Raw genomic sequence first — 54,386 nt, forward strand, 5'->3', positions numbered from 1 at the left:
CGGTAACGGCCGTGGTAACGCGGACATCGTCAGGAGTTATGTCAACGCCGTTCTTCCTTTTCTCGCGCTGGACGACGGCTTCCCTCATCTCCGGAAGGCCCTCGCTCGGGCCATAGTAGTTGTGTCCTTCCTTTATGGCGCGACAATAGGCTTCCTGCATGTGCTCCGGTGGCTGGAAGTCGTACTTCCCGGGGTCGCCTATGTTGAGACGGATGACCTTTATCCCCTTCTTTTCGAGCTCCCTGGCGGGAAGAACAACATCCCTTATGGCGTATTCAACGCCCATGGCCCTCTCAGACGGACGAATCATTTCAATCACCACCTTAATGATGAGACCTCATTCATAAAAACCTTTTCATACCTTTCGCTTTGCGTGGCCACCAAACTTCCCAAAAATTTTATAACAATCGAATGGAAGCGCCTCCTATGAACATTCTAATTCCCCTCTCCCTTGGTCTCGTCCTCGGATACGCGCTACGTGGCAAAAGCTCTTTCAGGGCTATAAGGAGAGACGTTCCTTTAAGTGCGACGGTTTTGCTCCTTGTATTCCTTATGGGAGTCGAAACAGGGAAAGTCGAAATCGATGCTGGCTGGCTTACAGTCTCTTCTGCCGTTTTTGCCGTGCTGACCTCCGCTGGTAGTCTTCTCTTTGGTTTTCTCCTCTGGAGGTGGTTGAAGTGAGCCGCTTCTCGGCCCTTGTTCTTACCTCCCTAACACTCGGCTTCATAACCGGCAGAATTTTATCCCCAGACCTTGGAGCCCTCTATGAGTGGGTTCTCTACGCCTTGATTTTTCTGATAGGTCTGGATCTAGGAATGGAATTCGACTTCAATGCCCTGAGAAAATCGGGGCGTTTGGGACTTTCTCTTGCTGTTACAACAATTCTAGGGTCTATAGCGGGGGCACTCCTTGGTGGACTTCTCTTGGATATCCCCATAAGGTACGCCTCGGCGATAGGGGCTGGCTGCGGCTGGTACTCGATAACCGGCCCGATAATAGCCCAATACTCGGCCATTTACGGCACGCTGGGATTTCTTGCCAACCTACTCCGGGAAATCCTCACCGTCACGCTCTACCCCTTCCTTGTAAGGTGGATCCCTCCAGAAGTAGGCCTCACCATAGGTGGGGCAACGACAATGGACACGACGCTTGGGGTGATAGCAAAGACGGGAGGAAAAGAAGTCTCCCTCGTTGCGTTCATCCACGGTTTCGTGATAACCATGCTGGTGCCTTTCCTTCTACCACTAATACTGGGAGGGGGGTAAAGATAAGAAAAAAGCTCACTCCTTCCAGCGCGGGTTGTCCACTACCTTGACTTCTCCGTTCTCCTCGATGACGATCTTAGAGAAGCCCTTGTCCTTTATAGATCCGTAGTCATGGCCGGCATCCGCTGGATAGACCGCGAGGAAGATGAACGGCTCGTCGCCGGTGTTCACCGTTCTGTGCGCCCAGTAGGGTGGAACGTAGACGACGGTTCCAGGTCCCATAGGTATCCACTCGGCCTCCCCTTCCGGTGTCTGAAGGAGCATTCCGCCCTTCCCCTTGATACCGTAGTATATCTCAGCCCTGTCGGCCTTTGAGTGGAAGTGTCCCTTCGTGAAGAAGAACTCCTTACCGACCTTACCGGGATAGAGAACTGTGGTTGCGAAGTTAAGGTCGCCTTCCTTCTCTTCCTGTTCCACCGCGTAGACCTCGTAAACGACCGGGTCGTCCTTGAGGAGCTCGTTGTAGGCATCCTCATCGAGGAAGTAGCCCTTGAGGTCGCTGAGCCTCCTGACGAGCTTTTTGGCCCCGGGAATTACACCAGTTTCAAGATCGATGTTAATTCCAATTGGTTTCTTGTACTCCATAAGCATTCACCGGGGTAAGATAACTCAAGACCCTATTTAACCTTTCCCTTTTGTATCACCAGCAGTGTTACAGAAGGGCCATGAATGTGTAAGCAACCCCTATCATAATCGCCCAGTAGGCAACGTTCCACCTCATTACCTTCCAGCCATCCAGAGGAGGGATAGGCCAGAGGTTGAAGAAAGCCACCCACAGGTTTACGGACGATGTAAAATACACCACCTTAAGAGCCCATCCACTCAATGGAAGAGCGTATAAAAGTGCAACTCCAGCCACTCCGAGCAGAAGGTTCGTCAGTGGGCCGGCTGCCGCTATCTTACCAAATGCCCGGGGATCGTGGTAGGTGTACAGTCCCCTGATCTGAAGGGCACCCAGGGCGGCGAATATCCAGGTCTCTCCAGTAAGAAAGCGGGACAAGATACCTATGATAATGGCCAAGATTATTCCCAGATCCCATCGGCGGTAATAGGCTATAAAGCCGTACCGCCCTGCCAGATGTTTATGGGCAAGCTCGTGGAAGACAAAACTCAGAAGAACGGCTATTCCAGCATAGGGGACGTTTTTTAGTTCAAAGTTTGAAAATAGCAGGGTGAGCACAAAAAAAGACAACGTCAAATCCTCGAACTCGCGATAATTCATCTAGCTTTCACCTCAATTTTCTTGCCGAGAACAAGCTCGGCCGCTTTCACTGCAGCACCCCCAGTTCCAACGGCTATTCTAACCTGGTCGGCTGGAACATAGACGACTATCTTATCCCCATCGTACTCAACATCCAAGATCTCGACGTTGAGCATTCTCCTGAGCTTTTCGAAAGTCTCGTCCATAGTTCTCCCCCGGATGATGTTGAAGGATGATTATAAAAGTTTCACGGTGAGTTCAGTCAAAAGCCGAATTCAGGAGACGCTCAATGCCTTCCCTGTGTCCTAGACCAACAACGGCAACTACCTTTGGCTTCCTGGTTACGGCAAAGAGGTTCCTGACTATCGAGACGAGGTTCCTCGCCATGATTGCGTTTCGCTCTTCGACCAGAACCCTGTAAAGGTAGGGATACCTCCTTCGAAACTCAAGAGTCATCCACCGGTAATCGTCCATAGGGTTGGCGAGCGTTTCCGCTCCACCAACCAAGGGCAAAAACACCGAAAAGCCCTCCAATAGGAGAAGTAACTTCTCCCTCCTGGGGGCAGCAAGGATTTTGGCCAGAATAGTTCTAATGTCTTCATCTATAAGGTACAGAGGGATCCCCATCTCCCTGGCGGCTTTCACAGCCGCGATCATTTCACCACCGGGTTCCATTCCAAACTCCTTTCCGAGAACTTCCTCAAACTTCGTCAGTAGATAACCAACCAATCCACCTCGACCGAGTTTAAGGCTTGTTACGAAGTCTGCCTTCTCTCCAGAGAGAAGAGAGTGGAAGCGAAGTGGATCTAGCTCGACCGCTACGGCGGTGGGCCTTTCCTTTTTTATTGCGGAAACAACCTCCTCCCTGCTGAGAGGAGAGACGTGCATCGTCCCTATCACCTTCACATAACGCAGGTAGTTCATGAGGCTCCCTCCAGGACGTTCCCGAGCTTCCAATGGTCAGATTCAACTGTCAGAAGATCGAAATCTTTTGGAACAATAAAGTCCACGTCGCACAGTTCAGTGGCTTTGGACAGGTATTCATCATGGGAATAGCGGAAGGCCCTGTGGAAGAGGGCGAGGAGTTTTACCTTTGCCTTTTTTGCCACTTCACAGGCCTCCTCGACTGTGGAATGATAGCTCTCCCCCCTATCCTCAGGAACCAGGTAGGTTGCATCATGGATAAGAAGATCCGCTTTTTCGGAAAAGAGAACCACCCTTTCACAGGGTGCCGTATCGCCGGTGTAAACCAGTTTAACGCCCCTTCTCCGAGGTCCCGTCACATCCTCCAAACGGATGATCCTGCCGTTCAACTCGATTTGACCCTCGCGCTCGAGCTTTCCAAGTAAGGGCCCGGGTTTCAGTCCATAAACCTTTAACTTTTCCGGGAGGAACTTCCCGCGCCTGTCTTTCTCCTTGAATACGTAGCCAAGAGCCGGAATCCCGTGTTCAACTCTGAAACTCCATACCTCATACCCATCGAACTTTAGCCTGGCCTCTCCGAGTTCGTGGACGTGGATATCAAAGACGGGCCTAAAAAAGCCGCTGTTGATAAAGTTCCGGACGAACTCGAAGGTGTGCTTTGGCCCGTAGATGTGAAGGGGCTTCTTTCTGTTCCAGAGGTTCATGGTCTGGAGAAGCCCCCCAAGACCGAGATAGTGGTCACCGTGGAAGTGAGTTATAAATATCTTATCTATTTTCATCGGGCTGAGCTTTGCGATGTTCATCTGCCGGATTGTTCCCTCCCCAGCGTCAAAGAGTAGGATTTCACCCCTGTACCTCACCGCTATTGAGGGAACGTTCCGTTCCCTGTTCGGCATTATACCCCCCGTCCCGAGAAAGTAGATCTGTACCATGTTTGAAAATCCCCCTGCCGTCTTAAAAGCTCTACCCTCGGAAAGAGTTAAAACCCACAAGCTCATAGATTTTACCGGTGAAGCAAATGGAAGAAATCATGAGAGCTATTGAGGAGAAAGACACAAAGAAACTCGCCAGCCTTCTCTACTACAAGGTAGACGAACTCAGCGACGAGCAGCTCGAGGATATCCTTAAAAAGGTTGAAGAGCTGGCCCTGGAAAAAAAGGACTACGAACTTTACAAGCTGGTCGTCTATTACTATCACGAGTTCCTCGAGGTGGACAAGATAAGCGAGTTCGAGGAGGTGGCAGAGAAGGAAGGTTCGTTCGAAGCTAAGTTCCACTTGGCTGACCTTTATTTCCTCCTCGGAGAGCTTGAGAAAAGTTTCGCCCTGTATCAGTCTCTCCTGGAGGAAGAGATAGCCAAAGGAAACACCGAGCACGTTGCAGAGATTTACTACAACATGGCGCTGATTCAGGAGGAGCTTCAGGACTACGAAAAGGCCTACGAACTTCTCGAACTGGCGGAAAAGAAATACGAAGAGCTGAAAGACGAGGAAAAGATCCTTCATATACAGGTCTACAAAGCCTACGTGAAGTTCGAAATGGGGGACATCTACGAGGCAAAGGCCATGCTCGGTTCTCTACTTCCCAGGGTAGTTGAGACAGGAAACAACGCACTCCTGGCTGAGATACACCTTACATTTGAGGAGATATTCGAGGAGAAAGATAACTACGAGGCGGCGCTCCAGGAGTGCCTGTATGCAATGCTGAGGGCCAAAGGAACGGAGTACTACGATGTCGCCTTCGATGCACTTGTCGATGTTCTGTGGCAGCTCTTCCTTGAGGACAACTTCGAGACTGTATACAACAACATCGACATGTTTAAGAACGCGTTTCCGGAGCTGGCGGAGTTCTTCGAGGGCGTTAAGTACTTGGCCCTCTTCAAGGACGGAAAAGTTGAAGAAGAAAAGCTCCGGGAAATCATCGAACAGGTTAAGGACAGGAGACTCTTAGACCTTCTGGAGTTCCTTGGTGAGGCAGAGCTCTGAGGCCTTCTCCATTATCTTTTCTCCAACGGGATCGCTACCTCCCAGCCTCTGATAAAGGTTGTAGTTCTCACAAATCCTGTCGCACAGTCTTTTGGCCAGATTGACGTTCGAATTTACTGCCACTTTGAGTCTCGTAAAATCAACGGCCATCTCGATCAGCGCGCAGTCAGCTCTGCTGAACGGTCGGGGAACCAGAGAGCCTTCGATTATGCCAAGAACGTCCAGAGCACATGTTAAAACCCTCGTCCTACCAAGCTCATCTTCATGATCCTTCAGCTTCCAGTTTACCCGCCCATAGAACCCGGGAATCCCCTCAACCCACCTGAATTCTCCCCGTCTCACCAGGGTAAGGCCTTCCTTGGGAGGCATGTTTAGAGCAAGTCTAACTATTAGGCCGGCGTCGTTAGTAATCTGCAGGGAAGCGTAGGGGTGCCTTTTGATCTCCTCCGCGCTCTTTCCTCCAAAGAGCTTGAAGAAAAGAGTACCGCCCCTTCTAATCACTCCAACGGGTGTTACATTTGACTGGGTGACGAGAAGCATCTCGTAAACCTGTCCCTCAGATAGAAAATCCAAGAGGGGGATCATTGAAAATCCCTCAATCCTCTGTTTGGGGTGGAACCATATGCCGTCTCCCGGATTTTAGAACCTGACCGGTTATATGGATTTTGGTCGGGATAAGTTTAAAAATACCTGATTTTAAATTCAAAACCAGGGAGAACACATATGAGCAGCCAACGAACCGAAAAAGCCGTGATTGCCAGGGATTTAGCGATATATTACGGTTCCAAACCTGCTTTGGAAGGAGTTACATTTGATCTCAACGCAGGCGAAACTCTATTACTCCTGGGCCCAAACGGGGCAGGAAAGACCACCCTTCTGAAAACGATAGCGGGTTTTCACGACAAATACGAAGGTGTCATATTGGTTTTTGGAAGAAAACCGGAGGAAAGCAGGGATTTCATCTCTTACGTCCCCCAGAGCTTCTCACTCAACGAAAAGGTGCCCCTATCGGTGATAGAGGTAGTTGCCATGGGGGCGCTGTACAAATCCGGAATAGTCCACAGAAAAATTCCCGAGGAGATCATAAAAAAATCGGAAAAGGCCCTTTCCTTCGTTGGGCTGGAGGACATAAAGGACAAACCATTCAAAAACCTGAGTGGCGGACAGAAGCAGAGGGTTCTTCTTGCGAGGGCATTGATAAGCGACCCAAAGCTACTCCTCCTGGATGAGCCGCTCTCGGCTCTGGACCCATCAGCCCGGGCCGAGGTTGCGTCAGTTCTGAACAAAATCAAAAAGAAAAAGGGCATCTCCATGATAATAACAACCCACGACATAAACCCCCTCCTCGAGATAGGGGACTGGGTAATGCTCATAAACAGGAGAATGATAGCTTTCGGCCCTCCAGATGATGCGCTGAGGGAAGAAATTATTAAGACAGTCTACGGCCCAATGGCCAAGGTAATAAAGGTCGAGGACAAGCTGTACTGCCTTACCGGAGACTTCCATATCCATCTCCCCGGGGGGAAGAAGCCATGATTCCGGAGTTCATAGTGAGAGCAGTAATAGCCAGTATCACGGTGAGCGTTCTACTGGGACTGCTAAGCCCGCTGATAAACATGAAAGGACTTGCCTTTCTAACCCATGCATTATTCCATGCCCTCCTGCTGGGGGCAGTTTTGGGGATGATACTCGGACTTCTGCTAAACAACTACGCGCTGGTAACTTTCGTGGCGATGCTGGTGACTCTGGCGATAGTTTTGACAATAGCCCACCTGGAGCACATAGGCTTTTCCCCGGATTCCTCAGTTGGAATAATAGCCAGCTTCGTTGCTGGACTAACGGTTCTGGGATTTGGGGTACTCTACAAGATCATGGCAACCAAGCCGTATTATCCCCTAACTCAAAACGTCGTCTCTTACCTGACGGGTGAGCTCTTTCTAATCAGCTCCAGAGACCTTGAGATACTGAGCGCAGGCGGCTTTTTGATAACTCTCATCATACTTCTGTTCTACCGCGACTTTCTCTACTTGAGCTTCGATCCGGAGGGTATAGACGGCCACGGCGGAAATTCCAGGATGTATTTGGTGATCCTCTACGCCATAGTCGGAATGACCGGAGCCCTCATAGTCCAGAGCGTTGGACTAGTCACCCTTCAGGTTGTGGCCGTCCTTCCAGGGGCAATAGCTCTGATGCTAAGCGACAACGCCAGAAAGATCGTCGCCATCAGCCTGCTGGTTACTCTCACGGTTCAGCTCGTTTCGGTTGGAACGGCTTACTTTACGGCCATCCCGCCCAGCGGAATAGCAACCATACTGCTGGGCTTGATATACGGAGCACTGCTCACGAGGAGATGAAAGTGGGAAGGAAAATTGCGGGAATAGACGAAGCCGGAAGGGGCCCTGTAATCGGCCCCATGGTTATCGCGGCGGTTGTTTTTGACGAGGTCAATCTGCCTAAACTTGAAGCACTCGGAGTTAGAGACTCGAAAAAGCTGACACCCAAAAGGAGAGAAAAACTCTTCAATGAAATTCTTAAAATAGCGGACGATTACGTCATCCTTGAGCTCTCCCCGGAGGAGATAGACTCCAGAGAAGGAACGCTCAACGAATTCGAGGTAAACAACTTCGTAAAGGCCCTCAACTCCCTTAAAGTTAAACCGGACGTTATATACATAGACGCCGCGGATGTCAAGGAGGAGCGGTTTGGGGAAGAAATAGGGAAGCTCCTTAACTTTAAGGCCGGAATAATAGCAGAGCACAAGGCCGACGACAAATTCCCCCCAGTTTCAGCTGCTTCAATAGTAGCCAAAGTAACTCGTGACAGGGCTATAGAGCGGTTGAAGGAGGAATATGGGGAGATAGGAAGCGGATATCCCAGTGATCCAAGAACAAGAGAGTTTTTGATGAGCTACTACAAGAAGCACGGAGAGTTTCCACCGATAGTCAGGAGGACGTGGAAGACCCTCAAAAAGATCAAGAGGGCTGGACAGCTGAGCATAGAGGAGTTTCTGAAGGAAAAAAGAAAGAACTAACTGGGTTTCCTTGGAAGTCCTCCTTCTCTAGTCCGGATTGAAGTCTTCTTTGGCCTTCTAACGCCTTCTCTAACCCGAACGGTCGGTGGGAGTGGAATGGAGGGTAGATACACCTCTCCTGGGATTTTCTGGCTCTTTCTGAGTTTACTCTCCGCGTATTCAACAAAGCGCTTCACCTTTAAGACCCTGCCGAGCCAGAGGAGGTAGGTGAGAAGGGACTCCTCGAAGGCCTCCCACTTTACAAGGTCGTAGAGGAACACGCCCATTATAACCGTCGCCTCGGGAACCAGGGCAGTGGCGTAGAAGCTGAACTGGGTTTTGCCGCCCATAGCGTACTGGAGGGCAAAGAGCAGCAATGTGCTCCAGAACACTCCAAAGGGTATAAGGGCGCCTTCACCACGCCTCCTCCAGACGTAGGGAACCGCAAAGACAGCGACTATGGTGAAGAGCATAAGAGTTGGACTAGTGTTGGCAACTATATCGGGATCAAAGTGGAAGTGGAAGGGGTTGGCGTTGTAGAACCACTGCCAGAAGGGAGACGTCCAGGGGTTTTCACCCTTGTAACTAAGGTGCCATTTGAAGCTTCCAAGGAAGTCCCTCAGCCACGGATCAAAGCCCTGAACCTTTATTATTGGGATCTCTGGGATCAGGAAGCCCAGGAGCGGAAGGAAAACTGCCGCGGTGACGAGATACGCTAACTCCCTGACGGCGTCTCTGCTTGAATATGAGAACTCCGCAAGGGCCACCACAGTGAGACCAAGCAAAACCAAGAAGTAGCTTTTCTCCCAGTAGGCAGCCCGGTACTCGGCGTAGGCAACTATCGTGCCTCCAATTAGCACAGTTACGATTATTATCCTGGCAACTTTTCTCCAGTCAACCCTTAGAGCTAGGTCCCTAACCAACTTCAGGAAGAAAATCGGATAACCAAAGGCACCGCTGACTTTGGTAGCCCCGGCAAGTCCGGCAGAGAACCCAGCGCCCATATCTCTCGAATACACGAAGAGGAACACGAAGAGGGCAACAAAGAAGGCAACGTAGATGTCCAGCATTGCGGTAACAGCTGTAGCCTGCAGGAGCGGATCAACAGCCGCAAAGAACAGCGCGATTAAGGAAGCGATATAACTGCGAGTTATTCTGTAAGCAGTCAGCAGAACGAGAAGCTGCAGAAGACCGTAGAGGATTATCCCAGGGATTCTCCATACTAGGGGCCTGTCCCCACCGAGGATCATGGCCAGCATTATGAAATCCTTCCCTAGGAAGGGATGTTCAGTGTTGAGATAGTTCTGTATCCTCTCAGCATCTGGATACCTGAAGCCGGTAACCACGTAGAAGTCGTCTTGAGGTATCTTTTTCTCCAGGTAAGCGAGAAAATCGTCCAGGTTATTCTGAGGAATTTCAACGTAGACGGCCGGGAACTTCTGGTAATTAACCCTAGCCGATAAGTTGCCTTTAAACCTCAACATGGCGCCTTCGACCACGTCCCGATAGCGAAGCTTCGCCTCGTCGTCCTTGAAGATCACGTTAACTCCCTCGTAGCCGTTGTGGATGTAATGCAACTGAAAACCGAGCCTGTGAAGGACGTTTCGCGAAGCAGAGACGTACCAGACCTCATCTCCAACGTAGTCGACCAGGTCTGCCCTGGATGCAGTATCGTAAGCGTACCAGAGGGAGGCCCCCATCATGCCGATGGCAAGGAGAAGGAAAACAACGAATTTTATCTTGCCCATCCGATCCATGTTACCACCCACCAGTCGTTGGAACAATGACTTTTAAGCTTCTTGTCCCGCGCAAGCTTTAAAATATCTCCACCTATCTGGAACGATGATGGAGATAACCGAAGAGCTGATAAAGCTGGCAGAGGAACTAATAAGGAAGGGCTATGGTGAGAAAAAGCTTCGAGCCAGCCTGGGGAAGGACTGGAAGCTCATAGCTGAGATAGCCAGGGCCAGAATAAGGGCGAAGGATAAGTTCTCCAGGAACGACCTTTGGATGGATCTGGAAGGGCTCCGCTATGCAACACACGAGGTTGTGGCAAAATACCGCGCTGAGAGGCTTGAGGAGTTTGGAATTAAAAGCATCGCCGATGTATCCTGTGGAATAGGGATTCAAATCATCTTCTACGCAATGAAAGTTGATAGAGCCTATGGAATCGACATTGACCCGCTCAAGATAGAGTTCGCCAGGAGAAACGCCAAAAAATACGGTGTTTCAAACATCGAGTTCATAAACGCCGACTCACTGGCTCCTGAAACCATCGATAGAATTGATGCCGAGGTCGTTTTCTCCGACCCGGCCAGACCTCCAGAGATGCCCGAGAGAAAGCTTGAAGACCTCCTTCCCAGCCCCCTCGAGGTTTACACCGCCTACAAAAAGAAAACCGACGCCTTTATCTTTGATCTGCCCCCACAGATCAGGCGGGAGAAAGTGCCCTGGAAGGGCGAGTTTGAGTACATAGACATCTTTGGAGCACTCAACCGGCTTACGTTCTACACAGAACCCCTGGCAAAGGCAGAGAGAAGCGCGGTGATCCTGCCGGCGGGGGTAAGAATAGAGAGCAACCCGAACTTGGAGAACATTGTGGAGTGGGCTACGGAACCGGGTGAATACCTCTACGAGATACCTCAGAGCTTGGATTATGCCGATTTAATAAACGAACTCCTTCACGCTCTCCCGGTTGAAGCAAAAATGCTCATGAGGGAGAAAAGGCGCGTTTTGGCCACTGGAAACGAAGAAGTAAAAAGTCCCTACCTGAAGAGAACATACCACGTTGTCGGAATTCTTCCATTCCATCCGGTCAGAATAAACGATTTCCTGAGGAAAGAGGGCTTTGGAAGGGCAACGTTAAGAATAAGCGTTCCGGAGAGCGAATACTGGAGAATCAGGAAGAAGATCGAGGAAAACCTGAAGGGAGAACGGAGGGCATTCGTCTTTAAGATCGGAGAAAAGGCCGTGATAGCGGAAGAGCTATAACTCCTCAATTTTTGCGTTTCGTATCTTTTTTGACCCAATGCGAAGCTGTTTGAAATAATCAACGTGTTCAGCCGGAAGGAAAGCCTCCAGGCTGGTTTCCTTTAGGCGTTTCTTCCTTTTTCGAGGTACTTCTTCCTTCCTTATGGAAACACCCGAACCCAGGAACTCGTCTATTTTCCGGTACATGATTACAACCAGCACAGATATGCAAACAGATATAAAACTTTTCCGACGAAAGGGTTTTATCCATCAACTTCAACACCTTCAGGTGGTTGAGATGAGGATCGAAAAACTCAGGGAGTTTATAGCCGAGAAAGAGCTCGACGGCGTGCTGATAACCCACAAGCCCAACCTCTATTACTTCACGGGCTCTTCGCCGGTTCTCGGTGGCTACCTCGTTGTAACACCGGATGAGGCAGTTTTCCTAGTCCCCGAGCTGGAATACGAAGAGGCAAAAGAGACCTCAAAGGTACCCGTTGAGAAGTTCAAAACCGGAAAGGAGCTCTATGAGAGACTTTCGTCCTTCAAGCTCAGGAAGCTCGGCATCGAAGGAAGAACTAGCTTTTCCACGATTCAAACACTGAAGGAAAAGGCCAACGTTGAGGACTTTACGGCAGTGGATGACGTAATCAAGGAGCTCCGTATAATCAAAACTCCCGAGGAGCTGGAGATTATAGAGGAAGCTTGTAAAATAGCCGATCAGGCAATGCTCGTTGCTCTGGAGGAGATAAGCGAGGGTAAGCGCGAGAGAGAGATAGCGGCAAAGATGGAGTACGTCATGAAGATGAACGGAGCAGAAAAACCGGCCTTCGACACTATAATCGCGAGTGGATGGAGATCAGCCCTGCCACACGGAGTAGCGAGCGGCAAGAGGATAGAGAAGGGCGATTTGGTCGTCATCGATGAGGGAGCGCTTTATAGACACTACCACTCTGACATGACGAGAACTATCGTTGTCGGTTCGCCAAACGAAAAGCAGAAGGAAATCTACGAGATTGTTCTGGAGGCCCAGAAGAAGGGCGTTGAGGAAGCAAGGCCTGGCATTACAGCGAAAGAGCTCGACACCATCGTTAGGGACGTTATAGCCGAATACGGCTACGGAGACTACTTCATCCACTCCACCGGCCACGGAGTCGGCCTTGAGATACACGAGTGGCCGAGGGTAAGCCAGTTCGATGAGACCGTCCTTAAGCCAGGCATGGTGATAACGGTCGAGCCGGGCATCTACATCCCAAAGTTTGGGGGTGTCAGAATAGAGGACACCATAGTCATTACGGAGAACGGGGCCAGAAGGCTCACCAAGACGGAGAGGGAGCTTATTTAGGCTCGCAATTAAAAATTAAAAAGCATCCTCTGGCTTTAAGGTTTTCTTTTGAAGTTTTTGCCTCGCCTCGCGCTCAACGGTTATCAACCACACGTACATCATTGGGGTCATTATATATCACCTCCAGTGATACACAAGTTCTACACTTTAAAAACTTTTTGTTTAGGTATCACCACAAGTGATATAAAAACAGGGATTAAGCCAGTGAACCGGTCTCGGAGGGGACAAAGGATAAAACTCCACCCGCGTACTACCGGCAGGCTTAAGAGTCAGGTGCAATAGTCGGGGTGATACCATGCAGATAATCGAGGAGAAGCCCAAGGAAGGCAAAGTGAAGGTCAAGGCCGAGACTTTGGACGACCTCTGGCATCTCTATCACATCATCGATCCTGGCGATATCGTCTACGCCAAAACTCTCCGCAAGCAGAGCCAGAGGAGCGATTCCCTGAGGGCTGAGAAGGTTGAAGTTATCCCGGTTTTCCTCGGAGTTAAAGCGGAGAAGATAAACTTTCACAAGTTTGCCAACCAGGTGCGCGTTACCGGACCGATAGTCTACGCGAGCAGGGAAGACGTTCCCCTCGGCAAGTACCACACGATAGCAATTGAGGAAGGAACGGTAGTAACCATCGAGAAACCCCGCTGGAAAGAGCACCACATTGAAAGGCTGAGGGAGGCAGTTGAGGCCTCCAAGAGGGCAAGGGTAACGATAGTCGTCATCGACGACGGGGAAGCAGATATGGCCCTCGTCAGGGAGTACGGCGTGGAAATACTCAACAGCATACGCCATAACCTTGGCGGTAAGCGCTACAACACCGACAGGGAAAGCGAGGAGAAGAAGTTCTTCCACGACGTGGCAAAGACGATGGAGGAGGTAATGAGGCGCGAAAACGTTGAGAAAGCCATTGTGGCTGGGCCGGGATTCGTAAAGGAGGACTTCTATAAGTTCCTGCAGGAGAACTACCCGGAGCTTGCAAAGAAGGTCGTTATAGAGGACACGAGCGTGACGGGAAGGACGGGCATCTACGAGGTCATCAAGCGCGGGACAGTGGAGAGGGTCTACCACGAGAACCGTGTCGCCAAGGAAGTCCAGCTAGTCGAGAAGGTTTTGGAGAGCATAGCTAAAAACAACGGCTTAGCGGCGTACGGTCTCAAAGAGGTGGAGGAAGCGGTGAACTACGGTGCCGTCGAGACGCTTTTGGTGCTCGACGAACTCCTCAAAGGAGAGCACAGGGAGAAGATAGAAGAGCTGATGGACGCGGTCAGGTATTCGCGCGGTGAGGTGGTGGTTGTCAGCTCGGAGCACGAGGGCGGCGAGAAGCTGAAGGCATTGGGCGGTCTGGCGGCCCTTCTGAGGTTCAGGGTGAAGTGAAGACCACCCAATTCCTCATTCTTTGTAAAGCTCTACGTACGGATCAGCTCTAAACTCTGGAAACGGCCTTTCTTCTCCATTTTCGACCAAAACCCCCTCTTTCTCCTCTGTGAACTCTCCGAGCTCGAAAGCCAGGATTCCATTTTTAATTAATTCCGTAATTAATGAATCAACGTTTTCGGGAGGGGTTATAGCAATAAGCGTTCCCGTTGAGGAGACGCTCCAGGGTTCTAGGCCGTAGAACTCAAGAACCTTCCTAACGAGCGGGTCAAGATGAAGTTTCTCTGCATAAACCCTGAATCCGACGCCCGAGTTGTCCGCTATCTCGTGTAAAGCTGTCAAACCACCTTCGGTAGCGTCATGCATGCCCCTGACGAAGGGCTTGGCTGTCAATGCATCGGGAACGACGGTTTCGAAGTAAAAGGAGCGTTTGAGTCTCATAAGCTCTTTCTTGGAGAGAATTTTTGAGAGTTCCTCCTCTTTAAAGTACGCCGCCGAAACTGCAAACTCAAGGCCAACTTTGGCCGTAATGATGATCCTATCGCCCGGCTTCGCCAGTGGAAGCTTAAGCTCGTCCTTTCTCACAAGGCCCATCGCGGTGGTAGTTGCTGTAGGCTCTGAAACGCTTGGGTAAACCCCTGTGTGACCTCCTATTATCGAGCCCCCGTACTTTAGGCACTCCCCGTGGAGGTCCCCCGTTACTATTTTGAGGAATTCCCTGCTAGTTCCCTTGGGAAAGAGCAAATCAACGACCAACCACCCCGGCTTCGCCCCAAAAACTGCCACATCGCTGGAGGCAAAATGGTAAGTGAAGAAGCCGAAGGTCTCAACTGGGACACCGAGGGTCGGATCGGTCGCTATCACGAGGTAATGCTCTTCGTCGTATTCCAGAACCGCAGAATCAAAGCCCTCTCTTGGCCCGTAAACCACCCCGGCATCCTCAACGCCGAGGTTTGGAAAAATTACTTCTCTTAACAGCTCATTCCTCAGCTTTCCAAGCGGTAGTTCCCCCATCCAAATCACCTGAACTTCTCTATTGCCGCTCTGATTTCATCAAGCGTCTCATCATCGCAGTTCCAGCACATTATCTCGAAGCTTGGAACCCGGACGCTGACGCGGACTTTTCTCTTTCTGGCGATTTTACTTACCTCGTAGTTCACCCTGTAGGCTAAATCCATTAACTCCGGCTTTACTAGCTCTTCTTTATCAATGTACTGGAGGGGGCAACCTTCGCGCCACTGCCTCCTCCTCGCGTGCTCGTACATACGGTAGGGCCTTATTCCAGCCCCGTCCGCAAGCTTTTCAACTTCCTCTGCTGTGTACTTTATGAGGGGCCTGAAAGTTGGTATTCCTATTCTGGGAATCTCGCAGAGGCGTATATCGGTTTTGCACTGGTCCAGGAGGGCGCCTATTATTTTGTCGTTGGCGTTGTCGCCCTTCGCTAAGACGTCGAAGCCGTTGTTCAGCGCGAACCATTTGGCGTTCCAGAGCATGACCTTCTTGCAGTTGATGCAGACCGGGCCTTTCCTTCCTACCGCTTCCCCGAGGAGGCCATCCGTTACGTCCACCAAGAAGTGCTCGACGCCGAGCTTTTTCGTGAACTTCATCGCCCACCTTAGAGTTTCCCTCCAGCTCCAGCGGTGGAAGAATGTCAAAGCTGAAACATCCAAATCGGCTTCTTTGAGAAGGTATAAGGCAAGGGAACTGTCCTTTCCGCCTGAAAACATAACGAGTATTCTCTTATCGAAAAGTCCGGCTTTCTCTGAGAAATTCCTTATCTCCTCGATGACATCGTTGAGAGCGAGCATGGGGAAAAATAAATTGGAGTGCTTAAAAGTCTGAGCCTCAGACTTTCTCAAGCCACTGCTCTGCGAGGTCTCCAACGATGGGGAACTTGTAGCGCTCGCCCTGATAGGCCTTGACCATTCCGATTATCCAGAGGATAATCCCCAGGAGTACCAGAAGATTTGCTAGAACTCCTCCAACAACAGGTATAATCTTCAATATCCATGCAAGCACTGTAATGCCTAAGAAGGTTATCGTTGACTGCATTGCGTGGAAACGGACGAAATCGCTGTCCTTCTCAAGGAGGAGGAATATTATCCCTGTAACCCACCAAAGCAAGTACGCCAAAAGGCCTTCAACGTTCTCATCCATCCCGAGGGATGTCTTGTTTGCTTTGGACGGAGCCTCAACCATTTGAAAACACCTCCCAATGTTTAGTCAGATTTGTTCTCTTTATTCCATTATTTAAATGCTTTTCTCAGAACACCCAGCACTTAAGAATTTTTGGAATGCCTCTGAACCAGAACCCTTCCAATTTCGAACCACTGAGTTTTGTTAGGCCCACCAAAGATTTATTAGGCACTTTCTGGAAATGGCACCGGATTAGGAAAACCTAACGGTGATGATCATGATTATTCCATTAACTTCCCTTCGTCCAGGCGAAGTGGGTATCGTCGTGAACCTCCAGGGCGGACCGAATTTCAGGAGCAAACTTTACGCCATGGGGCTCGCCCCTGGTGCAACAGTCAGAGTCGTCAACGTCTACAACCCCGGGCCAGTTGTGGTCGAGGTCGGGGGGGCGAGGCTCGCCCTTGGAAGGGGAATAGCCTCAAGGGTTCTCGTGAGAAAGCTTTGAGGTGGTAGCATGGCGATGAGGGTTGTGGCCCTGGCTGGAAACCCCAACGTTGGTAAAACCACGATATTCAACGCCCTAACCGGAATGAGACAGCATGTGGGCAACTGGCCGGGAGTGACCGTTGAGAAGAAAGAGGGAATTTTTGAGTATAATGGTGAGCGCTTTTTAGTAGTTGACCTCCCGGGAACTTACTCACTTACTGCCCATTCCGTTGATGAGCTCGTTGCAAGGAACTTTCTCCTCAATGGAAACCCGGACGTTGTAGTAAACGTTGTTGATGCAACCTCCATCCTCAGAAACCTGTATCTGACGATGGAAATCTTTGAGATGGGCATTAAAAACGTCGTCATAGCTCTCAACAAGATAGATCTTGCCGAGAAGAAGGGCATAAAGATAGAGGTCGAGAGGATGTCAAAGGTTCTCGGCGTCCCCGTCGTTGCTCTCAGTGCCAAGGAAGGTAGGGGTCTTGATGAACTGAAGGAGACCATCATAAAGGTTGCCCACGGAGAGATTGCTGGTGCTCCAATAATACCCCAGTACGACCCTGAGGTGGAGAGGGAGATAGAACACATCTCAAAATGCTTGGAAGGAACCAAGCTTGCCTCCCGCTATCCCCTGCGCTGGCTCGCGATAAAGCTCCTCCAGCGCGATGACGAAGTTATAAAGCTCGTGAGGAGGCACCTAGGCAAAGAAAAGCTCAACGAGATAATGAGGCACATCGGCGAGCTTGAGGCCAAGTACGGGAGAGCCATAGACCTCATAATAGCCGGCCAGAAGTTCGAGTTCATAGACAGACTCACCCACGAGTTCATGACCCACGGCCAGCTGAAGGAAGAGACCTTTACAGACCAGCTCGACAGGATCCTCATTCACCCAGTTTACGGGTTCGTGGCTATGGCGGTCGTCTTCTATGCCCTCTTCAAGTTTGTCTTTGCCTTTGGCCTGCCATTGCAGGAACTCTTTGACAGTGCTTTCTCCTCCTTTGGGGAGTGGCTTGCACCGCACATAGCGAACGAGACGCTCAGGGGTTTGGTTGTTGATGGTATCATCGGTGGCGTCGGGATGGTTCTCAGCTTTTTCCCGCTCGTCTTCTTCCTGTTTCTTGCCCTGAGCTTCCTTGAGGATCTGGGCTATATGGCGAGGGTAGCGGTCTTAATGGAGGACATATTCCGGAGGTTCGGCCTTCCCGGAAAGGCGATAATACCGCTCATACTCGGGCTCGGCTGTAACGTTCCGGCAGTGATGGCAACCAGAAACCTCGATGAGGAGAAGGACAGACTGGTCACGATGTTTGTAAACCCCTTCATCCCCTGCTCCGCTAGGCTGAGCGTCATAAGCTTCCTCGCAGGTACTTTCTTCGGCTCGAACCAGGCCCTCATTGCCCTCAGTGTTTACCTGCTGGCCTTCGGCGTGGCTCTGCTTTCAGCGTGGATTGTGAGCCAATTTGTTCCCGGTGAGGGCAGTCCGTTCGTCATAGAACTTCCCGAGTACAACATTCCAACCTGGAAGACCCTTCTCCTGCACTCCTGGGAGAGGAGCAAGGAGTTCGTGAAGAAAGCGGGCACGGTAATACTCGCAGGAGCAATCGCCATCTGGTACCTCAGCAACTTCCCGGCACCAATAGGAACCGGTAAGAGCTACGCTGAAAAGCTTGGATACCTCTTTGAGCCCTACGTTAGGCTGATGGGCCTTGACTGGAAGGCGGCAGTAAGTTTGCTCTTTGGCATAGTGGCGAAGGAGAACGTGATATCAACCTACGGCGTCCTCTACGGGAATGAAGAAGCAATAAGAAACGTCCTCACGCCTCTTCAGGCGTACGTCCTGGCGGTTGTTACGACTCTCTACATACCCTGTATAGCGACTATAGGTGCCATAAGGGCCGAGAGCAGCTGGAAGTGGGCGGCGGCGGTTACCCTCTACATGATAGGCGTGGCCTCGGTGGTTGGGGCTATCATCTGGCATCTTGGCATTGCCTTGGGAGTTTCTTAACAGCCAAATTCTTTTGGAGTGATGAAAATGGGGAAACTGGAAAAAGTCTTGGAGTTGATCAAAGAGGGAACTACACGAGAGGACGAAATAGCCGAAAAGTTGGGGATAGAACAAGAAGAGGTCGCGGGAATGATAAAAATCCTTGAGAGCCTGGGCTACGTTGAGAGGATCGAATACGGCTCAAAGGCGTGCGAAACCTGCCCGCTGAAAAAGATCTGCGGAGGGTCTTGCCTTAGACCGACTGGTGTTGAAGCGTTTAAACTAACGGACAAAGCTTTCTCCCTAAAAAAGTGAGGCCCTTTGCTCACCGGGAGGGATATATTTTACGGCCGTAAAATATATAAGTCGACAGGGCAAGTCTATAATGGTGAAGATCATGAAAGCGGTTGTTCTAGCTGGCGGTTTTGGAACCCGCCTAAGGCCAATATCCTCAACAAGGCCAAAGCCGATGGTACCCGTTCTCGGAAAGCCGAACCTCCAGTACATTCTGGAGACCATAGAGAAGATCCCGGAAATAGATGAGGTCATACTGTCCGTTCACTACATGCGCGGTGAGATCAGGGAGTTCATAGACGAGAAGATGGCCGACTACCCCAAGGACATACGGTTCGTAAACGATCCTATGCCCCTAGAAACGGGCGGGGCCCTCAAGAACGTTGAGAACTACGTTGATGAGGACTTTCTGGTAATTTACGGCGACGTCTTCACGAACTTCAACTTCAAGGAGCTCATAGATGCCCACAAGAACAACGATGGTTTGGTAACGGTAGCAGTAACCAAAGTCTACGACCCCGAGCGCTTCGGTGTGGTTGAGACCGATGAAGAAGGCAAAATCACCCACTTCGAGGAGAAGCCCAAGCGGCCCAGGAGCAACCTGGTCGATGCGGGAATCTACATGGTAAACAAGAAAGTCCTCGAGGAAATCCCCGCAGGAAAGGAAGTCTACTTCGAAAGGGACGTGCTTCCAAAGTTAGTCGCCAGGGGAGAAGTCCACGCATACAGAATGCCGAGAGATTACTACTGGGTCGACCTCGGAACTCCCGAGGACCTCTTCTACGCCCACCAGATAGCCATGGACGAGATAGCCAAGGAGAACGGCTACATGACCATCAAGGAGACCGCGGAGGTTCCCGAGGACGTCGAGATCCAGGGGCCTGTCTACATCGATGAGGGAGCCAGGATAGGCCACGGGGTTAAGATCAAGTCCTACACATACATCGGACCCAACACCATAGTCGAGGACAAGGCCTACTTCAAGCGCGCGATCCTCATCGGAAGCGACATAGTCAAGTCCGAGGCAGAGATAAAGGACAGCATCCTTGGCGAAGGTGTCGTCGTCGGAAAGAACGTCATCCTCAAGGAGAACGCCGTGGTTGGAGACTACGCGAAGATATACGACAACCTGGTCATCTACGGCGCCAAGGTGCTCCCGTGGAAGAAGGTTGAGGAGTACGAGGCTTACATAAAGATAAAGCTCGATCCCACAAAGGTCAGACCGGGCCAGTACCCTGACCGCTGCCCGCTCGGCCTGCCGGAGTGCATCTACAAGAAGTTCAAGGCAATAGCCGGCGAGAAGCCGCCGTGTGATGAATGTATAGAAAACCAGTGGCTGTTCTGAGCTTTTTACCCTTTACCATCATTACTACTCTCTGGAGTTTTATTTCTACAATGTACACGGTTCTGTTCATTAACACAGCAAAGTTTATATATTACTTTGTATAATGCATTACAAGGGCAAGGTATCTAATCTACCCGACGTCGAGTGTCGGGCATGTTTGCTGTGGGACTATGAAGAAGTTGTGGATGAGTGGTGATTGTCTTCAGGATAGTACCTCAGCTATTGGACTTGTAGGAGCGCGTACTATCACCTGGGAGGGAACCGGGAATGATCTGGCACTCCGTTAAGGTACTCTTGAAAAAGAAGGGCCTGCCGTTTCTCCCCATAATTTCATTTTCGATCTCCCTCATAATGCTTAATCTTGTCTCACAGGTAGGCGCAATTGTTGACAGCAGCATCGAATACAGCTTCAAGGAGTACAGACCGCACTCTGTGTATAACATGGAAGTCACCCTTGGAAACACATCCGAGAATTTTACTTCCAACCCTCAGGAGTTCATACTACAGGTAGAAAACCTATCGGGTATCATCGAGGAACATCTGGACGAAGACAACGCCACCAGTGGAGTCGTTTTAGCTTTCTCTTGGGCAAGGCTGGAGCCCCTAAAAATTAACAACCACACGGTGTATTTCTTCGTCTACCTGTTCAAGGAGCCCCAGGATCTCATGGAGTTTGGATTTGAAGGCAACTTTTCAGGTGATTCAGTTATCGTTCTTCAGGAGAATCTAACTGGAGACCTTTCTCCAGAGACGGCAGTAACATCTTTTTTCAACAGGAGCGTCCATGTGGAGCGGGCTTATGGAGAGTTCAGGGAGTATCCTCTTGCAAAGGCCGAGGGAGCTGAGTACGTTCAGATAGCCGTCCCTCTGCGGCCGTGGGCCGTTGAGACCACTCTTAGAAGAGTCAAGTCCACATTAAAAACATCCCACACATTTTCCGTTTACGTCGCGGTGAACCTCAACAACATTTACAGGGATCCCAAGCTCGTTGAGACTTTCCTGGAAAGAAGAGTGAAGGATAAACTCATAAACGCGTCTATAACCTTCTACCGGGATGTTATCTGCAAACAAAAGTCCCTGGTTGTTAGAGGAGACGACTGGATTTACTTCAACGGTACTATGATGGAGCCCAAAGAAGCAGAGCGTGCAGCTTGGGAAGACCCCAGATCCATTGGAAACGGTAGCCAGCAGTGTCTGGTGTCTCTTTTTGGGCTTTCCCTTGAAAAAAGGGACATACTCATCCTGGTAAAGAATGCGGGGTCTCAAACAGTGGATTTCTTTGAACTGTTTGGAGGTCTCTTGGTAGTTTTTTATCTGCCCCTTTTCACGCTGGTGGTGTACTCAGCATCAAGCATCTTCAAGGATATGAAGCGCGATCTCAAGGTGCTCTCAATCAGGGGTATAAGCGGGCAGGTAGCTCTTGTCCAGAAGGCAGCGGTGCTGTTGCTGGTGGCCATAGCATGCTTTTTAGGATGGGTCGCTTTTTCATATTTGAATCCCGGTAGTGTGTCCTTTGGAGCCAGTATCCTCATAGCCTTGGCAGTGATCTTCTCAGTGCTGGTTTCAGAGAGGCTCGGGGGATTAAAGCCAGGAAACAAGCTCGAAATAACGTTCGCGATACTGACGGTCATTTTCCTTGCCCTCGGCTACTTCCGAATCAACCAGACCACGGTGATGGGAAGCGGATACTGGGCGTTGATGATACTGCTGGCGTTGCTCCTAGCCCTGATCCCCCTGCTGGGGGCATTTGCTGGCCTGTGGTTCCACAAAGCGTCAATCATTATGCTCTCGCTATTTGGGCGCTCCTTTGACGTCAGACCCTACGCTAGAAGCGTGAGGAAACATAGCGCCCTGCTGACGTTTGCGGGTTATTCTTTCGCACTGGCAATTCTGCCGAGGATCACCTCCGTTGCACGGGTTACGAACGAGATATACAGAGAAGGCTACGTTAACCTTGTCGGCTATTCAAGGACGCTCTCGCTTAGCCTCTTTGGCGTATATATCAATGAACTGGGGAAGTGGTTCACCCTCTTTGGAGCCCTATCGCTACTGGTTTTGATGGGCATGGCACTCAGTTATTATTCAAAGCTGCGGAATTACTCATCCACGAGGGGGATTGAGGCGACCATTGCCAAAAAAGCTCTCTTTGGGTTTGTCCTCAGAGAACTGCTGTTAATTGCCGCAATGGCAGCGGTGATTTCTGCTTTCCTTGCACTGTTTGTAGACGCATACATAGGCATAACGTTTACAAGTGGGGAGCTCTCTTTCACCGGAGGCAAGATAATTGTCCAGTCCATTTTCAAACCGCCTCACATCTTCATCTGGGGGTGATTAAAATGGGTGTTGTCGAGTTCGAGGATGTGTTCGTAAAATATGAAACGTACACCGGCGGGGTTCTGGCTCTCAGGGGAGTTACTTTTTCCCTTGGAGAAAAGGAGGCACTGTTGATCATGGGGCCCTCTGGAAGCGGAAAAACGACGATACTGAAGGCGATCCTGGGATTGGTACAGCCACTTCACGGTTCGGTCAGGGTCTTCGGGACGGAACCAAATGATGAAAAGCGGGCCCTCGAGGTCAGAAGGAAAATAGGCTACCTGACTCAGGAGGGGACGATGATAAAAGAGCTTACAGTGTGGGAGAACGCCCTGTTCTACGCCAGGGGGAGGAGAAAAAGCCTGGATGAGGAGTCCGTTAGAAAACTGGCCGAGAGGCTGAACATTGGGACAGTCCTCGACAAGCACCCGAACCAGTTGAGCGGCGGTGAGCTGAAGAGGGCGGAGCTTCTGATGGTGCTCTCTGACAACCCGGAACTGCTGCTCCTCGACGAGCCGACCTCAATGCTCGATGCCGAAAACGCCGAGACCGTCGTTGAGATACTAAATGAAATAAAGGGACGAATCCCCATGATAATAACCTCCCACGATCCGAAGCTCGTGGAGCTTAGTGACCAGACTTTAAAAATAGTGGGTGGAAACCTAGTTGAGGAAAACGGTCACTGATCATTTTAATATTTCAGTCTCGGATTGTACTCAAGGAGCATTACGCCCTTTTTGAAAACCCTGATCGTACCGCTCTCGGACAGGCTGATGGAAGTGGCCTTCGTCAGCTTGGTTATACCTGCCGCGGCTATATGCCTAGTTCCAAGGCCCGGTGGAAGCATTAAATCCAGACCCTTTGGATCGACCTCAAGGTAAACTCCCGCCGAGACTATTCTCCCCCTCGAACTTATCACGAAGGCCCCATCCAGCTGGGCGAATTCCTTTATTATCTCTTTACTGTTCCTATCCAGAACGTTTATCCTGTGCCCTTTGAACGGGTTTGGAAGCATGCTGTGGGAGTGCTTTAGGACGTTCTTAACGTCCCCCACCACGAACAGAGTTCCAACGGGATAGCCTTCTCTACCCTCAATGCTCAGTTCCACCGCTATCTCAATGAGCCTCTGTATAACGGACTGGGACTGGGAGAAAAACCCGTTACTGGCAAAAAGGTTCTTTTTAACCCTTCTGAGGCCAACGACTTCGGAGGAAACATAAACGTAAGAGTCACCCTCCCTGAGGAGCCCCTGCTCAACCAAAAAGGCAGAAACAAAATTTAGAATGCTCCCAAGGTTCAAATTTCTGGGGATTGACAGCTTTAGAAGCCTTCTGTTTTTTACATCGAAAGTGGGACCAATTAAGACGAGCGGGAATTCAGAGAACTCACGGTTTTGAAGAAGTGTCTCTTCAGAAACCTCATCCAAAAAAACCATCGCTTTAGCTCCAGCGGCTCTGGCAAGCGTAAGAGCTGCATCCATGAGTGGCTTTTCTATTGCCATATTTCCAACCCAGTTCAGGTTACTCCGGATTTGTTATTAAATTTTGCGGAGGGATCGGAACAAGTTCAAACAAAAAATTAGGTAAACTTAAAAAGGTCTTGGAGGATAATTGAAAGGGGATAGGATTCCATGGAAAAGAAGCGGTTTGTGGTTGCACTCACAGGGGCAAGCGGTGCAATATATGGAATCAAAACAGCCGAAGCCCTGAGAGCGCTTGGTCACGAGGTGGTGTTCCTAGCTACCGAAACTGCAATTAAAATTGCCAGACACGAGCTTGGAATGGAGATAAAGCCAGACTACGACGAGAAAAATCTCTTCGCGCCAATAGCGTCGGGTTCATACTGGTTCGATGGCATGGTAATAGCACCGTGCTCCATGAAAACGCTCTCCGCAATAGCCAATGGATACGCCGATAACCTCATAACCAGAACCGCGGACGTTGCTCTGAAGGAGAGGAGAAAGCTTGTACTGTTAATTCGCGAAACACCTCTAAATATGATACACATTGAAAACATGCTCAAAGCTGCAAGAGCCGGTGCGATTGTGATGCCAGCATCTCCAGGTTTTTACACAAAACCCAAAACATTGGATGATATCGTAAACTTTATAACCGGAAGAATTCTAGATCAGCTAGGTGTGAGAGAATTCAACTATCCCAGATGGGGGGAGAGAAAATGACCCAGCTTGACGATCTGGACAGGGCGATAATAAGACTTCTAAAGAGGAACGCGAGGTTAACAATATCGGAACTCTCAGAGCAGCTCAACAAGCCAGAATCAACGATACACTTCAGGATCAAAAAGCTCATAGAAAAAGGAGTGATAGACCGCTATACGATCCTTCTGGGGGAGGAGATGATTCCAAAGAAGACAGCTATCGTTGTAATTCAGGCGGAAACACCTATTATTGAGGACTTTCTGGAAAGATACGTCAACCACCTCATGAGAACCCTCTCAATGATGCCCAACGTCCTCATGGTAGCCAAGAGCGGCAAGGACACGGTAATAGCCATTGTAGGCGGAGAAAACGAAGAAAAGCTCGATGAGTTCATAAACGAGAATATAAAAACACTACCCACATTAAAGAACGTGTACGTGTATCCCATTGACAAATTCGGCAAAGGCAAGGAACTTGTGAACTTCCTCACGGAGGTGTGAGGCAGTAGATGGAAATCGAGATCAAATTCAGGGTAAACTTTGACGAAACCAGGGAGAAAATAGAGAGCCTTGGGGCTTCTTTTGTACGGGAAGAAGTCCAAGAGGATCTCTACTTTTCCCTTCCTTACCCTAATCTTCTGAGGGTGAGAAGAATCAAAAACCTTGGAAGGGCGTTTATCACGTACAAGTACATCAGGGATCCAGGAAAGAACGAGGAGTTTGAGGAGATAGAGGTTGAGGTAAGCAACTTTGAAAAGACCGTAGAAATTCTCAAGAGACTGGGGTTCAGGGAAGACGTCTGGGTGAGAAAGAAACGCCTTGTCTACAGACTGGATGGGATCACCTTTGAGCTCAATGAAGTTGAGGGACTCGGATCTTTTTTGGACATTGAAGTAATCGAAGACGATGTTGATAAGGCAAAGGAGATAATCTGGGAAACCGCCCGGAAATTAGGCCTGAGCGAAGAAGATGTAGAACCGAGACTTTACCAAGAATTAATAAAAGGGAGGAAGAGATAAGATCACTTGGCCGTGGCCACAATTTTAATTATGTCGTTGAACTCAAGCTGGTAGTCCTCACCAACGCGCCTGTGGGTTCTGGCGTTGACAGCGTAGAGGAATGTTCTTCCAAGGTCGGTGTGGACTTTATAAGCCAGATCTCTCGGCGTCGAACCCCTCGGAAGGAGATACACGTGGGGCAATACGTTGCCGAACTGGTCGGTGAGCTTGTTCTCATCCTGGACAGGATAAACCGGGATGAGCTTCAACAGGTCAAAGACGGCCCTGTTTATTACCTCCTGTACACCGGTTGAGCCAAACCTTTCGAGAACCCTCTCCCTGATGAGCTGGAGCGCCTTTTCCTGCTTTGGGTTCATTTTTTTAAGGATTTTGAAGTCGGAACTGCCCGGGATATAGTCAATAAAGCCAGCTCGGGCAGCTTTCCGTAGTGTCAGTTCTGCAGCGGCTGAAGTGGGTATGACGATGTAGCCCCTCTTTTCACCTTCCTTCTTGAGCCTCTCAATCTGCTCGTCGCTCGCGGCGTCGGCCTTGTTGGCCGCTATGATTATCGGCTTGTTAATCTTCCTGAGCTCGCGGACGAAGGCAAAGAGGTCGTCGTCTGTCCATCTGGTGGGATCGCTGCTCAGACCAAGCTTGTGGATGGCCTCCCAAACATCCTCTTCCGTCACGCCTATCCCGGAGAGGTGATCCGCTATCGCCTGCTCGAGCTTCATGTGCTGGAGCTTTATTCTCTTCGCGAACTTCTCCCAGCCCTTCTTGAGTATCCCGAGTATCCAGTAGTCTATCTCTCTCTCGAGGAACTCGATGTCCTCGACCGGGTCGTGGTAGTCCGTCGGCTGCCCCTCGGCGTCGGTCTTTCCGGTCGCGTCAACGACGTGGATCAAAGCCGATGCCATCCTAAGGTCGTCGAGGAACTTGTTACCCAGGCCACGACCCTCGTGGGCACCGGGAACGAGGCCTGCGACGTCTATCATTTTTACAGGGATCAGGGCTTTTCCATCTTTGTACTCGTAGTTCTGGGGGTTTGGCTTACAGCTTAGTTCTTTACAGGGATGTTCCGCTATCGCGTAGGTTACACCTACGTTCGCGTCTATCGTCGTGAATGGATAGTTTGCTATGTCCACATCAACCATCGTGGCCGCCGAAAAGAATGTTGACTTACCAACGTTTGGTTTTCCAACGACGCCTATCTCCATTTCCTTCACCCACAGGCTGTTTGGGATTCGGGTTAAAGATATTTTGGACTGCGACCCGAAACAAAGGTGGACATGATTCCACATATGAGTGCCGACGGTTGAAGATTGGCAATAAAGTTAAAAAGGTGGACATTATTAGATAATTATGATTCACCCCTGGAGGTGGTGCATGTGGGTCATAAGAAAAGGACCCTATACTCAGCGGCAATGGTGCTCCTACTTTTGGGAGGCCTGTTTGGGTTCATAAAACTAGGTGCAGCTACCCCCGAAGCTGGTGCTGGTGATCAGTACACGTCTCCAAAGCTCATTGCCAGCGTTTCGGACGTTGTTGGGGATGACCACGGACCAGGAACTTACACCTATCCAACCGATGCTGTCTTCAACCAGACCGGACTCTTCGACATAATTGGAGTAACCCTTTACGAGGACTCCAACGAATACGTTCTCCACGTTCACTTCGACAACCTTGGTGGTAACCCGTGGGGCGGATGGAACGGTTTCAGCCTGCAGATAGTTGAGGCCTACTTCGACTTCAAGGACGGAGGAAACACCACAGCCATCAAGTTAGCAGACAACGGACCGGGAGCGAACGTAAACCTCGACAGACCCTGGGACGTTGCCGTAAGAGTTACCGGCTGGACGAGCAAACTAGTACTACCCAACATGAGCACCATGGACATAAACGCCACCGCGAACCTAACGACCAACACGATTATCATCAGGATTCCAAAGGAGTACCTTAACATTACCCCCGACACTTACTTTGCGGTTATTGCTGGTTCGCAGGATGGATACGGTATCGATGAGTGGAGGACTGTGCTTGTTGAGGCAGAGCAGTGGAGGATCGGAGGTGGTGATCCTGACGCAATAGCCGCCGGAGTGGCACCAAGAGTAATGGACCTTCTGGCACCACCCAACTTCACACCCACACAAGAAGAACAGCTCCAGAGCTACGACGTAGATTCTGGAACCAGGGCAACAATAGTGATGATTCCAATTCCGCTGGTACCTGTCGGCGATGGCGAGACCAACACGACTACGTCTTCGTGTGAGGGTACTAAGACTGTGACTAAGTATGTGTTGGTGAAGGAGACTGAGACGGTGACTAAGACTACTACTGAGACTGTTACTCGTACTACGACGAAGACTGAGACTGAAACCAAGACTGAGACGGTGACTAAAACTGAAACAAAAACAGAAACCAAGACCGAAACCACCAGCGGTGGAGGACTCTGCGGCCCAGCAACCATAATCAGCCTGGCAGTAGTTCCACTCCTCCTAAAGAGGAGAAAGTGAACCCTTCCCGTTTCTTTTCTTTGGGTTTTAGAACTTCAATAGTCCTCCCTCATATCTCCGGGAGTTCTTCTCCACCCGAAGCAAGTTTCACCGCCTTCTCAGCTATCACGTCCATTGGGTCTATAAGGGGGACACTCAGGTCTTCGGGCTTCAAAGCGACGCTCACCTCGGTGCAGCCTGCTATTATCCCATCGGAGCGCCTTTCCAGCTTTCTTGCGACTTCAAGAAGGAGTTTCCTTCCCAGTTCGAGGTTTCCGGCTTTTACCCCCTCGTATATACCTCTCATCACCTTTTCCTGATCCCCCTTGTTTGGCACCGCTATCTGGACGCCATACTTGAGGAGCGCCCTGTGGTAGACGAGTCCCTTGATGGTTCCATCCGTCGCGAGGAGGCCGACTTTCCTCAGGCCCATTTCTCGAACAACTTTAGTGGTCTCCTCAATCATGCTGACGAAGGGAATGTTTATAGACCTCTGTATTGTTTCCGCGAAGAAGTGTGCCGTGTTGCAGGGCATTATTATGAAGTCGGCACCGCACTCCTCAAGCTTTCTCGCGCTGGCTATCAGCTCGGGCCTTGGATCTTCGCCGTTTCCAAGGATAAAGGCCGTCCTGTCCGGTATCTTCGGGTTGTTGTAGATGATTATCCTCGGATGGTCTTGATCCCTCTTGGCTGGAGTTTTCTCGACTATCCGCCTGAAGAGGTCGGCCGTTGCTAAAGGACCCATGCCGCCGAGGATTCCTATGACGCGCTCGGCCATTACTCTCACCGACCTATTCCTCCAGCCACACCGAGTCGTCGCCGTAGTAGTTCAGCTTCACCACAAAGAGCCTGAAGGGCTCATCCTTTTCGTTGACGACCCAGTGGACTGTTTTCGGCTTGACGAGGAAGATGTCTCCGGGCTTCGCGAGGTATTCAGTCTCGCCTATCCCGAGCCTCGCCTCACCGCTTATTATGTAGAACAGCTCGTATTGGCGCTCGTGATAGTGCTTTTTGACGGTTTGATTTGGCTTGACCTCGACTATCTGGGCATAGCTCCCCTCGGGAAGTTCCCCTTCAAAGAGCGGGAGCTTTCTATAAGTGCCCCTATCAATGAGGTTCTTGATTTCGGCCTTCATGGTATCACCTGTAGTCCCTTGCGAAGGAGGGATAGATAAATCATTCTCTCAACTAGACGAAGTCGAGCTTCAAAGTCTAAAATCCGTTGGTTATCAGAGCACCCTCTTCCTGAACAGCACCACGAGCGGGACTAGCCACGCGAGGTGAACCACAACGGCAACTGGGAAATCCGAGTAGTCATTAGTTGGAATGCCCACAAAGACCCTGTAGAGCCAGTATGTAGGCAGAAAGGCCGTGAACCTGCTCCAGTCGGTTGAAAGGTTCCTCCAGACGACGACGAGCTTTATCAGCGGGGGTAACATCAAGAACCAGCCGAGAACCTTGGAAACCGTCAAAGCCTGCATCCTTGACTCTGAGAACACCGTGATGAGAAGCCCATAGATCCACACCTCAAGGAGGAAAAGGGCGATCAAAGCGAGGATTCCCTTTTGGGGCATCTCTATGTCGAGGATCCAGGGAGAAACAGCTGTCATCAGCGCGGTGGCTATGGAAGCCCACGTGAGCCTGTACGCTAAGAAAGCCTCGCTTGATATTGGAATAACTTGAAGGGCCTGTATGGTCTTGTCCTCCTTCTCGTCGGCCATCATGAAGCCGGGAATCATGCCGAATATCATGGGAATGAATATCAGCGCCAGGAGCGCGAGGAGGGGGTAGTAAACTCCAACGCGGTCTTTGAAGTAGCGGACGATTAAGAGGAGCACCAAAGTCATTGCAACGCTGTATAGGAGCATCGGGTCTCTCCTCAACAGCTTGAGATCCGTCCGGTAAACTGCCCCAAACTTCTTCACAAAGCTCATCTCAATCCCTCCACGGCGTATTTGTAAAACCTCCTTTTAGCGAGGTAATAGGCCACACCCGCCCAAACAACTAGGGCTATTCCCGACTTCACCAGTGTATCCGTTGAAACCTCCACGAAAGGAGCTTTGAAGAAGTAGAGCACCGGGTAGCTTGGAACGACGTAAAGGACCTTCCAGATTTCGCCCGTGAGGTAGCCATGGTAGTGGGCGAAGGGCAGGAGGGAGACTATAAGAACCGCCATTATGGGCACGAAGTAGTCGTCGAGGTCGCGGTACTTTGCCGAAACCGCAATCCCGAGGAGTGTATAGACCACCGATGCAAGAAAGGCCCCCACCGCCACATAGCCCAGCCCATCGAGCGAGCGGGTACCTATGGCCATTATCAAAACCGCCCCGATGACCGACAGCAGGCTCATGATGAGTGTTTTGGCGATGATGTAGTCCCTCCACTCTATGGGCGTCACCGCTAAAGCCCCTATCGCGCCGTCCTTCTTCTCGGCGAATATCTCCGTGCCGACGAACATGAAGCCGACCAGCCCCGGCTCGAAGAGGAGGAATATGGGCACCATTGTCGGAAGATATCGCTCTGGAAATATCATGAGCATCAGCCCGTAGGCCAAGCCTATCAGGACGTATATCGGGTAGACGAAGCCCCTCACGCCGATGATAAGGTTCGTCTTCACGAGCTTTCCAATCATACGAGTCTCCTCCCCGTCACCTTCAGGAATATTTCTTCCAGCGTGGGCTCCTCAGTGTTTATCCTCCTGATTTCGTAGTTTTTGAGGATATTCAGAAACTCCTCGTTTCTTCCGAGGTTCTCGAGCGGGAACTCGGCCATCTTAACATCATTGTCATCCACGTACTCCACCTTGACGAGCCTCTTCCCCATCTTCACCTTGAGCTCGCCCGGGCTGTCAACGAGGGCTATCTTCCCCTCAACGATAAAAGCTACCCTGTCGCACAGCTCGTCCGCGACGTACATGTTGTGGGTTGTCAGGAAGACCGTCTTGCCGTTTTCCCTCATCTCGAGGAGAAGGTCTTTTACCTTCCTTGCACTCGCGGGGTCGAGGCCCTCCAGCGGCTCATCGAGGAAGAGCACCTCGGGATCAGGGAGCAGAGCCCTCGCGAGGTCGAGCTTCTTCTTCATGCCCTTGGAGAAGCCAGATACGAGCTGATCCGCCTCTTTCTCGAGCCCTACCATCTTGAGGACTTCGAGGGGGTCGAGGTGCCTTTTGTAGAAGCTCGCGAAGAATTGGAGGTTTTCTAAAGCGGTTAGCCTCGAATAGACGGCAGGAAACTCGAAGGACACGCCGATTTTGTTGTAGTAGTCCTTTCCCCACTCCCTGAGGTCCTTTCCAAATACCCTCACGGTGCCCTCGTAGTCCTTGATGATCTTCACGAGAATTTTGACCGTTGTGGTCTTTCCGGCGCCGTTCGGCCCGAGGAAGCCGTAGATTTCCCCCTCCTCCACCGAGAAGCTGAGCCCATCAACGCCCCTCACATCGCCGTAATACTTTCTAACGTCCTCAACCTCTATAACCGGCATGCTTCCACCGGTTTAGAATACACGCTTGGTGTAGTTATAGTTAACCCCGCACATGTGCGGCTACTCTACAACCTCTTCCAGCACCCTCTTCAAGCCCTTCCTCAGGTGCTCCTTCACGGTGGAAGGGCTCAGGCCAAGCATCTGGGAGAGCTCCCTGAGGGTCACACGCCTCGGGCTGTCGAAGTAGCCGCTCTTGTAGGCCAGAAGGAGAACTTCGAACTGCCTCCCGGTCAGCTTCAGGAGGGGATTTTCCCCCGGAGTGTAATCCTCAACGCTGACCACTCTGGCCCCGTAAACTTCCTTAACCGCCGAGATTACGTCTCCCAGGAGGCCTTCCTCGCAGACGACGTAGAGGTAAAACCCCTCCGTGCTGAAGATGCCCTTCTCAAAGATTACCATACCCCTTTTCTGCACCTCAAAGAACCGGGAGACGTTCTCCGGAAGGGGCGCATGGAGAAGGTTCGCCCTCACGTAGAGCAGGTAGTGGCCGTTCTTCGGGATGAGCTTCGCGTCCTTCACGTAGGGAATTTCGAGCAGCTCGCCGAGAACTTCCTCGGGCTTCACGCCCTCCCTGAACTTGACCTCCACCAGCTTGACCACGTCGCTCCCGAGAAGGAAGTAAGTATCTCCATAACCCCACTCTACAGCCTCTAGGAAGCCTCTGAAGGCGTTGAAATAATCAAGGCTGATCGGGATGGAGAACTTTATCCTCTTCATGGGGCATCAAAAGGAGTGGGAGATGGGGATTATTAGGGTTTCTGAAAAAACAAACTGGCAGGTACACCAAAACAGCAAAAGCTGAGGGCAGGATAACCAATCTATTTCACCTGTTTCGACTCCCATCGAAGCACTCACAACACTTTTATAGTTCGCTTTCCACTCATCAACGGACAAACGTAATCGGTGGTGGCCATGGAAGCACTTGAAAGAGCCCTTAAATGGGCTGAGGATAACCTGAAAGCTGAGTACATAGAGCTCCGCTACGAGGACCTGAAGAAGACCACTTTGGGCCTCAAGGACGGCGTTTTTACGAGCTTTACAGGGAAGCTTCACAAGGGAGTCGCGATAAGGGTTCTGGCAGATGGTGCCTGGGGTTTCTCATCAACCAGCGACCTTTCTAACCTCGAAAAGAAGATTGAAGAGGCCTACAAACTGGCAAAGGCCGCGGCTCAGACGAAGAGGGAGAAGATAGAGTTAGCAGAGATAAAGCCCGTTGAGGACTTCGTTAAGAGCAAGATGCGCGTTAAGCCCCGTGAAGTGGACATCGAGGAGAAGGTAAGCCACCTCAGGGAACTGGAGAAGCTCCTAAAGGAGGACAGCGCGGTTAAGAGCGTTCAGATACGCTACGAGGACGGAGGTGGCAGAAAGCTCCTCCTCACCAACGAGGGGACGAAGATAGAGTGGGACTACAACTACCTCTACCAGGGAACCTACGTCACCGGAAAGGCCGACGGAAAGCTGGCAATGGCGAGGGACAGCATTGGTGCCGTTGACTACGGCTGGGAGCTTATGACCGAGAGGGAACCCAACGAGAAGGTTGCCGAGAGGCTGTTGAGGAAGATGCACAGCCAGCTCAAGGGTGTTGCACCAAAGCGCGGCGAGTGGCCGATCGTTGCAGGTCCGATAGTAGTTGGCATCATCGCGCACGAGGCGCTTGGACACCTTGCGGAGGCCGACTTGACAATAAACTCGCCCTTCAAAGACCTTATCGGCAAGCAGATAGCTCCAGAGTACGTGACCATGAGCGAGCGCCACGTTGAGGGCGGCTTTGGAAACGACAAGTACGACGACGAGGGCGTTCCCGTTAAGGACATCCACATAATCGAGAACGGTATCCTCAAGGAGATTATGCTGAACAGGGAATACGCGGCGAAGTGGGGCATGGAACCCAACGGCCACGCTAGAGCTGAGAGCTACCGCTACCCGCCGATAATCAGGATGAGGAACACCATCTTCGAGCCGGGCGACCACTCCTTCGAGGAGCTGATAGAGGGCATCAAGTTCGGCTACTACGTCGTTGACTTCCGCGGCGGCCAGGCCCAGCTCAACAGTGCCTTCCAGGTCGGAATTCAGGAGGGCTACGTCATCAGAAACGGCGAGATAGCCGAGCCGATAAGGGACACCTCGATCACGGGCGTCGCAATCGAGGCTCTCAAGAAGATTTCAGCTGTCGGCAACGACTTCGGCCTAGAGGTCGGCTTCTGCGGTAAGGGTCAGACGGCCTTCGTGAGTTCAGGCGGCCCACACATGCGCTTTGATGGAGGAATCCTGATCGGGTGAGGTGGTGAAAATGGAGAACCTCATACGCTTCGGCGAGAAGCTTTTCGACGAGCTCGAGATAGCCGTCTACCACTCAAGGGACGTCAGCGCGAGCGTCGAGCTGAACGAGATTTCGATGGCCTCGACGAGGAGCGGTGCTGTAACGATAATCCGCGGAATAAAGGACAAGCGCCTCGGCCTTGCCATCGTTGACAGCGACGAGCCCGAAAGGGTCAAGGAGGCCATAGAGCAGGCCGCGAAGATGGCAAAGCTCAACTCCCCGGACGAGAAGTGGGTCTCCCTCCCGGAGCCGGGGAAGTACAGGGAGAAACCAAAGCCGAACTACGAGCTTAAGGAGACTTCCCCCGACATACTCGTCGAGAAGCTCGTCCACGGAATAAAGCTCGCCCGCGAGAAGGACCCCAACGTGGTAGTAGCTGGCGGCGAGGGTGGCGTCAGCTGGGAAGAGAGAAGAATACTCAACTCCCACGGTATTGACGTCTTCCAGGAGGGCGGAGCGGCGTTCTTCTTCCTCGAGCTGGTTGGAAGGAAGGGGGACGTCGTGACACCGGGTATCTTCGACTTCGACGCCAGGAGAGACCTCAACCTTGACGTTGATGGCGTCGTCGAGAGGGCCGTCCAGAAGGTGGGGTGGGCCTACAACGTGGAGAAGAGCAGGAACGAGGAAGTGCCGATAATCCTCGGTCCGTGGGCCATAGCGGGGCTCTTCAGCTACGCCCTCCTTCCAGCATTCAGCGGTGAGCGCTTAGTCAAAGAGACCACCCCGCTCGCTGGAAAGGTCGGCGAGAAGATAGCGAGTGACGTTTTGACCATCTACGACGACCCGTTCCACCCGCTGTCGCTTGAGCCGGCCATAGCCGACGGTGAGGGCGTTCCAACGAGGAAGAACGTCCTCATCGAGGAGGGAACCTTCAAGGGCTTCGTCTGGGACAACTACTGGGCCAAGGTTTACGGAACCGAGAGCACCGGCAATGGGAAGCGCGACCTGAGGAGCGGAGGCATAAACATAGGCTTCCACAGCGTTGTCATCGAGAACGGGAAGAGAAACCTCGAAGACCTCATAGCCGAAATCGAGCGTGGCTACCTCGTTGATGGCCTTCAGGGTGCTCATTCAAGCAACCCGGACAACGGAAACTTCGCAGTCACCGCTAACCCAGCATTTCTCATCGAGGACGGCGAGGTCAAGGGCGCGAGCGTGTTCCTCATCGCCGGAAACGTCTACGAACTGCTAAAGCAGGCGAGCGAGGTAACGAAGGAGCAGACTGTAATGCCCTTCATGAACACGATGATAACGCCGCACATAAAGTTCGAGAACGTGAAGATAGCGGGGAAGTGATTTCCTTTTCTTCCCCTTGTTTTCTCTACAGAACATTCCTTTAAAAAGGCGTGTTCTACGCAGAAAACATTATTCCACCCTAAAGTCTATAGCGATGTTGAACTGCCTCGGCGCGTAGGGGCGCACCTTTCTCCGGTCGAGGAACTCCACTGAAAGGCCGAGTTCTTTCGCCACTGCCTTTATCTTCGCCTCGTGCTCGGAAAACAGGTCTTCCTCTGGACTAAAGCCGTAATAGTGAACTACCCCGCCGGACTTGACGCTCATCATCGCCTCCCTTAAAAAGCGGTCGGCAAACTTCGGGAGGTTCATTATCACGCGGTCGGCCTTGATTTTTCCGGCCACCTTTCTGACATCGCCCAAAATCGGGACAACGTTGTTGACTCTGTTAAGGCGTATGTTCTCCTCAAGGTAACGGATTGCCCAGGGGTTTATGTCGCAGGCGAATACGAGCTTTGCCTTCCTCGCGAGGAGTATTGAGTAAGGGCCAACTCCCGCGAACATGTCGAAGATAACTTCACCGGGCTTCACCTTCCTGAAAATCCGCATCCTCTCGGTGGCGAGCCTCGGGGAGAAGTAAACCCTGGCAACGTCCAGCTTCAGCCTTATCCCGTTCTCGCGGTGGATTGTTTCTGTCCTTTTCTCGCCGGCGAGGTGGATGAGCTCCCTCACCCTGTACTCACCCTCAACTTTGCTCCCCTTGGCGAAGACCGCCTTTATGTGGCGGTGGACTTTTAGAATAGCCTCGCCGATGGCCCTTCCGTAGGGCATCAGCTCCTCAGGGAGTTCGATTATCGCAATGTCTCCGATGATGTCGAAGGAGCTCGGCAGGAGTGGTCTAAGCTCCTCGGGAACTTCAACAACCTCGCGGTAGCTGTGATACCTCTTCTCCAGCCTATCAAACTCGGCCTCAACGAGCTCGAAACCTTCCACAGGCTTTGTAACGGGGAATAAAACGAACTCACCCTCGCGTTTTACGGAGTAACCTTTAGCCAGGACGCCGAGTTCGAGGAGCTTCCTTCTGGTCTTTTCAGCCTCTCGCTTTGGGACTTTTACGGCGAGCATCGGCAACGCTTCGCCCCTGAATTCAAAAACGTTGCCCTGCGAAAGATTTTTAAACACTCATCCTTCCCTAATATCGAGCCCCGGTGGTGTAGCCCGGTCAAACATGCGGGCCTTTCGAGCCCGCGCCCCGGGTTCAAATCCCGGCCGGGGCACCAGAATAGCCCTTCTCAAAACTCCACACTCCTTTTAGGGACGGGAGTTGTCGCATTTCCGAGCTCAACTTGCTTGAGAGCCCACCAGTACTAGGCGAATCCAAAAAAAGAAAAAGCTTTTATGCAAAGTCCAAGAAATTTAATGTGGAGGGTACCCTATGGAGCCCCATGAATTCAAGCTGACTGAAGAGGGACTTAAGGCGGTCTTACCCCCGCTGGAAGCAGAGATAATGGAGTACATGTGGAAGGTAAAAGTCGCCACCGCGGGAGAAGTTTACGAACACCTAAAGTCCAAGCACCCTGAGATGCGCCGTTCAACCGTGAGCATACTAATGAACCGCCTCTGCGAGAAAGGCCTTCTCAAGAGGAGTGTTGACTACGGAAGGGGCGGAATGAGGTATGTTTATTCAGTCACAACAACCCGGGAAGAGTTTGAAAAGAAGATAGTCCAGAAGATACTCGACGCCCTCATGAGCAACTTCAGGGAAGCCACATATGCTTACCTTTCAAACATAAAGGAGAGATAAGGGGAGAAAAATGCGCTTTCTCTTCCCCATAGGCCTGATGTTCACACTGGCGTATTTGGCTCATGGGGAAGTTGGGGTTCTTGTGGGGCTGGCTGTCCTTGCATCCGTCCTAATGATTGGAGCCATGAGTATGCCCCGTCCTAACAGTGGTTACTCCTCCCTCGAAACCGTCAATCCACACCTTTGGGAAAAAATTCAAGAACTGACCAAAAAGCTTGGCCTCAAGAACGTTAAAGTTTACGTCCTAGATGCCTACATTCCAAACGCCTACTCTTTCATGAGAAACGTTGTTCTGTCCCTCGGTCTGTTTGAGATTCTCCACGAGGATGAAATCGTAGCTATCACCGCCCACGAGCTGGGCCATATCAAGAACAGAGACACTATCTTGTTCCCCCTGCTGGCGTACCTTAGAATCTTCTCGTTTATGATGTCCTTTGCCATACTGGCACTCAGCGGCAGTCTGATTATCTTCATGTTATCGATTTCGCTATATCTCTGGTATGAACTTGAGAGATCGTCATATCTCAAGAGCAGGGAATTTAAAGCTGACGACGTGGCCGTTAGGATTTTGAACGTACCATTGAGCCTGAAGAGGGCCCTAGAAGAGCTAAAGTACTACGAAGATCTAATGTCGCAGGTCAAAAAACATGCACTGCCCGGTATAGAACCTGCCCTGGAGAGAAAACCGCCTGAAAAAACATACTGGACACCGAGTTTCCTATTCCTTCCAACCCACCCATCCTACGACGATAGGATCTTCAGAATAATCTCATTTATAGAGGCAAACGAGACCAGAAGAAAACACTCTAACTGAGGGAGGCTCTTCCAATGGAAGTGGAGATCGTACTGGATAAGGAAAAGGCCGAGAGGATAAAAAAGATCCGTCCAACGAAGGACGAGTACTTTATGTTAATAGCGAAGCTCGTGTCACTGAGGGCAACCTGTCCCCGGCTTCGAGTTGGAGCCGTTGCCGTTAAAGATGGCTACATTCTCGCCACGGGCTACAACGGTGCCCCGAGGGGGATGGATCACTGTATCGATGTGGGATGTCTCATAGTCGATGGCCACTGTCACAGGGCAGTTCACGCGGAGCAGAACGTTATAGCTATGGCCGCCAGAAAGGGCATAAGCCTCGAAGGCGCGACGCTCTACGTTACCCACTTCCCGTGTGACACCTGCTTTAAACTTCTAGTCAATGCTGGTATTAGAGAGATAGTCTATGAAGAAATGTATCCCAACGAAGCAACTGAAATACTCCTCAAAGAAGCCCAGGAGAAGGGCATAATAAAAATCAGGCAGTTTAAGTTAAAGAAAGAAAGGGTTAGGGCCTTTCTGGAAGAACTCTTTGGGGAAGACTTCTGATTATTCCTTCTCAATCTTCTCCAGCCTTTCGTTTATCTCCTCCAGTTCGATGCCAACTTTTCTGGTTAGCTCAGTTATCTCCCTCTCCACCCTGTCGATCTTGGCGTAGAGCTCGAACAACAGGAGGAAGAGAAGTCCTATTGAAACCACAAAGAGGGCATCAAGACCCCTGCCAAGCCCCAGCAGATCCTTGATTTCCGTAGAGATGCGGAGGGGAAAGAGCGCAATTATTATAAAAACCCCAATCACAAGTCCCCAGGATAGAACACCCTGCCAGTCAATCCTTCCCGCGCTGTAGTCCCTGTAGACCCTAAACAGCAGGTACGCAAGGACAAGTATTGCAATAAATTGAGCCGCGTACATAATCCATCACCTCACTCTGTCGAACAGGAGGTTTAATGCTATCTTTATACCTTCCTTAACGTTTGTCCCCTTTCTCATGGAGTAATCGGTATAAACGGCCTTGATTGGAACCTCGGCAATTCTGCAGCCGTTTTTGGCCACCTCAACGATGATCTCACTTGATACCGCGTAGCGGTCACAGGTTATCCGGATCCTGGAGGCGCATTCACCGCTGAAGCATCTCAATCCGCTCTGGCTGTCACTCACGTATTTACGGGCAAATATAGCCGTTATCACGTCGAGAACAAAGTTTCCGAACTTTTTTATGAAGGGCATCTGGCTGGTGTCTCCCTTCAAACGGGAGCCAACGGCAAAGTCGGCTTTCCCCTCAACAACGGGCTTCATAACGCGAAGGGCGTCCTCGACGAGGTGCTGACCATCGGCGTCGAAGGTTATGATGATTTTGGCACCCTTTCTTACGGCATAGGCAAGTCCAGTACCGAGAGCCCCTCCAAGCCCACGGTTTATCAGATGGGTGATAACGTGGACACCAAAGGACCGCGCTATCTCCCCCGTTCTATCCCGTGACCCGTCGTTTATCACCACTATCTCGTTTCGCCTGAAATAGCGAAGGAGATCCGAAAGGACAGCGCCAATGGTCAGTTCCTCGTTGTAAGCAGGAACGACAACGTAAGTCGAGAGTAGTTTTTCCATGAAGGGAACGAACTTCTCCATAGTTGATATCTCAAAATCAGGGGTAGCATCGACTGAGAAGCTCATTCTCCCGGAGTCGTGTGAAGTAACGAGGACGCTTAGGGCACCTGCTTTCCTTGCAGCAATGACATCGTAGCCGTGGTCGCCCACGACGAGGGTTTTCTCAGGTGGGATTTTCAGTTCATCGAGGACCTTCTTTATCTGTCCCCCCTCCGGCTTTAGCTCTTCTGGTGGAACGTCTTCTCTTGCAACTACGATCTCAAAGTACTCAAGGATTTTCAATTTCTCTAGGGCAAACAAAGCGGCTTTCCTTGAGCTTCTTGTGACGACTGCCATTTTAATTCCCCTATTCCTAAGGAACCGGAGGGATTCAAGCACGCCGGGAAAAAGAAAGCTGTCTTTCATCCTTTCGACTTCGAGCTCAACCTGATGGGAGTGAAGCTCCTCAAACGGGATCCCGGTTTCCCGGGAGATCCTGAGAAGGGACTCATACATCGGACTCAGGTTACCCATTAAATCGTCGCTTATGCCAATCTGGCGGAGCCGTTTTCTGAGTTTGTCCTTTAGCTCTGAAAATGATTCCTTTGCCCCAACTAACGTGCCATCGAGGTCGAAAACAACCAGCCTTACGTCCATCTGCCACCCCTCTTGCCAGCTTCTACCCAGCACTCTTTGAGGACATCGTAGATCGCGCTCCACTCTATGTACTCAAGGGAGTTGCCCAGGGCCCTTCTAAGCCGCGATGCAAAAGCCTTCATCCCATCCATGTCCTCGAACTCCGCTATTATAACCGCTTGAGTTCTCCCGCTCGTCCTGAAGATGGATTCAACGTTTTCATAAGCCGCAAACTTCTGAAGGATAAGATCTATATCAGGCCCCTCAACTCTAAGTTTCAGCAGAAAGAGGACTTTAACGTACTTATCGAGGAAAGCCGGATCAACAACGGCGGAATACCCCTTTATTGCCCCAAGTTTCTCAAGCTTCTCAAGTCTGTTTTTGACGCTTGCAGGTGAGAGGTTCACCCTCCTGCCTAACTCAGTCAGTGTAATTCTTCCCTCCTTTCGAAGGATTCTGAGTATCTCTCTGTCCTTCTCGTCAATACCGGGCATTGTCTTCACCGGATTTGAAAATGAGAAAGACAAAATCAGCGGGTAATCTTTATCTCCCTCATGAGCTCAAGCGGTTCCGGATGCTTCTCGAAGTAGTCCCTAACCGGCTTGAGGAGCTCTATGAGATACTCCGCAACAGCGTTCTTGAGGTCGAGCGGGTGGAGCTTTCCTTCCGCGAAGTCTTTCTTGAGCTCCTCGAAGGTGGTGTATGTGACGTCCCCGCCAAACTTTGCCGGCCTGTGGATGGTGAACTCCGTTGGTTCTTCGCGGAAGATTATGTACTCTGCCCAATCAAGGACAGGGTTGTATTTAACTTCTCTGGCCGGACAGAAGGCTTTCCTGAGCTTCTGCCTGATCTCTTCTGGCGAATCATGGATAAACACAGCGGAGTAGGGCTTGCTCTTGCTCATCTTCATCTGAGTCTTGAGCTCTTTGAACTGCTCCTCGCTCTCTATCGGCCAGACAGGCGGCTCCTGAAGACCAAGGAGGAGGTGGTGGTGTAAAGCCACAGGCTTGAGCTTCTCGCCGTTCCATTCAAGGGGGTGATATCTGAGCTTCTGAGCCACTTCAATCGCTATAACGTGGGCTTTCCTCTGGTCCATTCCGGCGTGAGCTATCGTGACACCCTGGTAGAAGATGTCCGCCACCTGCATCATCGGGTATATCAGCTTGGCGAAGTCTATTGCCTCACCCATCTGCCTTCCCATTATCGTTATTGACCTCATAACCCTGCTCAGGGTGACGTTCTTTGAGATATCTATGACGGTCTGCCAGTAGTCACCCTTCTCAAGTATCTCGCTCGCGAGAACAAACTCCACCTTATCGGGATCGCCGCCCATGACCTTTATGCTCTGCTTCATGCCCTCTTTGAAGTATGTTAGTGCAACCTTCTGAATGACGTCTAAATCTCCGCCGAGCTTGTCGTTTATCCAGCTGTGCCAGTCGGCCAGGAAGACCCTCGTCTTGACTCCAGCCTTCTGAAGGTCGGCTATTTTAGCGCCGGCCATCAGTCCGGTTCCTAGGTGAATGTAACCGCTTATCTCGAACCCTATGTAGTGCTGCATCGGGATTCCGACTTCGAGGAGGTGCCTGAGGTTCTCCTCGGTTAGAAGTTCCTCCGTGGGCTTCTTCTTTATGAGTTCTATCCTGCTCTCAATGTCCATCCCTACCACCTAAAGAAAAAACGGCCACCGGTTTAAGGGCTTTGCGGCCGAAAGGTTAATTAGGTTCCACGACTATATCCATCTGAACGTTATGGGGGTGTTCAACATGAAGGTGCTGTTTCTGAGTGCAGACGGTTTTGAGGATCTGGAGCTGATCTACCCGCTCCACAGGATAAAGGAGGAGGGCCACGAGGTCTATGTGGCGAGCTTCCAGAGGGGCAAGATAACGGGGAAGCACGGCTACTCCGTCAACGTTGACCTAGCCTTTGACGAGGTTGACCCCGACGAGTTCGACGCGCTCGTCCTTCCCGGTGGAAGAGCGCCTGAAATAGTGAGGCTCAACGAGAAGGCCGTCTCAATAGTTAAGAAGATGTTTGAGGACGGAAAGCCCGTCGCCAGCATCTGCCACGGTCCGCAGATACTCATCTCAGCCGGCGTGCTGAAGGGTAGGAAGGGCACAAGCGTTATAACTATCCGCGACGACGTGAAGAACGCCGGCGCGGAGTGGGTCGACGCTGAGGTGGTCGTGGACGGCAACTGGGTCAGCTCCAGGCACCCTGGAGACCTCTACGCATGGATGAGGGAGTTCGTGAAACTTCTGAAATGATTGTTTTAATTTTTCACCAGCTATTTTTGGCTGAGGAGCCCTTGAGGAATGAAGAGACCACTCGACGAAATCAGGGCTCCTTCTCTACTAAAGCATAGAAAAAGCCTATCGTCCTATGCCTGTGGGGCCATGCTCTCATCGTTCCTTCAAGGAAGCCTGGATCGTAGGGCCCATTCAGAGGTATCAGCCGCGCGTTGTCATGTCTCTCAAGGAACCACTTCACAACTTCCTCGTTTTCTTCGGGAAGCATGGAACAGGTTGAATACAGCATCCTACCCCCCGGCTTCAAAAGCCGCCAGGCACTCTCGATCAGTTCTTTTTGAAGTGCAACGACCTTGGGGATATTCTTTTCCAGAAGGCGCCATCTCAGTTCTGGATTTTTTGCTATCGTTCCATCGCTTGTGCAGGGGGCGTCGAGCATTACCCTATCGGCTATACCCTCACCGAGTATCTCAGGAGCCTTCCTGCCATCGGCGGCGATTGTTTCCGCTATCTCAACGCCCGTTCTCCTCAAAATCTCATTCATCCGCTTTATCCTCGACCGATCAACGTCAAAAGCGTATATCCTGCCCTCATTGTTCATCAACTCGGCCATGTGAGCCGTTTTTCCACCAGGTGCGGCGGCCAGATCTACAACTGTTTCTCCAGGTCTAGGAGAGAGAACAAGCGAAGCAACTGCCGCTGCTTCCTCCTGCGCTATGACCCAGCCCCTGTTGAAGAGCCATTCGGGGTTGAAGGGGGTGAGGATTCTGATGACGGTATCAACCCTCTCACTCCTCTCAAAGCGGACGTTCTTCTTCCTCAAGTATTCCTCCACATCATCAACGTCTGCCTTAAGCCGGTTCACTCTAATACTCATCGGCAGGGTTTCGTTCAACGCTCTCAACAGCTCTTCCGTTTCATCTCCCATGATAGAGCGCATTTTTTTGATGAACCACTCCGGGAAGAGGTACTCCCACTTGAGCCTCTTTTCCTCCGAATCTATAACGGGAACGTATTCAAGAACCCTGGGCAAGAGATCGTAGTAGTAATAACCCACGTAGGGATGGGTAGTCCTGGAGAGAAACTGGGCCAGGCCTTTGAGATGCTGAACTGTTCTCTCGCTTGGATCTCTAAAGACTGCAACCTCAATCGCAACCCTCAAAGCAGCTCTCAGCCAGGGGTCGAGGATGAGCGGGGAGACGCCGACGAGCTCCTCAATTATCTCGTCTATGAGGCCAAGTCTCCTCTGGATGGAGTAGAAAATCCCAGTCAGTTTAGAGTTCTCCCAGCCCTCAATTTTATACTTTGCGAAGGCTTTTCTCTTGGCCTGCTGGCTGGGCTTAACGACTTCGCCAAGCTTAACTGCCTCAACGAGGGCATAAAGCTGTCTGTCACTCAGTTTCAGCTTTCCCATTTCCAACCCTCTTGAACCTGTATATATCAACCATAATCCTTTCCAGCCTCTTTCTGTGGAAGAAGAACTGGGCGGGGATTTCAAACGGTAGAGTTAAGTGGTGTGTGATTTCAAACCCATTGTCCCGCGTGAAGGCCTCTATAAAGCCCCTCACCTCGGGCTTCGCGAGGTGGATGGAATACACTACATCGCTTACCTCGAACGCCTTGATAAGGAAAGGCCTGTCCGCGTGAGGTTTCTGGCTGCCAAAGGGTGGATTCATCACGACCACGTCCACTCTCCGGGAGAACTCCGAAACATCCTCTAACAGAAACTCTATGTTATCCAATCCAAGGGACTCGGCGTTTTTTCTTGCGAGGGCAAGGGCTTCGGGATCAATCTCGACTGCATAGACTTTCTCCGCTCCCAATAGGGCGGCACCGATGGAAAGAACTCCCGTTCCCGCACCGAGATCCGCTACTATCTTGCCCCTAAGATCCCCCAGAGAATACGCTAACCAGAGCAGTTCTGCCGCCACGTTACCCGGAGTCCTGTACTGTTCCAGCCAGGGCTTTGGATTTCTAAACCCCTCAAGTTTCGAAAGGAGTATCGCGAGATGTTTTCTCTTCATACCAACTGCAAAAATGGAACGGCGTATTTATAGTTTGCGCGAAAGCACACTCCAAGAGGATTGGGGGTAAAGATTCAGACAAGTCCGAGCTCACCCGGAACTTCGACTATTGAAAAACTGTCGTCCTCATTTCTTTTGACGGCCGATATCATGACCGGAAGGAGCTTGTAAGTGTGCCCACCAATTATTTTGACGAGAAGTTTTTCAAAGGCTTCCATCTCAGCTTTATCAGAAAACTCGACTCTGGCTATAAAGTCATACTCCCCGTAGAGCCACTCTCCCCTAACGGGGAGCCTTTCGAGCACTTCGTCCCTAACTCCCCAGACCAGGAGTACCGCTTCCGTTTTTATCACCCATACATTAAACCCGAATATTCAATAAAGATTTTTCTAATAAAAATTCGTCTTTTTGTCTATATGACAAAAAACTGGGGGCCTTAAATTGGAGAGATGACGGAAGAAGTTTAAAAGACCACTCCCGAACTTTAAGGGGTGAGCGTGATGATAAGGGGAGTCTTTTTCGACTTCGTCGGAACACTGATAACAAAATCAGGAGAAAACGTCACCCATCAGAACATCATCAAAGAGACCCTGAAAAGGGCCGGAAGAGAAGACCTGGACTACATTAAACTCTGGAAGGAGTACGAGGAAGAGAGCTCGGCTCTCTTTAAAGAACTCGCGGGGAAACCCTATGTGAAGATAAGGGATGTAGACACCGAAGCTATAAGAAGAGTTGCCAAAAGGTACGGTTTTGACGTCCCGAAAGACTTTTGGACAATAAACGTCGAGATGCACAAAAAGTATGGAGAGCTGTTCCCGGACGCAAAAGAAACAATAATGACATTAAAATCCCTGGGTCTCCACGTGGGCATAATTACAGATTCGGACAACGACTACATAAAGGCCCATTTAGAGGCCCTGGGAATCTACAACCTGTTCGACAGCGTAACAACGAGTGAAGACGCTGGCTTTTACAAACCCCATGAGAGACCGTTCCTCCTAGCGCTGGAAAAGGCCAGAATCAAACCGGAGGAGGCCATCTACATAGGGGACAACCCAGCGAAAGACTGTGTTGGGGCGAAAAAAGTTGGAATGTACTCAGTTCTGCTGGATCCAGAATCGTCAAAGAAAGCGCTCTGGGAGAACTGCGATTTCATAGTCTCGACACTGAAAGACGTTGTGGAAATAGTTCAGGGGCTCAACACCCAAATTTAAAAACATCTGCAAAGGGCCTAAGCCCTTCCAATTATTTCCAGGCTCACGTCGAAGTTTTTGACTGAATGAGTGAGGTAGCCGAGGCTTATGACGTCGATGTCGAGCTTCGCGTATTCAGATATGTTCTCGGGCGTTATTCCTCCGGAGACCTCGATTTTAACCCTATCGCGAAGGCCTTCGCGCTTTAATGCATTTATTGTCCTTGCTATCTCCTCCGGGCTCATGTTGTCGAGCATCACAACCTCGGCTCCTGCTCTGGCGGCTTTAACGGCATCCTCAATGCTCCCGACTTCGACCTCGACGACCTTGTAAAGGCTGAACTCTTTCGCGCGCTTTATCGCTTCTTCAAGCGGAACTAAGGCGAGGTGGTTGTCCTTTATGAGTATTGCGTCGCTGAGGGAGAAGCGGTGAGGCTCACCGCCACCGATGAGGATTGCCCTCTTGTCTATCGGCTTGAGGAGGGTCTTTCTGGTTCCGGCAACGCGAACTTTGGGATTAACAGTCCTAACTTTTTCAACAAGCCTTCTAACTTCCGTGGCGATGCCGCTCATCCTCCCCATGACGTTTAACGCGGTTCTCTCGACGAGGAGGATCGAGCGAGCGTCCCCCTCAAGTTCAAGGATGACGTCACCCTTTCTAACCTCTTCTCCGTCGCGCTTCCTGACCCCGACCTTAACGCCGAAGTGCTCGAAGAGGGCCTTGGCCTCTTCAACGCCGGCTATAACCCCTTCTTGCTTTGCTATGATGACGGCCTTCGCTTTTGTTCCCTCTGGAATAACTGCCTCGCTCGTGACGTCGCCGAAGGGCGCATCTTCCTGAATGAACCTGAGGAGATAGTTGAGCGGAACCATGCTTTCACCTCCATCCCTACTGGGAACCGGGCTTTATTTTGCTTTCCATAGGCGGGCACCACTCCCCGTGAAAGAATGTTTTTTATGCTCAAAGGCGAAGATTTTAGGGGGAGATTTATGATAAAGAAAGCTGTCATTCCCATAGGAGGAGAGGCAACCCGACTGAGGCCCCTCACGATAGAGACATCCAAAGGCCTCGTGAGGCTACTCAACAAGCCCATCCTCGAGCACTCGATTCTGAACCTGGCAAAGGACGGCATCGAGGAGGTGTACCTTGGAGTAAAGGGCTACGTGAACTACACCTCGCTCTTCGACTACTTCCGCGAGGGCTACTGGCTCAAAAAGAAGTACGGGCTTGAGAACGAGGTGAGGATTCGCTACATGCCGCGCTACGAGAGCACCACCAACGGCGACGCCGTCTGGTATACCATGCAGTACTACGGCATAAAGGAGCCAGTTGTGGTGATCCAAGGGGATAACATATACCAGCTGAACGTCCAGGAGATGTTTGAGTGGCACAGGAAGAAAAAGGCATACATGACGATAGCGCTCCAGCGCGTTGAGGACGTTACCGGCTTCGGCGTTGCAAAGATTGACGACGACTACAGGATAGAGTACTTCGTCGAGAAGCCCAGACCCGAAGAAGCACCAAGCAACCTCGCGAACACGGGCATATACATCCTCTCGGAGAACTTCTGGGAGTTTCTAGAGGAGAGCTGGGCGAAGGACATGAGGGAAAGGAAAACCCTCGACTTCGGCGGCGATATAATCCCCGCCCTCATAGAGCATGGCTACGACGTCTACGGTTACCCAATGGAAGGATACTGGTTCGACGTCGGGACGCCGGAGCGCTACCTTAACGCAGCCATGTATCTGCTCCATCACCTCTCCCCGGAGGACATGGATGCAGTGGAGGTAACCCATGACATCTACATACAAGGGAAATCAGAGATGTCCGAGAACCTGAGGCGAAAAATCCGGGACATGATAAAACGCGGTGAGCTCATTGTTGAGGGCAAAGTTCTCCTTGGAAGGCACATCTCGATCGGTAAGGGAACCGCTCTTGAAGACGCCATCATAGACAACTATTCGGTAATCGGTAGGAAGTGTGAGATCCTCCACTCCGTTGTGATGGACAGGGTAAAGCTTGGAGACAACGTAAGAATAATAAACTCAATAATAGGCCGCCACGTCGAGATAGGGGACAACGTCAGGATAGTGAACTCCGTTATAGGGGACAACGCGGTGATAAGCGACAACGTGAGGATGTATAACGTCAAAATATGGCCCCACGAGTTCGTTGAGAAAGGGGCAACTCTGGAGCACTACACCGTGAGACACACAATGCCAAGGAGGTAAAAAGAAAAGAATCAGCTCATCTCCAGCATTCTTTCTATCGCCTTCTTGGCCTTTTCAGCTATCTCTTTGGGAATCTCAACCTCGTACTTCATATCGCGGAGCGACTCGTAGATGTGGTTTAGTGTTATCGCCTTCATCCCGATGCAGGTTGGGTCTTCTCTCGCAGGATGGAACTTGATGTTGGGGTAGAGCTTGCTCAATCTGTAGACCATTTCCCTCTCCGTGAAAACAACCCACTCGTTCCACTCAGGGGCGCGCTTTATCATCCCACCAGTTGAGACGATTATATCAGCCTCCTCCTGAACTTCCGGTTCGCACTCCGGGTGAACCATTAGCTTGGCGTTTGGATACAGTTCCCTCGCCCTCCTGACATCTTCGAGGGTGAACTTTCTGTGAACATAACAGTGCCCGTACTCGGGAACCGGGATAACCTTTTTTCCCGTCTGCTTAGCTACGTAATAGGCGAGGTTCTTATCGGGGCCGAAGATTACAACGTCGGAGTCGAGCTTTCCGACGATTTTGGCGGCATTGGCTGAGGTTACCGTAACGTCCGCGAGGGCCTTGCACTCGGCCGAGCTGTTGACGTAGAGGACAACTGGAGCGCTGGGATACCTCTTCTTCGCCTCAATGATGTGCTCCGGTTTGAGCATGTTGGCCATGGCACAGGTTGCCCTCCTCGTCGGGAGAAGGACAGTCTTCTCTGGATTGAGGATTTTAGCCGTCTCGGCCATAAAGTCAACGCCCGCGAAAACTATGACGTCGGCATCAACGTTCACCGCTTTCCTCGCCAGCTCAAGGCTATCTCCTAAGAAATCGGCTATATCCTGAACCTCTGGCAACTGATAGTTGTGGGCCATGATGATCGCGTTGCGCCCCTCCTTAAGCCTGAGGATTTCATTAATGAGTTTTTCTTTTTCCATGATAACCACCAGCTCTGAGTTCAAGATCCATTAAAAGAACTTTTCGGGTGAAATCTGTAAAGTGGTGAACTAAAATTTCTGCTGGAATAAAAACTGGCGGGCCCGGCGGGATTCGAACCCGCGACCTCCGGCTTAGAAGGCCGGCGCCCTATCCTGCTAGGCTACGGGCCCACGCAATTGATAGAACTGAAGTGCATTTTTAAGCTTTGCCCTTAGGATTTCGCAGAGCAGGATTAAATCAAAGTTCATGGTTTCTCTTAAACTGCCAGTCTAAGAGGGATTCCACTGGAAAACGCTGGAGTGAATCTTGAATTTTACCTTCATCAGAAGGATTTTAATGGGGGCTTGATTTAACCGACGCTCAAAGGGCGTTAAAGGAAAGGAACTCCATAATAAAGGATAATAATAGGAGAATCCAGCCTAACTTGCCTCAGTTAGATAACAAGAGATCCCCCGTTTTAGCATTCAAAATTAGCCCATAACATTCCGCCAGCGCTTTGCGCCAGCAAGCAAACTTTGCAGGGCAAAGTTTGATCAAAGAATGAACTTCAGGAAAATGCCAGAACGAGTTTGCATGTTTTCTCAAGATTTCAGACTCAAAGAGGGTTTGAACTGGAAAAAGCAAACTAAAACAGGTTTCAACATCTTCATAACGCCCTTCGGGCGTTGTACTCATAGTGAAACACTGTAGAACCAGCAAGTGGAAGAACAAACCCCCTCTAAAACGAGAATCTCCAAAAACGACATGCGAACCTTGATCAAACTTAATGAGCAAGCTTTTAGAAAAAGCTTGGCCATAAGGAGTTCTTTCTCGAATAAGGGATAGCCCTGGCGTGCAAGGTTCAACACTCTGCCGAAGTGTGAGTTTACTCCTAAAAGAAGCATTTGGAGAGATTTGCACCGTATTCTGGCGTCCAAAGGACGCCTTGAGGATTGCAAACGTTCGAGAAATGGCAGCTAATGAGTAAACCCCTTAAGGGTTTGAGTTTTTTAGAAGGCACGCAATCTTTCCGTCAACGCTGAAGCTTTTAGAAAAAGCTTCACCAAAAGTTTGGGGTTCCTCTTAGCTCTACAGTTTGAGAGGGGTTCCATTGAAAATGCTGGGAGGAATCTTGAATTCTACCTTCATCAGCGAGATTTTAATGAGAGTTCAACTTTAACCGACGCCCGAAGGGCGTCAAGGGAAAGGAACTCCTTGAGACGGGCAATAATGAAGGAATTCACACTAAAAACAGCTCGTAAAAGAGAATCTCCTCGTGCTTTAGCATCTCAAAGAAGAACCCCAAGCCTTGATCAAACTTCGCGCAGGCGAAGTTTGTTAGAATGGCGCCCGGGCCGGGATTTGAACCCGGGTCACGGGAGTGACAGTCCCGTATGATAGGCCGGGCTACACCACCCGGGCGCATGATAGTGGCCGGCGGCGTTCCCGGTTTCCCGCCCCCTCCCGGAGGGCAGTACACCCGGGAACGCAGGCGGGCTTAACTTCCGGGATCGAAACGAGACCGGGTGTAACCCCGCCGCTATGGCCGCCGTACCGGTACCAACCTCCCAGGAGAGGTTTATAAACTTTACGGTCACTACCACAGTGGCTCGCTTGAAAACTCGTCGTAAGTTGGTGGCTGTTCTCCAGCCGCTTTCTCAAGTCTTGGCGGTAGATCGTAGAAAGCCAATATCTGGTATATGGAAGATATCAAGAGAAGAATCACTCCAACCAAGATTATGAGAGTCAGTGCCCCCCACCAAAGAAAGTTTGCGGCATCTTTGAAGGCTTTTACGTTAGTGAGCTCGTACAACGCCTCAAAAGACTTTTTCCCATAGTACGCGCTCGCTACAAAAGACACAAGAATAATCACCAAGCCAATAAAGACCATAAGGTACCCAGTGGTTGTTAGTTCATGGCTCTCAGCTCCAAAATCGCTCTCGTGTAGAGTAATACCCTCCCCCTGATACACAATCCTATCGGTTGTATGGGAATAAGCAGCAAACGCCCCTAATATGAGAATAACACCCACAACAACACCAACCAGTAGTATGATGAAACTCTTGAGGAAATACTTAAAGGGCCTCTCATCGTTGAGCTTCTCTCCCAGGCCGTGGAGAGATATCAAAAGCAACACAAATCCGATAAGACCAAGCAATCCGCCAATACTGGTAGTACCAAACCTAACCCCGCTAAGCAGTCCCCCTATCAAGGAGAGAATCGAGCCAACCAACCCGAGTTGCCTTTCACTGCTTATATCTATGAAGTTCCCCTCACCAACATACGCCTCCATTGGGACCACCGAAGTTAGTAAGCACCTCTTCTTAAAAGGTTGTTGCTGAGAAGATTTATTAAGGGCAGTTCCAAGTCGAGGGCGGTGATGAAAATGCTTGAGTCGCTGTGGCAGTTCCTGAACCAGTACTTCATCGAACCCATGTACACCCGGGAAGGATACAACCCCGTAAACACGTTTGTCTACGCCTTCCTATTTGGGCTGGGAGTGACGTACTCGTACAGATATATAATCAGACCTCTAAAAATAAAAGTCGACGAAAGGCTCTTCTGGGCAGTAACACCTATGGTGGTCTTTGGCGCCACGGTCAGGGCACTGGTCGATGGCGGTGTTCTCAAACCAAACCCCTGGATTCTAACACCGGGCATATTCTTTACCGCCTTCTTTCTGATACTGCCGGCAATATTCGCAGACGCAAAGCTGGGCACATACCCGAAGATAACCATAGGTTGGGGTACTGTTCTGGCTCTCTGGGCAAACTATCTCCTGGTAACCCATGCCAAAAGCTGGCGTCCCTACGAGCTTACCCTTATCCACACGATAGCCAGCTGGATACCTGTGCTTCTCTACTACCGCTGGAGGCCCTTTGATAAGCTCTACCTCTATGCGGTTCTGGCACATCTCTTCGACATGGGGTCAACTGTCGCAGGATTACAGTTTTACAATTACCGTGAGGTGCACTGGATTGAGCACTACCTAGTCCAGTGGTTTGGACCGTATATATACTACCCATGGATAGCCCTAATCCTGATCGTGGTTTACTATGGACTAAAATACCTTGTTACGGATGAAGAAGAAAGAAGATTCTGGTACCTAGCTATATACATCCTGGGACTCGGTCCGGCAATCAGGGATCCCGCCCAGATGATACTCCAAATCTCAGGGTAATCCCCCTCTAAACTTTTACAAAAAATTAAAAGTAGATTTTGTATCCTCTCGGGGCACGAGAAGGCAAAACCACAGTTAAAGTTATAACTCCCTTTTTTTAATAATTCAGTGGTGATACCATGAGAAAGGCTGCAATAATGATAGCAGTGTTTGTTTTCTTTGGTGTTTTTGGGTTTGCTATGGCTAGTGCTGCGACGGTCGGTGTTGACCTTGCCCACGGCGAAAACGACAAGGGACTAACAGCCCTCACAGACCAGAACGGCAACGTTCTCGTCGAAGGCATGATCAAGAAGATAGGAGACGTCACCTGGGTCTACATCGGCCCGGCCGACAAGGCAGACACCCTCGGCATCCAGCAGGTTGGTGAGAAGATCACCTACGATGCAATAAAGAACATCGACTTCCTCATCATCGGTCAGCCGACCCAGCCCTTCAGCCCCGATGAAATCAACGCCCTCAAACAGTGGTGGAACGACGGCAACAGGATTCTGTGGATTGCAGGCGACAGCGACTACGGAAGCGGCGTTCAGACCATCGATAACGTCAACGCCGTCCTCGAGCAGCTCGGCGTCAACCTGAGGCTTGACCAGTGCTCGGTCGAGGACTCCCAGAGCAACGCTGGAGCCGGCTACCGTGTCGTTGGAATCGTCAACCCCGACGACAAGACCCCCAACAAGGATGACATCACCAAGGACTTCCAGAACGGCGGAAAGGTTCTCTTCCACGGGCCTGGTGTTGTGGCATACGTTGACGACAGCGGCAACTGGAAGGCTCTCGAGTCAAACGCTGGAATAGAAAACGTTTACGTCATAGTCACCACCAGCGAGAACGGGCAGATCGTCGAGAACAACGACCCGCCTGCCAAAGCTTACACTGCAGGTGCCACTGGCAAGTTCCCGCTTCTTGCCGTTCAGACCTTCCCGGACAAGAAGAACCTCCTTATCGTCAGCAGTGAGACCCCGTACGGTGGTTACGAGCCCATGTGGGCCCCGGAGTACCACGGGGTTAAACTCGACGGGCCAACCTTCGTCACCAACTTCATCCACTGGGCAATGGACACTCAAGCCAATCTCGGAAAGAGCGAGAGCGGTGGAGGCGGAATCTGCGGTCCGGCGGCCCTCGTTGGACTGGCAATAATACCGCTCCTCCTCAGGAGGAGGAAGTGACTCTGTTCTTCTCCATTAATTTTTTAGTATGTTTTCAATAAGTGTACTTGAACAACATTCGCGGGGGATAAAGATGAAAAAGGCTGCCTCCATTGGTGTGATACTGCTTCTTGCCTTCAGCATCGTAGCAAGCGGCTGTATCAGCGGCAGTGGCGAAAGTGGCATAACCCTCGTCGTCCTCACAAGGCATGACGCAACCATTCAGTATATGGCAAAACAGCTATTCCTTAAGAGCGACATAGCGAAGGAGTACCACATCACCGACCTGAAGTTTATCAAAGCGTCGGAGAGTCTCTGGCCAAGCTACGTAGAGAAAGGGGCCGACGTCGCATGGGGTGGGGGGCCCACCCTCTTTGATGACCTCTACAAAGAAGGCTATCTGGCCCCGATAACTGACGACAGAGTTCTTGGTCTCCTCGGCAACCCGATACCAACCGAGATGGCAGGAATGCCCATGGTCAGGAAGGACGATAAGGGTAACGTATACTGGATAGCCGCGGCAATATCGTCCTTCGGTTTCACAGTCAACAAAAAGCAGCTCGCCAAGTGGAATCTGCCCGTTCCCCAGAAGTGGGAAGACATAGCGAGCGAGACCTGGGCCGTTGATCCACCTCAGTACGGCATAGCTGACCCGACCAAGAGCACCTCCAACACAAGGATATACCAAATCATCCTCCAGGCCTTTGGCTGGGATCAGGGATGGAGGATAATGACACTTATAGCCGCCAACTCAAGGATATACATGCAGAGTGATGCCGTCAGAGATGCAGTTATAAACGGTGAGATAGCGGCTGGAAACACCATCGACTTCTACGGCTACACTGCCATGCAGCAGAACCCGGACTGCCAGTACATTATTCCCAATGGAGAGAGCATCATAAACGGCGACCCGATAGCGCTCCTTAAGAACGCCAAACACCCGGAGGCCGCCCAGGCGTTCATCTACTGGGTGCTCACCGAGGGACAGGCCATCTGGATGAGCCCCGACATCAACAGGCTTCCAATTAACCCCGAAGTGTTCAACATGAAGGTAAGCAACGAAGCTGCTGAAATAGTATTCAAGGGCCAGTACGCCGGGAAGACCTACGGCGAGGCAAGGCCGAGTCTCAAAAAGGCATACGACGACGCCACCAAGGCCCAGGGAATACCGTTCGACGACAAGAGGGCTCTTGAGACAGTATACGCCCTCCAGTACTACTTTAAGGCCACCCTAGTTGATGAGAACCAGAAACTCCACGAGGCATGGGTTTCCTTGGTTAAGGCATATAAAGACGGAAAGATCAGCGAGGACAAGTTCAA

The 54,386-nt window shown here is 50.9% G+C and carries 61 protein-coding genes, 3 tRNA genes and 1 rRNA gene (2 of these 65 running past the window's edge); 31 read left to right on the top strand and 34 right to left on the bottom strand.

The window, feature by feature from the left end:
* A protein-coding gene (locus A3K92_RS05840; RefSeq protein WP_088885370.1) for a pyridoxal phosphate-dependent aminotransferase crosses the window boundary here: on the bottom strand, positions 1–310 show its beginning. Its footprint begins 887 nt before the window's first position; the window shows 310 of its 1,197 coding nt (coding positions 1–310); its start codon is at positions 308–310; its stop codon lies off the left edge, out of view.
* Positions 311–426: 116 nt separating this feature from the next.
* Between A3K92_RS05840 and A3K92_RS05845 the strand changes: the two genes are divergently transcribed.
* Together A3K92_RS05845 and A3K92_RS05850 are read left to right on the top strand one after the other, a co-directional pair.
* Complete coding sequence (locus A3K92_RS05845; RefSeq protein WP_088885371.1) at positions 427–681, top strand: hypothetical protein; 255 nt, start codon at positions 427–429, stop codon at positions 679–681.
* Entirely contained in the window at positions 678–1,265 is a 588-nt protein-coding gene (locus tag A3K92_RS05850; protein ID WP_088885372.1) for a lysine exporter LysO family protein, read from the top strand. Before A3K92_RS05845 ends, A3K92_RS05850 begins: the two co-directional genes overlap by 4 nt.
* Before the next feature lie 15 nt (positions 1,266–1,280).
* Here the strand turns inward: A3K92_RS05850 and pgiA are convergent, their stop codons facing one another.
* From pgiA to A3K92_RS05875, 5 genes are all read right to left on the bottom strand, one after another.
* Positions 1,281–1,850 (bottom strand): glucose-6-phosphate isomerase, encoded by a 570-nt coding sequence (pgiA, locus tag A3K92_RS05855; RefSeq protein WP_088885373.1) that lies wholly within the window; start codon positions 1,848–1,850, stop codon positions 1,281–1,283.
* 67 nt (positions 1,851–1,917) lie between these two features.
* On the bottom strand, positions 1,918–2,487 hold the full coding sequence (locus A3K92_RS05860; RefSeq protein WP_088885374.1) for a zinc metalloprotease: 570 nt from the start codon (positions 2,485–2,487) through the stop codon (positions 1,918–1,920).
* Positions 2,484–2,672, bottom strand: a complete 189-nt coding sequence (locus tag A3K92_RS05865) for a KH domain-containing protein (RefSeq protein WP_088885375.1) — start codon at positions 2,670–2,672, stop codon at positions 2,484–2,486. Before A3K92_RS05865 ends, A3K92_RS05860 begins: the two co-directional genes overlap by 4 nt.
* Positions 2,673–2,724: 52 nt before the next feature.
* A complete protein-coding gene (locus tag A3K92_RS05870; RefSeq protein ID WP_088885376.1) occupies positions 2,725–3,390 on the bottom strand; it encodes a TraB domain-containing protein in 666 nt (221 codons plus the stop codon).
* Positions 3,387–4,322: a ribonuclease Z gene (locus A3K92_RS05875; protein WP_088885377.1), complete on the bottom strand. Its 936-nt coding sequence runs from the start codon at positions 4,320–4,322 to the stop codon at positions 3,387–3,389. The genes A3K92_RS05870 and A3K92_RS05875 overlap by 4 nt, the downstream gene beginning before the upstream one ends.
* A gap of 86 nt (positions 4,323–4,408) precedes the next feature.
* On the opposite strand from A3K92_RS05875, the gene A3K92_RS05880 reads away from it, so the two are divergent.
* Positions 4,409–5,374, top strand: a complete 966-nt coding sequence (locus A3K92_RS05880) for a tetratricopeptide repeat protein (RefSeq protein WP_088885378.1) — start codon at positions 4,409–4,411, stop codon at positions 5,372–5,374.
* Here A3K92_RS05880 and A3K92_RS05885 read toward each other — a convergent pair.
* Positions 5,336–5,959: a DUF447 domain-containing protein gene (locus A3K92_RS05885; protein WP_088885379.1), complete on the bottom strand. Its 624-nt coding sequence runs from the start codon at positions 5,957–5,959 to the stop codon at positions 5,336–5,338. The two genes, A3K92_RS05880 and A3K92_RS05885, sit on opposite strands and share 39 nt — an antisense overlap.
* Positions 5,960–6,097: 138 nt before the next feature.
* Between A3K92_RS05885 and A3K92_RS05890 the strand changes: the two genes are divergently transcribed.
* The 3 genes from A3K92_RS05890 to rnhB are packed head-to-tail and all read left to right on the top strand — an operon-like array spanning position 6,098 to position 8,405.
* On the top strand, positions 6,098–6,910 hold the full coding sequence (locus A3K92_RS05890; protein WP_088885380.1) for a metal ABC transporter ATP-binding protein: 813 nt from the start codon (positions 6,098–6,100) through the stop codon (positions 6,908–6,910).
* Positions 6,907–7,728: a metal ABC transporter permease gene (locus A3K92_RS05895; protein WP_088885381.1), complete on the top strand. Its 822-nt coding sequence runs from the start codon at positions 6,907–6,909 to the stop codon at positions 7,726–7,728. The genes A3K92_RS05890 and A3K92_RS05895 overlap by 4 nt, the downstream gene beginning before the upstream one ends.
* On the top strand, positions 7,725–8,405 hold the full coding sequence (rnhB, locus tag A3K92_RS05900; protein ID WP_088885382.1) for a ribonuclease HII: 681 nt from the start codon (positions 7,725–7,727) through the stop codon (positions 8,403–8,405). The genes A3K92_RS05895 and rnhB overlap by 4 nt, the downstream gene beginning before the upstream one ends.
* Here the strand turns inward: rnhB and A3K92_RS05905 are convergent.
* Positions 8,402–10,141 (bottom strand): dolichyl-phosphate-mannose--protein mannosyltransferase, encoded by a 1,740-nt coding sequence (locus A3K92_RS05905; protein WP_088885383.1) that lies wholly within the window; start codon positions 10,139–10,141, stop codon positions 8,402–8,404. The two genes, rnhB and A3K92_RS05905, sit on opposite strands and share 4 nt — an antisense overlap.
* Positions 10,142–10,226: 85 nt before the next feature.
* Between A3K92_RS05905 and A3K92_RS05910 the strand changes: the two genes are divergently transcribed.
* Positions 10,227–11,375, top strand: coding sequence for a methyltransferase domain-containing protein (locus tag A3K92_RS05910; RefSeq protein WP_088885384.1), 1,149 nt, complete (start codon positions 10,227–10,229; stop codon positions 11,373–11,375).
* Here the strand turns inward: A3K92_RS05910 and A3K92_RS05915 are convergent.
* On the bottom strand, positions 11,370–11,561 hold the full coding sequence (locus A3K92_RS05915; protein WP_088885385.1) for a PCNA-inhibitor: 192 nt from the start codon (positions 11,559–11,561) through the stop codon (positions 11,370–11,372). The two genes, A3K92_RS05910 and A3K92_RS05915, sit on opposite strands and share 6 nt — an antisense overlap.
* A 91-nt stretch (positions 11,562–11,652) precedes the next feature.
* On the opposite strand from A3K92_RS05915, the gene pepQ reads away from it, so the two are divergent.
* Entirely contained in the window at positions 11,653–12,699 is a 1,047-nt protein-coding gene (gene pepQ / locus A3K92_RS05920; protein WP_088885386.1) for a Xaa-Pro dipeptidase PepQ, read from the top strand.
* Between the two features lie 295 nt (positions 12,700–12,994).
* On the top strand, positions 12,995–14,068 hold the full coding sequence (locus tag A3K92_RS05925) for an mRNA surveillance protein pelota (protein WP_088885387.1): 1,074 nt from the start codon (positions 12,995–12,997) through the stop codon (positions 14,066–14,068).
* 15 nt (positions 14,069–14,083) lie between these two features.
* Here the strand turns inward: A3K92_RS05925 and A3K92_RS05930 are convergent, their stop codons facing one another.
* Genes A3K92_RS05930 through A3K92_RS05940 form a run of 3 tightly spaced genes read right to left on the bottom strand, consistent with a single transcriptional unit; the run spans position 14,084 to position 16,267 of the window.
* Positions 14,084–15,082, bottom strand: a complete 999-nt coding sequence (locus tag A3K92_RS05930) for an AIR synthase family protein (protein WP_088885388.1) — start codon at positions 15,080–15,082, stop codon at positions 14,084–14,086.
* A gap of 5 nt (positions 15,083–15,087) precedes the next feature.
* Positions 15,088–15,876 (bottom strand): 7-cyano-7-deazaguanine synthase, encoded by a 789-nt coding sequence (locus A3K92_RS05935; RefSeq protein ID WP_088885389.1) that lies wholly within the window; start codon positions 15,874–15,876, stop codon positions 15,088–15,090.
* A 37-nt stretch (positions 15,877–15,913) separates the two neighbouring features.
* Positions 15,914–16,267 (bottom strand): DUF4870 domain-containing protein, encoded by a 354-nt coding sequence (locus tag A3K92_RS05940; protein WP_088885390.1) that lies wholly within the window; start codon positions 16,265–16,267, stop codon positions 15,914–15,916.
* 214 nt (positions 16,268–16,481) lie between these two features.
* Between A3K92_RS05940 and A3K92_RS05945 the strand changes: the two genes are divergently transcribed.
* The 6 genes from A3K92_RS05945 (at position 16,482) to A3K92_RS05970 (ending at position 23,315) form a co-directional block, all read left to right on the top strand.
* Positions 16,482–16,709: a FeoA family protein gene (locus tag A3K92_RS05945; protein ID WP_088885391.1), complete on the top strand. Its 228-nt coding sequence runs from the start codon at positions 16,482–16,484 to the stop codon at positions 16,707–16,709.
* Positions 16,710–16,718: 9 nt separating this feature from the next.
* The gene (feoB, locus tag A3K92_RS05950) at positions 16,719–18,698 is read left to right on the top strand and encodes a ferrous iron transport protein B (RefSeq protein WP_088885392.1); all 1,980 of its coding nucleotides are present in this window, start codon (positions 16,719–16,721) and stop codon (positions 18,696–18,698) included.
* A 27-nt stretch (positions 18,699–18,725) separates the two neighbouring features.
* Positions 18,726–18,992, top strand: a complete 267-nt coding sequence (locus A3K92_RS05955; RefSeq protein ID WP_198361970.1) for a helix-turn-helix domain-containing protein — start codon at positions 18,726–18,728, stop codon at positions 18,990–18,992.
* 82 nt (positions 18,993–19,074) lie between these two features.
* Positions 19,075–20,316 carry a sugar phosphate nucleotidyltransferase gene (locus tag A3K92_RS05960; RefSeq protein ID WP_088885394.1) on the top strand — a complete coding sequence of 414 codons (1,242 nt, stop codon included), beginning with the start codon at positions 19,075–19,077 and terminating at the stop codon, positions 20,314–20,316.
* A 267-nt stretch (positions 20,317–20,583) separates the two neighbouring features.
* Positions 20,584–22,647 carry a hypothetical protein gene (locus A3K92_RS05965; protein WP_088885395.1) on the top strand — a complete coding sequence of 688 codons (2,064 nt, stop codon included), beginning with the start codon at positions 20,584–20,586 and terminating at the stop codon, positions 22,645–22,647.
* A gap of 5 nt (positions 22,648–22,652) precedes the next feature.
* Positions 22,653–23,315: an ATP-binding cassette domain-containing protein gene (locus tag A3K92_RS05970; RefSeq protein ID WP_088885396.1), complete on the top strand. Its 663-nt coding sequence runs from the start codon at positions 22,653–22,655 to the stop codon at positions 23,313–23,315.
* Between the two features lie 5 nt (positions 23,316–23,320).
* On the opposite strand, the gene A3K92_RS05975 is transcribed toward A3K92_RS05970, so the two are convergent.
* The gene (locus tag A3K92_RS05975; protein WP_088885397.1) at positions 23,321–24,130 is read right to left on the bottom strand and encodes a DNA integrity scanning protein DisA nucleotide-binding domain protein; all 810 of its coding nucleotides are present in this window, start codon (positions 24,128–24,130) and stop codon (positions 23,321–23,323) included.
* 129 nt (positions 24,131–24,259) lie between these two features.
* On the opposite strand from A3K92_RS05975, the gene A3K92_RS05980 reads away from it, so the two are divergent.
* Genes A3K92_RS05980 through cyaB form a run of 3 tightly spaced genes read left to right on the top strand, consistent with a single transcriptional unit; the run spans position 24,260 to position 25,805 of the window.
* On the top strand, positions 24,260–24,808 hold the full coding sequence (locus A3K92_RS05980) for a UbiX family flavin prenyltransferase (protein WP_088885398.1): 549 nt from the start codon (positions 24,260–24,262) through the stop codon (positions 24,806–24,808).
* Entirely contained in the window at positions 24,805–25,287 is a 483-nt protein-coding gene (locus A3K92_RS05985; RefSeq protein ID WP_088885399.1) for an Lrp/AsnC family transcriptional regulator, read from the top strand. The genes A3K92_RS05980 and A3K92_RS05985 overlap by 4 nt, the downstream gene beginning before the upstream one ends.
* 8 nt (positions 25,288–25,295) lie before the next feature.
* Positions 25,296–25,805 (top strand): class IV adenylate cyclase, encoded by a 510-nt coding sequence (gene cyaB / locus A3K92_RS05990; RefSeq protein ID WP_088885400.1) that lies wholly within the window; start codon positions 25,296–25,298, stop codon positions 25,803–25,805.
* A 2-nt stretch (positions 25,806–25,807) separates the two neighbouring features.
* Here the strand turns inward: cyaB and A3K92_RS05995 are convergent, their stop codons facing one another.
* Positions 25,808–27,001, bottom strand: coding sequence for a redox-regulated ATPase YchF (locus A3K92_RS05995; RefSeq protein WP_088885401.1), 1,194 nt, complete (start codon positions 26,999–27,001; stop codon positions 25,808–25,810).
* A gap of 171 nt (positions 27,002–27,172) precedes the next feature.
* Between A3K92_RS05995 and A3K92_RS06000 the strand changes: the two genes are divergently transcribed.
* Positions 27,173–28,297: a glucodextranase DOMON-like domain-containing protein gene (locus A3K92_RS06000; protein WP_232460839.1), complete on the top strand. Its 1,125-nt coding sequence runs from the start codon at positions 27,173–27,175 to the stop codon at positions 28,295–28,297.
* A gap of 49 nt (positions 28,298–28,346) precedes the next feature.
* On the opposite strand, the gene A3K92_RS06005 is transcribed toward A3K92_RS06000, so the two are convergent.
* From A3K92_RS06005 to A3K92_RS06030, 6 genes are all read right to left on the bottom strand, one after another.
* The gene (locus A3K92_RS06005) at positions 28,347–29,054 is read right to left on the bottom strand and encodes a cysteate racemase (RefSeq protein ID WP_088885402.1); all 708 of its coding nucleotides are present in this window, start codon (positions 29,052–29,054) and stop codon (positions 28,347–28,349) included.
* A 13-nt stretch (positions 29,055–29,067) separates the two neighbouring features.
* The gene (locus A3K92_RS06010; RefSeq protein WP_088885403.1) at positions 29,068–29,412 is read right to left on the bottom strand and encodes a cupin domain-containing protein; all 345 of its coding nucleotides are present in this window, start codon (positions 29,410–29,412) and stop codon (positions 29,068–29,070) included.
* Between the two features lie 93 nt (positions 29,413–29,505).
* The gene (locus tag A3K92_RS06015; protein WP_088885404.1) at positions 29,506–30,210 is read right to left on the bottom strand and encodes an ABC transporter permease; all 705 of its coding nucleotides are present in this window, start codon (positions 30,208–30,210) and stop codon (positions 29,506–29,508) included.
* Positions 30,207–30,908, bottom strand: a complete 702-nt coding sequence (locus tag A3K92_RS06020) for a fluoroquinolone export ABC transporter permease subunit (RefSeq protein ID WP_088885405.1) — start codon at positions 30,906–30,908, stop codon at positions 30,207–30,209. Before A3K92_RS06020 ends, A3K92_RS06015 begins: the two co-directional genes overlap by 4 nt.
* A complete protein-coding gene (locus A3K92_RS06025) occupies positions 30,905–31,756 on the bottom strand; it encodes an ABC transporter ATP-binding protein (RefSeq protein ID WP_088885406.1) in 852 nt (283 codons plus the stop codon). Before A3K92_RS06025 ends, A3K92_RS06020 begins: the two co-directional genes overlap by 4 nt.
* Before the next feature lie 60 nt (positions 31,757–31,816).
* Entirely contained in the window at positions 31,817–32,473 is a 657-nt protein-coding gene (locus A3K92_RS06030) for a helix-turn-helix domain-containing protein (RefSeq protein ID WP_088885407.1), read from the bottom strand.
* Positions 32,474–32,668: 195 nt separating this feature from the next.
* Between A3K92_RS06030 and A3K92_RS06035 the strand changes: the two genes are divergently transcribed.
* A complete protein-coding gene (locus A3K92_RS06035; protein ID WP_088885408.1) occupies positions 32,669–34,036 on the top strand; it encodes a TldD/PmbA family protein in 1,368 nt (455 codons plus the stop codon).
* 10 nt (positions 34,037–34,046) lie between these two features.
* On the top strand, positions 34,047–35,372 hold the full coding sequence (locus A3K92_RS06040; protein WP_088885409.1) for a TldD/PmbA family protein: 1,326 nt from the start codon (positions 34,047–34,049) through the stop codon (positions 35,370–35,372).
* A gap of 69 nt (positions 35,373–35,441) precedes the next feature.
* Here A3K92_RS06040 and trm5b read toward each other — a convergent pair whose 3' ends face one another.
* A complete protein-coding gene (gene trm5b / locus A3K92_RS06045; RefSeq protein ID WP_088886053.1) occupies positions 35,442–36,434 on the bottom strand; it encodes a tRNA (guanine(37)-N1)-methyltransferase Trm5b in 993 nt (330 codons plus the stop codon).
* Positions 36,435–36,511: 77 nt separating this feature from the next.
* Here trm5b and A3K92_RS06050 point away from each other — a divergent pair.
* The 4 genes from A3K92_RS06050 (at position 36,512) to A3K92_RS06065 (ending at position 38,475) form a co-directional block, all read left to right on the top strand.
* Positions 36,512–36,589, top strand: a tRNA-Glu gene (locus tag A3K92_RS06050).
* A 155-nt stretch (positions 36,590–36,744) separates the two neighbouring features.
* Positions 36,745–37,113: a BlaI/MecI/CopY family transcriptional regulator gene (locus tag A3K92_RS06055; RefSeq protein ID WP_088885410.1), complete on the top strand. Its 369-nt coding sequence runs from the start codon at positions 36,745–36,747 to the stop codon at positions 37,111–37,113.
* A 10-nt stretch (positions 37,114–37,123) separates the two neighbouring features.
* Positions 37,124–37,927, top strand: coding sequence for a M48 family metallopeptidase (locus tag A3K92_RS06060; RefSeq protein ID WP_088885411.1), 804 nt, complete (start codon positions 37,124–37,126; stop codon positions 37,925–37,927).
* A 14-nt stretch (positions 37,928–37,941) separates the two neighbouring features.
* On the top strand, positions 37,942–38,475 hold the full coding sequence (locus tag A3K92_RS06065; protein WP_088885412.1) for a deoxycytidylate deaminase: 534 nt from the start codon (positions 37,942–37,944) through the stop codon (positions 38,473–38,475).
* Here the strand turns inward: A3K92_RS06065 and A3K92_RS06070 are convergent, their stop codons facing one another.
* Genes A3K92_RS06070 through A3K92_RS06085 form a run of 4 tightly spaced genes read right to left on the bottom strand, consistent with a single transcriptional unit; the run spans position 38,476 to position 41,803 of the window.
* On the bottom strand, positions 38,476–38,838 hold the full coding sequence (locus A3K92_RS06070; protein ID WP_088885413.1) for a DUF2304 domain-containing protein: 363 nt from the start codon (positions 38,836–38,838) through the stop codon (positions 38,476–38,478).
* A 6-nt stretch (positions 38,839–38,844) separates the two neighbouring features.
* Positions 38,845–40,167 carry an HAD-IA family hydrolase gene (locus tag A3K92_RS06075; protein ID WP_088885414.1) on the bottom strand — a complete coding sequence of 441 codons (1,323 nt, stop codon included), beginning with the start codon at positions 40,165–40,167 and terminating at the stop codon, positions 38,845–38,847.
* Positions 40,158–40,640 carry an Lrp/AsnC family transcriptional regulator gene (locus tag A3K92_RS06080; protein WP_088885415.1) on the bottom strand — a complete coding sequence of 161 codons (483 nt, stop codon included), beginning with the start codon at positions 40,638–40,640 and terminating at the stop codon, positions 40,158–40,160. Before A3K92_RS06080 ends, A3K92_RS06075 begins: the two co-directional genes overlap by 10 nt.
* 35 nt (positions 40,641–40,675) lie before the next feature.
* Positions 40,676–41,803, bottom strand: a complete 1,128-nt coding sequence (locus A3K92_RS06085; protein ID WP_088885416.1) for a tyrosine--tRNA ligase — start codon at positions 41,801–41,803, stop codon at positions 40,676–40,678.
* A 106-nt stretch (positions 41,804–41,909) separates the two neighbouring features.
* Here A3K92_RS06085 and pfpI point away from each other — a divergent pair, with 106 nt between their 5' ends.
* A complete protein-coding gene (pfpI, locus tag A3K92_RS06090; RefSeq protein ID WP_088885417.1) occupies positions 41,910–42,410 on the top strand; it encodes a deglycase PfpI in 501 nt (166 codons plus the stop codon).
* A gap of 70 nt (positions 42,411–42,480) precedes the next feature.
* Here pfpI and A3K92_RS06095 read toward each other — a convergent pair whose 3' ends face one another.
* From A3K92_RS06095 to A3K92_RS06105, 3 genes are all read right to left on the bottom strand, one after another.
* Positions 42,481–43,806, bottom strand: a complete 1,326-nt coding sequence (locus A3K92_RS06095) for an RsmB/NOP family class I SAM-dependent RNA methyltransferase (RefSeq protein ID WP_088885418.1) — start codon at positions 43,804–43,806, stop codon at positions 42,481–42,483.
* Complete coding sequence (locus A3K92_RS06100; protein ID WP_088885419.1) at positions 43,784–44,416, bottom strand: METTL5 family protein; 633 nt, start codon at positions 44,414–44,416, stop codon at positions 43,784–43,786. Before A3K92_RS06100 ends, A3K92_RS06095 begins: the two co-directional genes overlap by 23 nt.
* A 74-nt stretch (positions 44,417–44,490) precedes the next feature.
* Positions 44,491–44,769 (bottom strand): hypothetical protein, encoded by a 279-nt coding sequence (locus A3K92_RS06105; RefSeq protein ID WP_088885420.1) that lies wholly within the window; start codon positions 44,767–44,769, stop codon positions 44,491–44,493.
* 147 nt (positions 44,770–44,916) lie between these two features.
* Here A3K92_RS06105 and A3K92_RS06110 point away from each other — a divergent pair, with 147 nt between their 5' ends.
* Entirely contained in the window at positions 44,917–45,630 is a 714-nt protein-coding gene (locus A3K92_RS06110) for a TIGR02253 family HAD-type hydrolase (RefSeq protein ID WP_088885421.1), read from the top strand.
* A gap of 17 nt (positions 45,631–45,647) precedes the next feature.
* Here A3K92_RS06110 and nadC read toward each other — a convergent pair whose 3' ends face one another.
* The gene (gene nadC, locus A3K92_RS06115; protein WP_088885422.1) at positions 45,648–46,481 is read right to left on the bottom strand and encodes a carboxylating nicotinate-nucleotide diphosphorylase; all 834 of its coding nucleotides are present in this window, start codon (positions 46,479–46,481) and stop codon (positions 45,648–45,650) included.
* A gap of 117 nt (positions 46,482–46,598) precedes the next feature.
* On the opposite strand from nadC, the gene A3K92_RS06120 reads away from it, so the two are divergent.
* Positions 46,599–47,840 carry a nucleotidyltransferase family protein gene (locus tag A3K92_RS06120; RefSeq protein WP_088885423.1) on the top strand — a complete coding sequence of 414 codons (1,242 nt, stop codon included), beginning with the start codon at positions 46,599–46,601 and terminating at the stop codon, positions 47,838–47,840.
* An 11-nt stretch (positions 47,841–47,851) separates the two neighbouring features.
* Here A3K92_RS06120 and nadA read toward each other — a convergent pair whose 3' ends face one another.
* The 5 genes from nadA to A3K92_RS06145 all read right to left on the bottom strand — a co-directional run bounded on the left by nadA (position 47,852) and on the right by A3K92_RS06145 (position 51,033).
* The gene (gene nadA / locus A3K92_RS06125; protein ID WP_088885424.1) at positions 47,852–48,760 is read right to left on the bottom strand and encodes a quinolinate synthase NadA; all 909 of its coding nucleotides are present in this window, start codon (positions 48,758–48,760) and stop codon (positions 47,852–47,854) included.
* Between the two features lie 94 nt (positions 48,761–48,854).
* A tRNA-Arg gene (locus A3K92_RS06130) sits at positions 48,855–48,931 on the bottom strand.
* A gap of 1,153 nt (positions 48,932–50,084) precedes the next feature.
* Positions 50,085–50,162: transfer RNA gene (locus tag A3K92_RS06135), tRNA-Asp, on the bottom strand.
* A gap of 10 nt (positions 50,163–50,172) precedes the next feature.
* Positions 50,173–50,294 (bottom strand): 5S ribosomal RNA (rrf, locus tag A3K92_RS06140).
* A gap of 43 nt (positions 50,295–50,337) precedes the next feature.
* Positions 50,338–51,033, bottom strand: coding sequence for a DUF996 domain-containing protein (locus tag A3K92_RS06145; protein WP_088885425.1), 696 nt, complete (start codon positions 51,031–51,033; stop codon positions 50,338–50,340).
* A 93-nt stretch (positions 51,034–51,126) separates the two neighbouring features.
* Between A3K92_RS06145 and A3K92_RS06150 the strand changes: the two genes are divergently transcribed.
* The 3 genes from A3K92_RS06150 to A3K92_RS06160 form a co-directional block, all read left to right on the top strand.
* The gene (locus A3K92_RS06150) at positions 51,127–51,921 is read left to right on the top strand and encodes a DUF63 family protein (RefSeq protein WP_088885426.1); all 795 of its coding nucleotides are present in this window, start codon (positions 51,127–51,129) and stop codon (positions 51,919–51,921) included.
* 119 nt (positions 51,922–52,040) lie between these two features.
* The gene (locus A3K92_RS06155) at positions 52,041–53,087 is read left to right on the top strand and encodes a CGP-CTERM sorting domain-containing protein (protein WP_088885427.1); all 1,047 of its coding nucleotides are present in this window, start codon (positions 52,041–52,043) and stop codon (positions 53,085–53,087) included.
* A gap of 73 nt (positions 53,088–53,160) precedes the next feature.
* Positions 53,161–54,386 carry the 5' portion of an ABC transporter substrate-binding protein gene (locus A3K92_RS06160; RefSeq protein WP_088885428.1) on the top strand. It continues 202 nt past the right edge of the window, so 1,226 of the gene's 1,428 nt are visible here — the first part of the coding sequence; the start codon lies at positions 53,161–53,163; the stop codon falls past the right edge of the window.

It is taken from the genome of Thermococcus gorgonarius, from assembly GCF_002214385.1.
Taxonomy (GTDB): domain Archaea; phylum Methanobacteriota_B; class Thermococci; order Thermococcales; family Thermococcaceae; genus Thermococcus; species Thermococcus gorgonarius.

Bases quoted from the DNA above. Each gene is read 5' to 3' on its own strand.
- A3K92_RS05845 (WP_088885371.1), top strand. From the start codon at position 427: ATGAACATTCTAATTCCCCTCTCCCTTGGTCTCGTCCTCGGATACGCG.
- pgiA (WP_088885373.1), bottom strand. From the start codon at position 1,850: ATGGAGTACAAGAAACCAATTGGAATTAACATCGATCTTGAAACTGGT.
- A3K92_RS05860 (WP_088885374.1), bottom strand. From the start codon at position 2,487: ATGAATTATCGCGAGTTCGAGGATTTGACGTTGTCTTTTTTTGTGCTC.
- A3K92_RS05865 (WP_088885375.1), bottom strand. From the start codon at position 2,672: ATGGACGAGACTTTCGAAAAGCTCAGGAGAATGCTCAACGTCGAGATC.
- A3K92_RS05870 (WP_088885376.1), bottom strand. From the start codon at position 3,390: ATGAACTACCTGCGTTATGTGAAGGTGATAGGGACGATGCACGTCTCT.
- A3K92_RS05875 (WP_088885377.1), bottom strand. From the start codon at position 4,322: ATGGTACAGATCTACTTTCTCGGGACGGGGGGTATAATGCCGAACAGG.
- A3K92_RS05880 (WP_088885378.1), top strand. From the start codon at position 4,409: ATGGAAGAAATCATGAGAGCTATTGAGGAGAAAGACACAAAGAAACTC.
- A3K92_RS05885 (WP_088885379.1), bottom strand. From the start codon at position 5,959: ATGATCCCCCTCTTGGATTTTCTATCTGAGGGACAGGTTTACGAGATG.
- A3K92_RS05890 (WP_088885380.1), top strand. From the start codon at position 6,098: ATGAGCAGCCAACGAACCGAAAAAGCCGTGATTGCCAGGGATTTAGCG.
- A3K92_RS05895 (WP_088885381.1), top strand. From the start codon at position 6,907: ATGATTCCGGAGTTCATAGTGAGAGCAGTAATAGCCAGTATCACGGTG.
- rnhB (WP_088885382.1), top strand. From the start codon at position 7,725: ATGAAAGTGGGAAGGAAAATTGCGGGAATAGACGAAGCCGGAAGGGGC.
- A3K92_RS05905 (WP_088885383.1), bottom strand. From the start codon at position 10,141: ATGGATCGGATGGGCAAGATAAAATTCGTTGTTTTCCTTCTCCTTGCC.
- A3K92_RS05910 (WP_088885384.1), top strand. From the start codon at position 10,227: ATGATGGAGATAACCGAAGAGCTGATAAAGCTGGCAGAGGAACTAATA.
- A3K92_RS05915 (WP_088885385.1), bottom strand. From the start codon at position 11,561: ATGTACCGGAAAATAGACGAGTTCCTGGGTTCGGGTGTTTCCATAAGG.
- pepQ (WP_088885386.1), top strand. From the start codon at position 11,653: ATGAGGATCGAAAAACTCAGGGAGTTTATAGCCGAGAAAGAGCTCGAC.
- A3K92_RS05925 (WP_088885387.1), top strand. From the start codon at position 12,995: ATGCAGATAATCGAGGAGAAGCCCAAGGAAGGCAAAGTGAAGGTCAAG.
- A3K92_RS05930 (WP_088885388.1), bottom strand. From the start codon at position 15,082: ATGGGGGAACTACCGCTTGGAAAGCTGAGGAATGAGCTGTTAAGAGAA.
- A3K92_RS05935 (WP_088885389.1), bottom strand. From the start codon at position 15,876: ATGCTCGCTCTCAACGATGTCATCGAGGAGATAAGGAATTTCTCAGAG.
- A3K92_RS05940 (WP_088885390.1), bottom strand. From the start codon at position 16,267: ATGGTTGAGGCTCCGTCCAAAGCAAACAAGACATCCCTCGGGATGGAT.
- A3K92_RS05945 (WP_088885391.1), top strand. From the start codon at position 16,482: ATGATTATTCCATTAACTTCCCTTCGTCCAGGCGAAGTGGGTATCGTC.
- feoB (WP_088885392.1), top strand. From the start codon at position 16,719: ATGGCGATGAGGGTTGTGGCCCTGGCTGGAAACCCCAACGTTGGTAAA.
- A3K92_RS05955 (WP_198361970.1), top strand. From the start codon at position 18,726: ATGGGGAAACTGGAAAAAGTCTTGGAGTTGATCAAAGAGGGAACTACA.
- A3K92_RS05960 (WP_088885394.1), top strand. From the start codon at position 19,075: ATGAAAGCGGTTGTTCTAGCTGGCGGTTTTGGAACCCGCCTAAGGCCA.
- A3K92_RS05965 (WP_088885395.1), top strand. From the start codon at position 20,584: ATGATCTGGCACTCCGTTAAGGTACTCTTGAAAAAGAAGGGCCTGCCG.
- A3K92_RS05970 (WP_088885396.1), top strand. From the start codon at position 22,653: ATGGGTGTTGTCGAGTTCGAGGATGTGTTCGTAAAATATGAAACGTAC.
- A3K92_RS05975 (WP_088885397.1), bottom strand. From the start codon at position 24,130: ATGGCAATAGAAAAGCCACTCATGGATGCAGCTCTTACGCTTGCCAGA.
- A3K92_RS05980 (WP_088885398.1), top strand. From the start codon at position 24,260: ATGGAAAAGAAGCGGTTTGTGGTTGCACTCACAGGGGCAAGCGGTGCA.
- A3K92_RS05985 (WP_088885399.1), top strand. From the start codon at position 24,805: ATGACCCAGCTTGACGATCTGGACAGGGCGATAATAAGACTTCTAAAG.
- cyaB (WP_088885400.1), top strand. From the start codon at position 25,296: ATGGAAATCGAGATCAAATTCAGGGTAAACTTTGACGAAACCAGGGAG.
- A3K92_RS05995 (WP_088885401.1), bottom strand. From the start codon at position 27,001: ATGGAGATAGGCGTCGTTGGAAAACCAAACGTTGGTAAGTCAACATTC.
- A3K92_RS06005 (WP_088885402.1), bottom strand. From the start codon at position 29,054: ATGGCCGAGCGCGTCATAGGAATCCTCGGCGGCATGGGTCCTTTAGCA.
- A3K92_RS06010 (WP_088885403.1), bottom strand. From the start codon at position 29,412: ATGAAGGCCGAAATCAAGAACCTCATTGATAGGGGCACTTATAGAAAG.
- A3K92_RS06015 (WP_088885404.1), bottom strand. From the start codon at position 30,210: ATGAGCTTTGTGAAGAAGTTTGGGGCAGTTTACCGGACGGATCTCAAG.
- A3K92_RS06020 (WP_088885405.1), bottom strand. From the start codon at position 30,908: ATGATTGGAAAGCTCGTGAAGACGAACCTTATCATCGGCGTGAGGGGC.
- A3K92_RS06025 (WP_088885406.1), bottom strand. From the start codon at position 31,756: ATGCCGGTTATAGAGGTTGAGGACGTTAGAAAGTATTACGGCGATGTG.
- A3K92_RS06030 (WP_088885407.1), bottom strand. From the start codon at position 32,473: ATGAAGAGGATAAAGTTCTCCATCCCGATCAGCCTTGATTATTTCAAC.
- A3K92_RS06035 (WP_088885408.1), top strand. From the start codon at position 32,669: ATGGAAGCACTTGAAAGAGCCCTTAAATGGGCTGAGGATAACCTGAAA.
- A3K92_RS06040 (WP_088885409.1), top strand. From the start codon at position 34,047: ATGGAGAACCTCATACGCTTCGGCGAGAAGCTTTTCGACGAGCTCGAG.
- trm5b (WP_088886053.1), bottom strand. From the start codon at position 36,434: ATGCTCGCCGTAAAAGTCCCAAAGCGAGAGGCTGAAAAGACCAGAAGG.
- A3K92_RS06055 (WP_088885410.1), top strand. From the start codon at position 36,745: ATGGAGCCCCATGAATTCAAGCTGACTGAAGAGGGACTTAAGGCGGTC.
- A3K92_RS06060 (WP_088885411.1), top strand. From the start codon at position 37,124: ATGCGCTTTCTCTTCCCCATAGGCCTGATGTTCACACTGGCGTATTTG.
- A3K92_RS06065 (WP_088885412.1), top strand. From the start codon at position 37,942: ATGGAAGTGGAGATCGTACTGGATAAGGAAAAGGCCGAGAGGATAAAA.
- A3K92_RS06070 (WP_088885413.1), bottom strand. From the start codon at position 38,838: ATGTACGCGGCTCAATTTATTGCAATACTTGTCCTTGCGTACCTGCTG.
- A3K92_RS06075 (WP_088885414.1), bottom strand. From the start codon at position 40,167: ATGGACGTAAGGCTGGTTGTTTTCGACCTCGATGGCACGTTAGTTGGG.
- A3K92_RS06080 (WP_088885415.1), bottom strand. From the start codon at position 40,640: ATGCCCGGTATTGACGAGAAGGACAGAGAGATACTCAGAATCCTTCGA.
- A3K92_RS06085 (WP_088885416.1), bottom strand. From the start codon at position 41,803: ATGGACATTGAGAGCAGGATAGAACTCATAAAGAAGAAGCCCACGGAG.
- pfpI (WP_088885417.1), top strand. From the start codon at position 41,910: ATGAAGGTGCTGTTTCTGAGTGCAGACGGTTTTGAGGATCTGGAGCTG.
- A3K92_RS06095 (WP_088885418.1), bottom strand. From the start codon at position 43,806: ATGGGAAAGCTGAAACTGAGTGACAGACAGCTTTATGCCCTCGTTGAG.
- A3K92_RS06100 (WP_088885419.1), bottom strand. From the start codon at position 44,416: ATGAAGAGAAAACATCTCGCGATACTCCTTTCGAAACTTGAGGGGTTT.
- A3K92_RS06110 (WP_088885421.1), top strand. From the start codon at position 44,917: ATGATAAGGGGAGTCTTTTTCGACTTCGTCGGAACACTGATAACAAAA.
- nadC (WP_088885422.1), bottom strand. From the start codon at position 46,481: ATGGTTCCGCTCAACTATCTCCTCAGGTTCATTCAGGAAGATGCGCCC.
- A3K92_RS06120 (WP_088885423.1), top strand. From the start codon at position 46,599: ATGATAAAGAAAGCTGTCATTCCCATAGGAGGAGAGGCAACCCGACTG.
- nadA (WP_088885424.1), bottom strand. From the start codon at position 48,760: ATGGAAAAAGAAAAACTCATTAATGAAATCCTCAGGCTTAAGGAGGGG.
- A3K92_RS06145 (WP_088885425.1), bottom strand. From the start codon at position 51,033: ATGGAGGCGTATGTTGGTGAGGGGAACTTCATAGATATAAGCAGTGAA.
- A3K92_RS06150 (WP_088885426.1), top strand. From the start codon at position 51,127: ATGCTTGAGTCGCTGTGGCAGTTCCTGAACCAGTACTTCATCGAACCC.
- A3K92_RS06155 (WP_088885427.1), top strand. From the start codon at position 52,041: ATGAGAAAGGCTGCAATAATGATAGCAGTGTTTGTTTTCTTTGGTGTT.